This is a genomic window from Paenibacillus sp. 2RAB27, from assembly GCF_052115445.1.
In the GTDB taxonomy this organism is placed as follows: Bacteria; Bacillota; Bacilli; order Paenibacillales; family NBRC-103111; genus Paenibacillus_E.
The window spans coordinates 1-57671 of sequence record NZ_JBFRGR010000035.1 but is presented as its reverse complement, the minus strand read 5'-3'; the positions used below and the strand labels follow the sequence as shown (position 1 = coordinate 57671).

At 37.3% G+C, this 57671-nt stretch carries 66 protein-coding genes and 1 pseudogene; 51 read left to right on the top strand and 16 right to left on the bottom strand.

Annotated features, from left to right (window positions below):
* The first annotated feature begins 1 nt into the window (after position 1).
* From AB4114_RS29880 to AB4114_RS29760, 25 genes are all read left to right on the top strand, one after another.
* Entirely contained in the window at positions 2–748 is a 747-nt protein-coding gene (locus AB4114_RS29880; RefSeq protein ID WP_441991670.1) for a hypothetical protein, read from the top strand.
* Positions 749–837: 89 nt separating this feature from the next.
* The gene (locus tag AB4114_RS29875) at positions 838–1185 is read left to right on the top strand and encodes a hypothetical protein (RefSeq protein ID WP_441991669.1); all 348 of its coding nucleotides are present in this window, start codon (positions 838–840) and stop codon (positions 1183–1185) included.
* Between the two features lie 64 nt (positions 1186–1249).
* Positions 1250–1651, top strand: a complete 402-nt coding sequence (locus AB4114_RS29870; protein ID WP_441991668.1) for a hypothetical protein — start codon at positions 1250–1252, stop codon at positions 1649–1651.
* A gap of 63 nt (positions 1652–1714) precedes the next feature.
* Positions 1715–2935 (top strand): IS256 family transposase, encoded by a 1221-nt coding sequence (locus AB4114_RS29865; RefSeq protein WP_441991667.1) that lies wholly within the window; start codon positions 1715–1717, stop codon positions 2933–2935.
* A 357-nt stretch (positions 2936–3292) separates the two neighbouring features.
* The gene (locus AB4114_RS29860) at positions 3293–3658 is read left to right on the top strand and encodes a cyclic-phosphate processing receiver domain-containing protein (RefSeq protein ID WP_441991666.1); all 366 of its coding nucleotides are present in this window, start codon (positions 3293–3295) and stop codon (positions 3656–3658) included.
* Between the two features lie 83 nt (positions 3659–3741).
* The gene (locus AB4114_RS29855; RefSeq protein WP_216855209.1) at positions 3742–4107 is read left to right on the top strand and encodes a DUF6547 family protein; all 366 of its coding nucleotides are present in this window, start codon (positions 3742–3744) and stop codon (positions 4105–4107) included.
* Positions 4108–5397: 1290 nt separating this feature from the next.
* Positions 5398–5829 carry a hypothetical protein gene (locus AB4114_RS29850; RefSeq protein WP_441991665.1) on the top strand — a complete coding sequence of 144 codons (432 nt, stop codon included), beginning with the start codon at positions 5398–5400 and terminating at the stop codon, positions 5827–5829.
* 498 nt (positions 5830–6327) lie between these two features.
* The gene (locus AB4114_RS29845) at positions 6328–6813 is read left to right on the top strand and encodes a hypothetical protein (protein ID WP_441991664.1); all 486 of its coding nucleotides are present in this window, start codon (positions 6328–6330) and stop codon (positions 6811–6813) included.
* Between the two features lie 192 nt (positions 6814–7005).
* Complete coding sequence (locus tag AB4114_RS29840) at positions 7006–7230, top strand: hypothetical protein (protein WP_441991663.1); 225 nt, start codon at positions 7006–7008, stop codon at positions 7228–7230.
* A 477-nt stretch (positions 7231–7707) separates the two neighbouring features.
* Positions 7708–8097, top strand: a complete 390-nt coding sequence (locus tag AB4114_RS29835) for a hypothetical protein (RefSeq protein WP_441991662.1) — start codon at positions 7708–7710, stop codon at positions 8095–8097.
* 91 nt (positions 8098–8188) lie between these two features.
* The gene (locus tag AB4114_RS29830) at positions 8189–8650 is read left to right on the top strand and encodes a GNAT family N-acetyltransferase (protein WP_441991661.1); all 462 of its coding nucleotides are present in this window, start codon (positions 8189–8191) and stop codon (positions 8648–8650) included.
* Positions 8651–9253: 603 nt separating this feature from the next.
* Positions 9254–9502: a DUF1871 family protein gene (locus tag AB4114_RS29825; protein WP_441991660.1), complete on the top strand. Its 249-nt coding sequence runs from the start codon at positions 9254–9256 to the stop codon at positions 9500–9502.
* A 40-nt stretch (positions 9503–9542) separates the two neighbouring features.
* Complete coding sequence (locus AB4114_RS29820) at positions 9543–9953, top strand: SMI1/KNR4 family protein (protein ID WP_441991659.1); 411 nt, start codon at positions 9543–9545, stop codon at positions 9951–9953.
* 44 nt (positions 9954–9997) lie between these two features.
* A complete protein-coding gene (locus AB4114_RS29815; protein WP_441991658.1) occupies positions 9998–10531 on the top strand; it encodes a hypothetical protein in 534 nt (177 codons plus the stop codon).
* 71 nt (positions 10532–10602) lie between these two features.
* Complete coding sequence (locus AB4114_RS29810) at positions 10603–10923, top strand: hypothetical protein (protein ID WP_441991657.1); 321 nt, start codon at positions 10603–10605, stop codon at positions 10921–10923.
* Positions 10924–11314: 391 nt separating this feature from the next.
* Positions 11315–11920 carry a hypothetical protein gene (locus AB4114_RS29805; RefSeq protein ID WP_441991656.1) on the top strand — a complete coding sequence of 202 codons (606 nt, stop codon included), beginning with the start codon at positions 11315–11317 and terminating at the stop codon, positions 11918–11920.
* Positions 11921–11937: 17 nt separating this feature from the next.
* Entirely contained in the window at positions 11938–12267 is a 330-nt protein-coding gene (locus AB4114_RS29800) for a DoxX-like family protein (RefSeq protein ID WP_441991655.1), read from the top strand.
* Entirely contained in the window at positions 12264–12944 is a 681-nt protein-coding gene (locus AB4114_RS29795; RefSeq protein WP_441991654.1) for a DUF4166 domain-containing protein, read from the top strand. Before AB4114_RS29800 ends, AB4114_RS29795 begins: the two co-directional genes overlap by 4 nt.
* Positions 12945–12988: 44 nt before the next feature.
* The gene (locus tag AB4114_RS29790; protein ID WP_441991653.1) at positions 12989–13243 is read left to right on the top strand and encodes a hypothetical protein; all 255 of its coding nucleotides are present in this window, start codon (positions 12989–12991) and stop codon (positions 13241–13243) included.
* A gap of 123 nt (positions 13244–13366) precedes the next feature.
* On the top strand, positions 13367–13654 hold the full coding sequence (locus tag AB4114_RS29785) for a hypothetical protein (protein ID WP_441991652.1): 288 nt from the start codon (positions 13367–13369) through the stop codon (positions 13652–13654).
* A 379-nt stretch (positions 13655–14033) separates the two neighbouring features.
* Positions 14034–14495, top strand: a complete 462-nt coding sequence (locus AB4114_RS29780; RefSeq protein ID WP_441991651.1) for a hypothetical protein — start codon at positions 14034–14036, stop codon at positions 14493–14495.
* A gap of 136 nt (positions 14496–14631) precedes the next feature.
* Positions 14632–15198, top strand: coding sequence for a hypothetical protein (locus tag AB4114_RS29775; protein ID WP_441991650.1), 567 nt, complete (start codon positions 14632–14634; stop codon positions 15196–15198).
* Positions 15199–15412: 214 nt separating this feature from the next.
* Positions 15413–15781 (top strand): hypothetical protein, encoded by a 369-nt coding sequence (locus tag AB4114_RS29770; protein ID WP_441991649.1) that lies wholly within the window; start codon positions 15413–15415, stop codon positions 15779–15781.
* A gap of 38 nt (positions 15782–15819) precedes the next feature.
* Complete coding sequence (locus tag AB4114_RS29765; RefSeq protein WP_441991675.1) at positions 15820–17046, top strand: DNA polymerase IV; 1227 nt, start codon at positions 15820–15822, stop codon at positions 17044–17046.
* A complete protein-coding gene (locus AB4114_RS29760) occupies positions 17043–17546 on the top strand; it encodes a hypothetical protein (protein WP_441991648.1) in 504 nt (167 codons plus the stop codon). Before AB4114_RS29765 ends, AB4114_RS29760 begins: the two co-directional genes overlap by 4 nt.
* A 93-nt stretch (positions 17547–17639) precedes the next feature.
* Here AB4114_RS29760 and AB4114_RS29755 read toward each other — a convergent pair whose 3' ends face one another.
* Positions 17640–21455, bottom strand: a complete 3816-nt coding sequence (locus AB4114_RS29755) for a hypothetical protein (protein ID WP_441991647.1) — start codon at positions 21453–21455, stop codon at positions 17640–17642.
* The gene (locus AB4114_RS29750; RefSeq protein WP_441991646.1) at positions 21448–21687 is read right to left on the bottom strand and encodes a hypothetical protein; all 240 of its coding nucleotides are present in this window, start codon (positions 21685–21687) and stop codon (positions 21448–21450) included. The genes AB4114_RS29755 and AB4114_RS29750 overlap by 8 nt, the downstream gene beginning before the upstream one ends.
* Positions 21688–22109: 422 nt before the next feature.
* On the opposite strand from AB4114_RS29750, the gene AB4114_RS29745 reads away from it, so the two are divergent.
* From AB4114_RS29745 to AB4114_RS29650, 20 genes and pseudogenes are all read left to right on the top strand, one after another.
* Positions 22110–22382 carry a hypothetical protein gene (locus tag AB4114_RS29745; RefSeq protein WP_441991645.1) on the top strand — a complete coding sequence of 91 codons (273 nt, stop codon included), beginning with the start codon at positions 22110–22112 and terminating at the stop codon, positions 22380–22382.
* A gap of 407 nt (positions 22383–22789) precedes the next feature.
* Complete coding sequence (locus tag AB4114_RS29740) at positions 22790–23497, top strand: hypothetical protein (RefSeq protein ID WP_441991644.1); 708 nt, start codon at positions 22790–22792, stop codon at positions 23495–23497.
* A gap of 36 nt (positions 23498–23533) precedes the next feature.
* The gene (locus AB4114_RS29735) at positions 23534–24124 is read left to right on the top strand and encodes a DUF2441 domain-containing protein (protein WP_441991643.1); all 591 of its coding nucleotides are present in this window, start codon (positions 23534–23536) and stop codon (positions 24122–24124) included.
* A 45-nt stretch (positions 24125–24169) separates the two neighbouring features.
* On the top strand, positions 24170–24610 hold the full coding sequence (locus AB4114_RS29730; RefSeq protein WP_441991642.1) for a hypothetical protein: 441 nt from the start codon (positions 24170–24172) through the stop codon (positions 24608–24610).
* 21 nt (positions 24611–24631) lie between these two features.
* Positions 24632–24763 carry a hypothetical protein gene (locus tag AB4114_RS29725; RefSeq protein WP_441991641.1) on the top strand — a complete coding sequence of 44 codons (132 nt, stop codon included), beginning with the start codon at positions 24632–24634 and terminating at the stop codon, positions 24761–24763.
* A 266-nt stretch (positions 24764–25029) separates the two neighbouring features.
* A complete protein-coding gene (locus AB4114_RS29720; protein WP_441991640.1) occupies positions 25030–25419 on the top strand; it encodes a hypothetical protein in 390 nt (129 codons plus the stop codon).
* Positions 25420–25485: 66 nt separating this feature from the next.
* Positions 25486–25998: a hypothetical protein gene (locus AB4114_RS29715; protein ID WP_441991639.1), complete on the top strand. Its 513-nt coding sequence runs from the start codon at positions 25486–25488 to the stop codon at positions 25996–25998.
* Between the two features lie 22 nt (positions 25999–26020).
* On the top strand, positions 26021–26521 hold the full coding sequence (locus tag AB4114_RS29710) for a hypothetical protein (RefSeq protein WP_441991638.1): 501 nt from the start codon (positions 26021–26023) through the stop codon (positions 26519–26521).
* Between the two features lie 27 nt (positions 26522–26548).
* Positions 26549–26950 (top strand): hypothetical protein, encoded by a 402-nt coding sequence (locus AB4114_RS29705; protein ID WP_441991637.1) that lies wholly within the window; start codon positions 26549–26551, stop codon positions 26948–26950.
* Between the two features lie 82 nt (positions 26951–27032).
* Positions 27033–27551, top strand: coding sequence for a DUF3841 domain-containing protein (locus tag AB4114_RS29700; protein ID WP_441991636.1), 519 nt, complete (start codon positions 27033–27035; stop codon positions 27549–27551).
* Between the two features lie 101 nt (positions 27552–27652).
* The gene (locus AB4114_RS29695; protein ID WP_441991635.1) at positions 27653–29038 is read left to right on the top strand and encodes a DUF6602 domain-containing protein; all 1386 of its coding nucleotides are present in this window, start codon (positions 27653–27655) and stop codon (positions 29036–29038) included.
* A 203-nt stretch (positions 29039–29241) separates the two neighbouring features.
* A complete protein-coding gene (locus AB4114_RS29690; RefSeq protein ID WP_441991634.1) occupies positions 29242–30705 on the top strand; it encodes a hypothetical protein in 1464 nt (487 codons plus the stop codon).
* Between the two features lie 53 nt (positions 30706–30758).
* The gene (locus AB4114_RS29685; protein WP_441991633.1) at positions 30759–31583 is read left to right on the top strand and encodes a hypothetical protein; all 825 of its coding nucleotides are present in this window, start codon (positions 30759–30761) and stop codon (positions 31581–31583) included.
* A 434-nt stretch (positions 31584–32017) separates the two neighbouring features.
* Positions 32018–33253, top strand: a pseudogene (locus tag AB4114_RS29680) (DNA polymerase IV); the annotation flags it as partial.
* Positions 33250–33774 carry a hypothetical protein gene (locus AB4114_RS29675; protein WP_441991632.1) on the top strand — a complete coding sequence of 175 codons (525 nt, stop codon included), beginning with the start codon at positions 33250–33252 and terminating at the stop codon, positions 33772–33774. The pseudogene AB4114_RS29680 and the gene AB4114_RS29675, both read left to right, overlap by 4 nt.
* 147 nt (positions 33775–33921) lie before the next feature.
* Positions 33922–34602 carry an SOS response-associated peptidase gene (locus tag AB4114_RS29670; RefSeq protein WP_441991631.1) on the top strand — a complete coding sequence of 227 codons (681 nt, stop codon included), beginning with the start codon at positions 33922–33924 and terminating at the stop codon, positions 34600–34602.
* Between the two features lie 39 nt (positions 34603–34641).
* Positions 34642–35805 (top strand): metallophosphoesterase, encoded by a 1164-nt coding sequence (locus AB4114_RS29665; RefSeq protein WP_441991630.1) that lies wholly within the window; start codon positions 34642–34644, stop codon positions 35803–35805.
* 5 nt (positions 35806–35810) lie between these two features.
* Positions 35811–36353: a hypothetical protein gene (locus AB4114_RS29660; RefSeq protein ID WP_441991629.1), complete on the top strand. Its 543-nt coding sequence runs from the start codon at positions 35811–35813 to the stop codon at positions 36351–36353.
* 42 nt (positions 36354–36395) lie between these two features.
* Positions 36396–37394, top strand: coding sequence for a CobW family GTP-binding protein (locus tag AB4114_RS29655; protein ID WP_441991628.1), 999 nt, complete (start codon positions 36396–36398; stop codon positions 37392–37394).
* A 130-nt stretch (positions 37395–37524) separates the two neighbouring features.
* The gene (locus AB4114_RS29650; RefSeq protein WP_171635580.1) at positions 37525–37983 is read left to right on the top strand and encodes a Fur family transcriptional regulator; all 459 of its coding nucleotides are present in this window, start codon (positions 37525–37527) and stop codon (positions 37981–37983) included.
* Positions 37984–38062: 79 nt separating this feature from the next.
* Here the strand turns inward: AB4114_RS29650 and AB4114_RS29645 are convergent, their stop codons facing one another.
* Both AB4114_RS29645 and AB4114_RS29640 read right to left on the bottom strand, forming a co-directional pair.
* The gene (locus tag AB4114_RS29645; protein ID WP_441991627.1) at positions 38063–39130 is read right to left on the bottom strand and encodes a polysaccharide deacetylase family protein; all 1068 of its coding nucleotides are present in this window, start codon (positions 39128–39130) and stop codon (positions 38063–38065) included.
* 122 nt (positions 39131–39252) lie between these two features.
* Entirely contained in the window at positions 39253–39750 is a 498-nt protein-coding gene (locus tag AB4114_RS29640; RefSeq protein ID WP_441991626.1) for a GNAT family N-acetyltransferase, read from the bottom strand.
* Positions 39751–39903: 153 nt separating this feature from the next.
* On the opposite strand from AB4114_RS29640, the gene AB4114_RS29635 reads away from it, so the two are divergent.
* Positions 39904–40188, top strand: coding sequence for a hypothetical protein (locus AB4114_RS29635; protein ID WP_056624777.1), 285 nt, complete (start codon positions 39904–39906; stop codon positions 40186–40188).
* A gap of 82 nt (positions 40189–40270) precedes the next feature.
* On the opposite strand, the gene AB4114_RS29630 is transcribed toward AB4114_RS29635, so the two are convergent.
* Positions 40271–40441, bottom strand: coding sequence for a hypothetical protein (locus AB4114_RS29630; RefSeq protein WP_441991625.1), 171 nt, complete (start codon positions 40439–40441; stop codon positions 40271–40273).
* 167 nt (positions 40442–40608) lie between these two features.
* Here AB4114_RS29630 and AB4114_RS29625 point away from each other — a divergent pair, with 167 nt between their 5' ends.
* Both AB4114_RS29625 and AB4114_RS29620 read left to right on the top strand, forming a co-directional pair.
* Positions 40609–41358 (top strand): hypothetical protein, encoded by a 750-nt coding sequence (locus AB4114_RS29625; RefSeq protein ID WP_441991624.1) that lies wholly within the window; start codon positions 40609–40611, stop codon positions 41356–41358.
* An 18-nt stretch (positions 41359–41376) separates the two neighbouring features.
* Entirely contained in the window at positions 41377–42858 is a 1482-nt protein-coding gene (locus AB4114_RS29620) for a copper amine oxidase N-terminal domain-containing protein (RefSeq protein WP_441991623.1), read from the top strand.
* A 153-nt stretch (positions 42859–43011) separates the two neighbouring features.
* On the opposite strand, the gene AB4114_RS29615 is transcribed toward AB4114_RS29620, so the two are convergent.
* The 8 genes from AB4114_RS29615 to AB4114_RS29580 form a co-directional block, all read right to left on the bottom strand.
* The gene (locus AB4114_RS29615; protein WP_441991622.1) at positions 43012–43443 is read right to left on the bottom strand and encodes a hypothetical protein; all 432 of its coding nucleotides are present in this window, start codon (positions 43441–43443) and stop codon (positions 43012–43014) included.
* Between the two features lie 452 nt (positions 43444–43895).
* Positions 43896–44273, bottom strand: coding sequence for a hypothetical protein (locus tag AB4114_RS29610; RefSeq protein WP_441991621.1), 378 nt, complete (start codon positions 44271–44273; stop codon positions 43896–43898).
* Between the two features lie 577 nt (positions 44274–44850).
* Positions 44851–45000, bottom strand: coding sequence for a sporulation histidine kinase inhibitor Sda (gene sda / locus AB4114_RS29605; protein WP_441991674.1), 150 nt, complete (start codon positions 44998–45000; stop codon positions 44851–44853).
* Between the two features lie 703 nt (positions 45001–45703).
* Positions 45704–46303, bottom strand: a complete 600-nt coding sequence (locus AB4114_RS29600; protein WP_441991620.1) for a hypothetical protein — start codon at positions 46301–46303, stop codon at positions 45704–45706.
* A 147-nt stretch (positions 46304–46450) separates the two neighbouring features.
* Positions 46451–46867, bottom strand: coding sequence for a hypothetical protein (locus AB4114_RS29595; protein ID WP_441991619.1), 417 nt, complete (start codon positions 46865–46867; stop codon positions 46451–46453).
* A 76-nt stretch (positions 46868–46943) separates the two neighbouring features.
* Positions 46944–48119: a tyrosine-type recombinase/integrase gene (locus AB4114_RS29590; RefSeq protein WP_441991618.1), complete on the bottom strand. Its 1176-nt coding sequence runs from the start codon at positions 48117–48119 to the stop codon at positions 46944–46946.
* Between the two features lie 3 nt (positions 48120–48122).
* Positions 48123–48515 (bottom strand): hypothetical protein, encoded by a 393-nt coding sequence (locus AB4114_RS29585; RefSeq protein WP_441991617.1) that lies wholly within the window; start codon positions 48513–48515, stop codon positions 48123–48125.
* 2 nt (positions 48516–48517) lie between these two features.
* Positions 48518–49108, bottom strand: coding sequence for an ImmA/IrrE family metallo-endopeptidase (locus AB4114_RS29580; protein ID WP_441991616.1), 591 nt, complete (start codon positions 49106–49108; stop codon positions 48518–48520).
* A gap of 303 nt (positions 49109–49411) precedes the next feature.
* On the opposite strand from AB4114_RS29580, the gene AB4114_RS29575 reads away from it, so the two are divergent.
* The 3 genes from AB4114_RS29575 to AB4114_RS29565 are packed head-to-tail and all read left to right on the top strand — an operon-like array spanning position 49412 to position 55384.
* The gene (locus AB4114_RS29575; RefSeq protein WP_441991615.1) at positions 49412–51004 is read left to right on the top strand and encodes a type I restriction-modification system subunit M; all 1593 of its coding nucleotides are present in this window, start codon (positions 49412–49414) and stop codon (positions 51002–51004) included.
* The gene (locus AB4114_RS29570) at positions 50994–52232 is read left to right on the top strand and encodes a restriction endonuclease subunit S (protein WP_441991614.1); all 1239 of its coding nucleotides are present in this window, start codon (positions 50994–50996) and stop codon (positions 52230–52232) included. The genes AB4114_RS29575 and AB4114_RS29570 overlap by 11 nt, the downstream gene beginning before the upstream one ends.
* The gene (locus AB4114_RS29565) at positions 52229–55384 is read left to right on the top strand and encodes a type I restriction endonuclease subunit R (protein ID WP_441991613.1); all 3156 of its coding nucleotides are present in this window, start codon (positions 52229–52231) and stop codon (positions 55382–55384) included. The genes AB4114_RS29570 and AB4114_RS29565 overlap by 4 nt, the downstream gene beginning before the upstream one ends.
* A 123-nt stretch (positions 55385–55507) precedes the next feature.
* Here the strand turns inward: AB4114_RS29565 and AB4114_RS29560 are convergent, their stop codons facing one another.
* The 3 genes from AB4114_RS29560 to AB4114_RS29550 all read right to left on the bottom strand — a co-directional run.
* Positions 55508–56170 (bottom strand): RipA family octameric membrane protein, encoded by a 663-nt coding sequence (locus AB4114_RS29560; protein ID WP_441991612.1) that lies wholly within the window; start codon positions 56168–56170, stop codon positions 55508–55510.
* An 11-nt stretch (positions 56171–56181) separates the two neighbouring features.
* Positions 56182–56943 carry an HNH endonuclease gene (locus tag AB4114_RS29555; RefSeq protein WP_441991611.1) on the bottom strand — a complete coding sequence of 254 codons (762 nt, stop codon included), beginning with the start codon at positions 56941–56943 and terminating at the stop codon, positions 56182–56184.
* A gap of 79 nt (positions 56944–57022) precedes the next feature.
* Positions 57023–57671 (bottom strand): hypothetical protein (locus AB4114_RS29550; protein WP_441991610.1); only part of this gene is annotated, 649 nt, incomplete at its 5' end.

Sequence of the window (57671 nt, the reverse complement as noted above, 5' to 3'; positions counted from 1 at the left end):
TTTGGAAGAAAAGAATTGGTTTATAAACGAGTTTAGAGAACTTGCAAAAATCCATTTTTCAACTAACGATTTTATTGATGTAGATTCAACTTTACTTTCAATAACATGGAAAGTGAATATGTGTAAATTTCATATTGAAGAATATCAAAAAATTATGAATAGAACCGCAAACAACAATGTACCTCCCATTGTTGATGCCGTTGGTAAAATACTTAAACGTTCAACGGATTTAGAAACGATGAAGGAATTTTGGGGAAGTATTTTTATTTCCGAATCTCACATCATTGCCTATGCTCAATCCCTGCATTCGCTTGCAGATATTTATGCCCATCTAATAGTTTGCGTTATGGATTTGAGATCAAAGTTTAAAAATCCCAAACATATTTCTTTACTATCAGTATACAAGGTAATTAGCAACCAAAATAATGCAAAAGTCATTGTTGAAAAAATTGAGCATCTTCAGCAATCTATGGAGTTTAAATATCTAAACGCTTTTGTAAATACTACCAAACATCGAAGTTTAGTACCGGTTAATTATTCAGTAAATTTTAATGAGGAAAATTTTGGGCTTAAATTTAAAGGATTCAAATATGATCAAAGTGAATTTCTATCTAAATGGGCTAATGAATTTACTGGGATCGAGTTTAAGAAGACATTGGGTATGTTTATTGAAATTGGTAATGAAATGAACGAATATCTAAAACGCTGTAGCGAATGGACAAATTTCAAAAGATTGGAACAACATTAAACTAACACAAAACTAACACAAAACTAAAGCTCAACATACATCAATAAATATGAAGTTTTCTGAAATACGGTGAGAGAGTTGATAAAATCATGAAGACAGTAGGAACGGTAAAGATATATTTCCTGACTGCCGAAGAAGGCGGGCAAAGTATAATTCCAGTTGGAAACTTCTCAATACYCATCATTTTTGAAGAAGATAGGGAGTTAATATATGGCTTATGGAGTGCAGTAATTGAATTTCACAAATCTCCAAATACTCAAAGAGATACAACTGCAGACTTGTATTTAGCTTTCCATGAGAAAGAAGAGTCACCGAATCATTTAATCAAACCTGGAATGAAATTTGAATTAACGACAAATAGAGTGATAGCCAGAGGGGTAATTGAATCATTAAAAATTAAGTCAGGTATTAGAAGATGTGGCGAGAAAATATTCTGAAACTCTGACATAACCAGTCTAATAAGATGGTACTATTTGTAATAGAAGTGTGAGGTGAATAAATATGAGGAATATCGCTAAAGACTCTCAATTTCTCAAAGAGAGAACTGAGATGATGCATTATTTTCAAGAAATGTTCCACAAACCAGAGGAAACTGAAATTATTAATTCACCATCGAAGAAATTCAAGCTGGTAGTCCATCACTATAATCATGAGGAAGGCATTACCAGGTACAATTACACTAAAGGGATAGTCACGGACAGTGACAACAATATTATTGACACTATCTATAGAAACCTTGACCCATTTTTATATAGTTGGGTGGAGGTAAATGGAACAGAATACCTATTGTGTGGACTTGATTATCAGGGGTATTCAGTTGTTGATTTATTGAATAGACAAACTAAACATTATATCCCCGAAGAAGCTTATAAAGGTCGTGGGTTCTGCTGGGCGAGTCTGTAAAATAGATTGTGTAAACTCCTAAACCTATTAAAATGGAAGTATAGGAAAGGTTGGGGAGAACACGTGGGATTATGGACAAAGCAGCAGCTCCGCGAATTTATCAAGGAGAATAAATTGGTAACGGCTCAAGATGCCCAAAACGCATTGAAGAATTTGTTTGCAGAGACGATTCAAGAAATGCTAGAAGCGGAAATGGACACACACTTGGGCTATCAAAAGCATGAAGTGGAGAACAAAACAACCACGAACAGCCGTAACGGAAAGAGCAAGAAGCGCGTAACCAGTGAGTATGGTGAGCAAGAAATTATTGTTCCTCGCGACCGACAAGGTGAGTTCGAGCCCTTAGTGGTCAAGAAACACCAGTCGAATGTAACGGGCATTGAGGACCAAATCATAGCCTTATATGCCAAGGGAGTCAGCACCAGAGACATTCAGGATCATCTCGAAAACATGTATGGGATTGAGGTCTCACCGACGCTTATTTCCAATGTAACGAACAAGATCATTCCGCTCATCAAGGAGTGGCAGAACCGCCCTTTACAAGGTGTTTACGCCGTTGTTTTCCTTGATGCGATTCACTTCAAAGTCAAGCAGGACGGGGCTATTGTGAACAAAGCAGCCTACATGGTGATCGGGATTGATCTCGACGGAAACAAGGATGTACTAGGCATGTGGATCGGTGAAAATGAGTCTGCAAAGTTCTGGTTAAGTGTCCTAAACGACCTGAAAAACCGTGGTGTGCAGGACATCTTAATTACCTGTGTAGACAATTTAACCGGCTTCACACAAGCCATCTCGGCCTGCTATCCAAAGACAGAGATCCAGAAATGCATCATCCACCAAATACGCAACTCAACCCGCTATGTTTCCTATAAGGATTTGAAGAAGGTAACGGCCGATCTTAAGCCCATTTACAAAGCTGCATCTGAAGAAATGGCTCTGGTTGAACTCGACCGATTCGAGGAAGCTTGGGGAACCAAGTACCCTCTCATCCTTCGTTCCTGGCGTAATAACTGGGATGAGTTGGCGACTTTCTTTAAATACCCGCCCGAAATCCGCAAACTCATTTACACGACTAATATTATTGAAAGCTACCATCGTCAGCTTCGGAAAGTAACCAAAGGAAAGAGCATCTTCCCCACGGACGAAGCTCTCTTAAAAATGCTCTATTTAGCCACGATGGACGTCACACGAAAGTGGACAGGCCGCGTCCAAAATTGGGGACAGATGCTGCTCCAGCTATCTGTTTTTTACCCAGACCGCATCGGTCAGCATCTGCGTTGAAAATTTTCTCCCCTCGGGGAGAAGGGTTTCTTTTTAATGAGTTTACACAAAAGATTTGACAGACCMTGCTGGGCTGAAATAATATACTTCCAGCAAAAAAATCTAATAGTGGTTGATGGGTGTTACTGGGCATGTCCTTATGAGCTTGTCTTCTACGATTTCTCTAGTCCGATGAGTGTTCCATACAAAGAATTATTTCGTGTTGAGGTAGATAGTATTAAAAATTGGGGTAACTGGAAAACGATCCATAAGATTAGTTATGTTGATGAGGAAAATAACGATAAGGAATTTGTTTTTTAGAACTATGCTAACGCATTGCGTTGCTCAAACGCGGTTAGATACAGAACTAGTCCAGAGGTGATTACAGTGAAGGTCAATCTTTATCTAGATGATTTAAGKGATTGCCCAGAGGGTTTTATTATCGCAAGAACAATTGAAGAAGCAATACAATGTTTTCAAGAGCATTCAATAGAACTATTATCACTTGATCATGACTTAGGCGAAGATGAGAATGGAAATGAATTACGTAATGGTTACGATTTCGTTAAATACTTTTGTGAGAATGGTTTAAGGGCTAGCAAAATTTACTTACATACAGATAATCCTGTAGGTCGAAAGAATATGTATGAAACATTGTTAGCAGCACAACGTAGAGGATTTATTGATGAGGATATTGAGATATACCATTATTCAATTACTGCAAACAAGTATTCAGGAGAATAATCATTGATTCCGCTAACGCAGAACGAACTTGTTCGATCGATCGACTCCAATAAAAAGCTCAGAATAGAGGGAATGAAATAACATTGGATAATAAGGAATTAGAATTCTACAAAACATTTATTGATGATTTAGTGGAGCTTCGTCCTGCTGTGTATTCACGTAGGATAATGGGAAACGGTTGGCCACGGACTGTTGAAAACGAAAGGATAAACAAGGTACTAGCTGAGTTATCGCTAGAACAAAAGGAGGTTTTTGCATTAATTGCACAATCTGCTCGCGATGGTGGAATTCATGATGTACTCGTTTATTTAACAAAGCAGATTAATCTAGCGGGTCTTGAAATCGCAAAGAATGGGATTAAGATGACAAAGGAACCCTTTGGTTCTGAAATGTATTTTGATTGGGTTTGCAGAAAAGAAGGCGATGCATGGCCGGATTCAAGTAAGTAAACCTCCCGGTTAAGCCGTTAAACGGTGAACTAGAAGTTAACAAAGAAAAGGATTGTATTAAATATGACAAGTCCAATTACTTTAATCATTGGGATTTTATTTGGATTGATCTTAATAATTTTCCCTAGCCAAATGTGGGAAATAAACAAATTTATGCTTAGGAAAAATAATCAAGGTGTCTCGCAATTCAAAAGTGAAAAACCAGATAAAATTGCAATACTAATAAATAGGACGGGTGGAGTTTTTATTATTGCTTTAATGAGTGTAATAAGATTGCTACAAATATGACTTTGCTTTTAACATGCGCACAGTTTCTTGAAGTAACGGATAACGAATGTAAAATAACATTCTGAGAAGGCAGCTGATCCAATTTGATCGGCTGCCTTCTCAAGTAACAGAGGATAGTTTAATTAACTGCACGAATTCATAAGATATAGGATACGAAATCAAAAAGAGAAGTAGGTGAGCATTATTTTAGAGAGAATGTATGCAAGAAACTTTATGGATTCATTATTTTACCTTTTTATATTTATTAGATCTGATCCAATGAATCCTGTACTTTATAATCTTTTACATAAGTATCAATACTGGTTACATAAAGACTTGGTAATTAATAATCGTTCCATAAATAAGTTAATAAATGAATTAAATTTAGTTGAAGACCACCAATATAAAGCAGCAATTATCTCTAAGCTTAAGAAAGTCAGAATATTTAACAGGACTAAAAATATTGAAAGGATTTATCAAAGTATTAGACCGATCAAGTACATAATAGAAAGTTTAATAAATGTAATTGATCGGAAAGAGACAGAAAAGATAAGGATTATGGCAAGTTCAGTACATAACTACCCATCGTTTATTTTGGGTAATTATTACTGTAATTCAATTGATTTCTGGAATGAGCACATTAGCTATTACAATAGAACTTTTCAAAGTGACTTTATGAACGAATGGAAGCATTTATTTCAAGAATATTATCCGAAGCACGAGAAATGAGTATTAATCTATCGGAACATGGAAGCTCAATAAAGCACAGTGTAGGCAGCTGACATCAAGCAGCTGCCTCTTCCCCGCTAAACCGAGGGACGGGGGAGAGTGTGGTAACAACCACCAACATCTTTGGAAAACTAGGCTAACATTTATGAATTTAAATTTGGTCGAAAGAAAACACAATGTGGACTGCCGCGCGAAGGCCAATGCCTATAAGCGGTTATATAACAGGTTTATTCACTCTATTCCATATTGTGGTAAAATACTATTAAAAGTGATGTGAAAATTGAGGTTAGATTAATGAAGATACAAAAACGAACAGCGAGATCAGCGTTGGCGTGGGTAGTTTTACTAAGTGCACTGTACTCAATAATTGGTGAAATACTCTTTCAAACATTTTACTACCACGATAAACTGTTAAATTACTTTGAATGGTGGGTTATATTACTCAGCGTTGCTTATACCACACCAGCAGTAATGTTATTTAGAAATCGATTTTGGTACTTTAGTGTTTTTATTCTCTTTTTTTACGTTGTGTTCTCTATTATTTTTTTGTTTGTTTTTGGTGCAATGTTTCCAATAACTGATGACAATCCAGCTGGTGGAATTCTGGGAATCATGATTCATGGTATAAACATTATTAGCTTTAGTTCTGGAACAATTCTTGGATTATTAATTAACATATCGATTCATTACTACATGAGGTTAAATTATGAAAACAATATCGGATAAATATAGAAAGCATATCATTATATAATTTGCTGCTAAGCAAACGACGGGTAATGGTACCATGACAACAGGACACCAGAATTGGGAGTGATACAAGTTGCACAACCTCGACGGTTTATTGGACTTGCTAATTGAACTAAGGAATTTGATAGACTCTCCAAATACTGATGTCACTTGGTCGCGTTTCGAAAACGTTGAGGATGTCCTAACGACCATAGATATGCTCGAACAGCGAATCAAACTTGGAGAAGATACAGCAATAAATGAACTAATAATCTTATTGGGTCCAACTGGATCATTCCAAGAAATATCAATCGATAGTGGTTGGGGTGAAAAATTTATTAAGTTAGCTACTCGGTTCGACGATCTTGTTGACTCCAAAAGTTTGAGCAAACGCAGTACGATAGTAGAATAGCAATCGCCACAGGGCTGCCGAAAAAATGCTGGTAGCCTCATTTCGTTAACAGGTAGATTAAAAAGTGTGTGTTTGGAGGAAGAAAGATGGGTAAAGACTTAGATTTGTTTGAGGAGGCATTAAAACTGATTATCGCTGGTGGGGAACTGCAAAAGGTAAAAGCGTCAGAACAGACGATTTCCTTTCTAGTTGAGTATCAGATTCCTAATGAAATAATTGATTTCTTCTATCGTTTTTCATTTGACCAGCATATTAGATTCAACCATGTGTCCTTTTATCAAGTCAATGAGATGCCTAGTGAAAATTTATATGAGGAAAATCAGCGGTGTATTGCTGAAAAGCTACTAATAATAGGCTGGGGTTTAAACGGAGATTTCATTGTATTGGATTTAGAAAAACTAAAAGTAGGGTATGTATTCCATGATGATTTATGGGAAGATAAGTCCGTTAATCCAAGAGACATTTTTATTAATCTTAATTGTTCAATTGGTGAGTTCTATTATAATGCGGTTACAGTTGAAGATTTCCCTGTCGATGGATACGAAGCAGAACAATATATAGAAAAAAACTGATCAATCCATTCTTTATTAATGGATAACGTTAGTGAAATAGCGGTTGCTTCGGGCAACAGTTTTTTGTTTTTCTCCGTTAAAGGAAGATTACGTTAAGGAAATACATGTCCAAAAGCATGGAACCTGCACTATTAAGGGTTTCGTATTAATTAATAATTTGGGGCTACGTTTAAGGCAGGAGATATAAAAATTATGGAAAAAGTTATTTTTTTAATTATATTTTTTTCTGCCTCAATTTTTTACGGTATTGTTGCAATAATTAACCCGTACTGGGCCTGGAAAAAGGGAATTGCAGCATCTAATAAGATTCGAGAACCTAATCAAGTAGACCTAATGATTACACGAATCATGGGTTTGGTATTAATATTAATATTGTTAGTAATTATTGTTTTTGTTGTAAGAGGTCAGTTGAATTAGTAGATATATATGGTATATCTGACAGCGAAGAAACGGGAGATAGTTAAATCGATTTCGGGAATAAATCTTAATCCAATGTTTTCTAAAGCTATTGGAACCTTAGGAGAACACCACATGAAGAAGTCAGTAACTATTTTCTTTATAGCCATGATTCCGTAGCGGATAATACAAAATCATTCMCTAATTTCTTTCCAGTTGGCATATTCACAACACGCGAATCAGCCTTAAAGCAAATTGAATCCATGCCCAGAGATAATAACTATCAACTGCTTCGGATGCCAATTAACAATGATTTTTCTTACTAGCATAAAAAGAACGGAAAGTTAATTGGGATGGATGCTATTCATCACGAACATTTTCATTTTAAAGATGAGTCTATTGAAGAGATTTAACTAGCGATTCTTATTACTCTAAACATAAGAACGAGAGCTTAAGAGACAAGAAATCTATAAATAATATTCAGGGGGTAACATACATTTGATATTTAAAGATGCACAACATGCATGGAATCCAAGTCAACAGGAAATCAGGGCGTGGGCTTATAGTAGTGAGAAAATTCCTGAACAGGACTGGGAGTTAGCGGTTAATAGCAATGATAACATTCCGATGATCTGTGAGCTGATTGAGGATGAAAAATGCAAACATCTCTCTTTTTTTCTGAGCAGCTTGTATGTTTTCACTGGAGATATTGTTAAAACAGGGAAAAAAGAAGCTGTAATGAATCTTGTTGTTCTCCTTGAAAGAGTGAAGAAAACAGCAAAATCACTTCGTTTAATTGACTGGATAGAACGTTCTGAACATTTAATAAACAATCCCACGGAATACGAATATAAATATTGGGGACTTGGCTCTAAATACGTTTATTGAGATGTCAATATACTTTGTTATTGTACTACTAACGGGCGAATGTTAGTTCAATTAAATAAATTGGTAATATATAAAATTAGGAGGCAATTGAATGGCAAATGTACGATTGGCTACCTTAGATGATGTCGATGAACTTGTTCAAATGCGTTGGGACTTCTCTGCAGAGGATTATGGGGTTAGTACGGTTAGTTTTGAGGAGTTTCACCAGATTTGTAGTGAGTTTTTGATCAAGGCGATTGAAAGCCGAGATTGGTACATTTGGGTTGCAGAATTTGAAAATAACATAGTTTCACATATGTATCTGCAATTGATAGATAAAGTACCAAGACCTGGTAAATCGCGAGACCCTTACTATGGTTATGTTACAAATGTCTATACTCGTCCCGCATTTAGAAGCCAAGGTATTGGAACAGAGATTCATATCGCTATGGAAAAATGGTCCAAAGACAATAAAGTTGAATTTCTTATTCTTTGGCCCAGCAGCAACAGTGTCCAGTTTTATTCAAGAAATGGCTTTGCTCACTGCGAAGAAGCGATGGAAAAACATTGGTGAGATGTCATGGCATTGAATCGAGGGACGGATAACTAGAGTACAACAAACAACAGGCTGCCGGCAATCGGCAGCCTGTTGAGGTAACTGGCAGAAGAACGTGGTGGAACATGTATTTTTTATCTCAATCTATTTATGGTACGGTTCACCGTAATGCATCCGATTGTTTCGTGTATCAGCTGTCTGATTACATATTTCAAATGATGGTAAATCAATTTTAAAATTTCAGAAATGCTAGGCGAAATTTATGACACATGGAGTTACAGTTAATTCGTTCTCCCTCTAAATAGTATACTATTTGACAATGGAAATAATAGTAGGAAAAGGGCTGTGTGGGCTTATGAACGGCTCTGAAAGGAGTGTGTAAGAAGCTTTGCGTGGGATTCAAACATGCCTTAGAAGGCTTTCTAGGAGTTCTGATGTTGTTGTGTAGGAGGGGGGCATCAAAATGAAGTTGTTTTAGTGGTGAAAGGGGTATAGCGCTTCCACCGCTCGACTATAAGTGGTATTTGAAGCGATGGGATAAAGACGTTCGTTCCAGTATATGGTATTATTGCTTAATGAAAGAATGAAAATATATGCTAATTAATTAAATAGGTGATAAATATGAGGGATATTGTAAGGAAGGTCATTCATGAATGGAATCCGTTTKGTCTTTTACCACATGCACCTGATKATGAATTTGATTCTGAAATCAAGAGGGTCACAGAATCTTTAGCAGATGCTAATACAGTCGAAGAATTAGCAAGCCGAATACAAGAGATATTTTCAATTAGTTTTGGTGAGCCATTTGGGTATGAAGAATGTTTTAAGAAAGCTAAGCAAATATGGAAATTGGTTCATAAACAAAACTAATATGAATCAATGCCACGATTTATGGTAGGAGGTAATCAGGATGGCTAAGGACATTGACTACTTGATTAAAGAGTTAAAATTTAATACTCCTACAAGCAAGGAGGTAATCGTTGAAACAGGTATTCAATTAGGTGTGAATTTTCCAAAGGATTACATTGATTTCATGATTCGTTTCAATGGTGGAGAAGGAATCATAGGAAACTCATATTTAGTTCTTTGGTCTAGTGAGGAATTAGTTGAAGATAATGAAGGCTACGCTGTTAAGGAATTTGCGGATGGTCTTGTACTGTTTGGTTCTGATGGTGGAGGGACTGCTTATGCTTTTGATTCGAGGTATGAAAATATGCCTATTGTAGAAGTACCTTTTATAGGTATGGACTTAGAAGAAATCAACAGATGCTCTGATACATTCATTGGTTTTCTTGAATATTTGTATGAACATAACTCATAACTAAATCAAAGAGTAAATTTGTTGAAAGTAGGGTCGGCATCATAATGATTTGGCGTGGCGTATTCAATTTAGCTTTGTTTTTACTTTTGCTTGGTTTATTTTGCTATCAGTATTTATTCGGAATGAAAGGCTTCCTATTTATCGCTCTATTGATATGCGTTACTTATATTTACCAAAAAATAAGAAGTAATAGTAAAGAGGAAAAGAATTTACCTTTAAATAAAAAGGTTCTATTTACTTATTCTTTCAAGAATAAATACCTTGGAAGTGCAATGTTTTTAGGATTCGGAGTTATTGTTATTTTAATCCCAACCACCTTTTTCTTGTCATCAGATGCTTATGATATTTCAAGAACAGCAATAATGCAAAATCAGATGGTTTTATCAAAGGTGGGGGAAATAAAAAAACTCAGTTCTTTACCTCGAGGTTATATAAATACAAAGGGAACGCCTGACAAAGCAGAATTTGTAATTAAGGTGACAGGCACTAATCAAGAAGTAAATGTAGATGTTTCACTATCTAGAAAAGATTCAAGTGGGAAATGGTCTGTTAATTCATTACAAGTAATAGAAAAGTAAAGCTATCGACTCATACAATTCTAATAAAACATGGATTTTATACATTGGAAGGAAGAAGTAATATCAAGCACATGACATTTGTGAACAAAACCTATGAGCAATTACAAAAACTTGTATCTCCACGATATAAACAAGTTATTCCTAAAGGGACAGATGTTGTATGTGGAGTTATCTTCGATGAAGAAGAAGTGGTACTTTCATCTGCTGTAAGAAAAGCCTTGAAAAAGGTAAACCTAAATCTAAATGATGAAGCAAAGAAACTTGCTATAGGTTATAATTTCACTTTTGAGTCTATCCAGCTATTACACGAGTATAACTTTGATGTTGTATCGTTAAGAGACTTCCCTTGGACGGACGAAAGATATAAAGCAATTAAAGGTAGCAACAGATGAAATAAAAAGAGAAGTTCTATCCAAAGAAACCACTCCATTGGAAGGAGTGGCTTTGTCTTTATATGCTGATATATATTGTGGTCAAAATGAACTTTGTGTTTAGATACTTTACGGTGAACCGTACCATAGATGACAGGTGAGGTCATTTCTTTAACGGGAGAACGATTGTTCATTTGCTTTGACAGATTTTTTGAGGTCGACTTTTTTAAAGGCAGGATGACCATTTTACAGGATTAAAATCTAATTTAAATCTAGGGAGCAGATCACACGTCTGGCAGCTGTTCCCTTTTTCATTGACGAATAAGCAGAATAGCGTAGAGTTCCTTCTACTTTCAGATTAAGAAGGAATTAGTTGGAATTTATCGAAATAATGTGGAAACAGGAGGTAGCCATGATCAATAGAAAACCCATTTATGTAGAAATTCTTATGAAGGTACCAATGGAAACATTGTGGACATATACGCAAACACCTAATTTGCATCAACAATGGGACTTAAGGTTCTCAGAGATTACATATATTCCTAAATCCAATGAAGAACATCCCCAGCGCTTTTTATATAAAACCAAAATCGGTTTTGGGCTTTGTATTGCGGGAGAAGGCGAATCGGTAGGTAACAAAGAGAAAGACGGCATTATGACCTCTACCCTGAAGTTCAGTTCATCTAATCCCATCTCGTTAATATCTGATGGAGCCGGCTTTTGGCGTTATGTGCCTACAGTTGATGGAATCCGTTTCTTAACAAGATATGATTATAGAACTCGTTTTGGCGCATTTGGCACATGGATCGATGGATTCATATTCCGACCGATAATGGGGTGGGCGACAGCATGGAGTTTTGACTGTTTGCGTCTTTGGCTAGAGCAGGGGATTTCTCCATCTGTATTGATCAGGCGTTCAATTTCGGAGATTGTGATAACAATAAGCTTATTTAGCATTTGGGTGTACCAAGGACTTGTACCAAAGACTTGTACCAAAGACTTGTACCAAAGCTGTTAGTTCCAGATTCGGGGGAAATGGACATTTTAACGAGTATCCCAGGTATTGCTGACTACGGAAGGCTACTCCTGATTTTGATGGGATTAGGAGAAATCGTAATCGGATTCTTGTTTCTTATTTTGAGCGGCAAAAACCGAAGAAGACTGCATAAATTCAATATCATGGTTTTAATTCTTCTTGGATTAAGTGCGGCATCACATCCAGCGACCTACGTAGCGCCTTTCAACCCAATTACTCTGAATATGGCGATGATGGCCTTATCGATAACCAGTCTGCTAAACGTAACAGAGCTTTCAAGTGCTAAAAGATGTCTCCGAAATTCACCTGAAAGGGGTAACCAAACATGACCTCAATCTACGAAAAGGCCMTCGGTGAAGATTTTGCCAAGCTCCATCCTCAGATCCAAAAACGATTTAGCTTCGAAAGCGAAWATCAAATAGCGTCTATTGGAAAAGGAGTTATGGAACATGTTTGGTATGGTAAATGGTTTACACTTCCGTTCCTAGCACTAGGTACTTGGCGAAACATCCTTTTTCCGCAGGGTGGTAAGCATATTCCTTTCACGATCGAGAATTACGCATACAGGGATAGCTTTGGGCGAGAGACTGTTACTTGGATTCGGACATATCAATTTCCAAACCGAGTCAGACGTTTTGATGCTACGATGATTTACAGTGAAAAACGACGCAAAATTATCGATTATTTAGGTACTCACCAGCATTTGGCAGTGGAAATCGATATGTTTGTTGCGGAGAATGGCGGAATGGGGCTACTTTCTGGGAAACAATTTTTTTATGAGGGGATTCTGGGCTTTCGGTTTCCAATGATATTCTCCGGATATGCTGATGTCTGCGAGTGGTACGATGATGAAAAAGGAAAGTTCCAAATAAATGTGCAAGTGAAAAACAGATTTTTTGGACCGCTATTTGGCTATCGTGGATCCTTTGATGTTGAATATGTCACGACAAATAACCGCGACATTCCACAGCACGTGAAGCCAGTGCGGGAAGAGAGACGTGAGTAACCTGTTAGCAAAGTCATTTAATAAACTAGGTAAAGGAAATTATTATGAGAGCAGTAGTGAAGAAATCAGTGATTGTTTATGGGATTTTGGGATTAGTAATAGGATTATGTATGTTTATTTATTCAATAAGTTCTAATGATTTTGTTTTCAATGTAGGCGATAAAGAAGTTCACGGATATCAGGGAGGATTACTATCGATATTTTTTATGCCAATAATAATGGCTGTAGTCGGAGCTGGACACGGAGTAATGTTTTGGTTCCCGATCGTTTATATATCTCGAAAAATAACAAACAAATAAAGATTTCAAAGCACAGCGGCTGCTCTTTTTCTTTAAGTAACGGGCAAAATTCCAACAATATATACATGTTATGTGAAACAATACGGTTTCAATAAAACGAATTGAACATCTTTGGAGGGTGAAATGGGCTACATTTGTCCAGTTTGTGGTTATGATGAATTAGAAAAACAAACATATGATGAGAAGGGTAATGAATCTTTCGAAATATGTGTATGCTGCGCTTTTGAGTTTGGCGTGGATTGCATGCTTTATACCTTTGAAACATATCGTACGGAATGGTTATCAAATGGTGCGAAATGGTTGTTACATGCTACTAGACGTAGTGGTAACTGGAGCGCAGATGAACAATTAAAGAATATTGAAAAAATCAAAACAATGTACATCCCGTACAATCGGCCACCAAAGCCTTAAGCTAACGCTACCAGCTTATTTTATTGTAGATAAAGGACAATAAAGATGCAAAAAAGTATAAACTTACTGAAACTATTAGTCGCTCTTATACCAAGCTTAATCTTAATTTTCTTATTACTTAACTTTTTCCCAAACACAGGATTAGGTAGAATCATCGCGCTTCCGTTTATTTTAGTCATAAACACGGTCTTGATAACTATAGGAATAACTTTTATTCATCGATTGAATCAATCTCTAATAATTGCTACCTGGATTTTGATTTTACTATTTACTTTGGTGATTACCATTTTGATCTATCCTCAAGAATATGGTCCAAGTGTAATTCATCAATTGTGGAATAAGATGACCATCGGGCGATGATCCAATCAAAGGGGATACTATGGGAAAAACTTTGTTGTCCGAAGAAATGGCGGAGCAAATAGAAAGAAGAGTAAGAAATGTATGGGATATTAATAAAGCTTATTGGTATCCCTTATTTAATTGTAAGAGAAACGATGTAATAGCCTTTGATTCAGAATACATTCACATATCAGCGAGATTAAAGTTATTAAAGGAAATATTTAAAGAACATCGTATAGAGACAGCGTATGAATTAAAGGAAGATGGTTCATTCTTTTTGATTTCTGATTTTTTTGAGTACGAAATGTGGGATAAAGAACCGTATTTTGAGGTTAGTGAATGTTATTGGTTTGATAATAACATGGATTGGATTATTTACGTCTCCCATGAGGGTACAACTACTTTTGGTGGTGAGTGGCTTCGGTCAAAAATCAAGGAAAAGTGGAATGATTGGAGAAATCATATTTCATGGGATATAAAAAATCAAGATAGCTTACGCTAAGCGTAAAGATAGAAGGCTGCTGGTAGATCAGGTCAGTTCCTCGCCGCGTGAACTGTCAGTTATTTTCACTAAAAAAGGAAGTTGGATATAAACTTTGAATAACTTTAAAGTATGAACTTCAGGGATGGTGAGGGGTATGGACTTTGAAAAAATAGAGCAATCCTTATATAAAATTATTGATCAGAAGCCAGTGCTACACAGCGGAATTGAGTTAATATTGAGCGAGCTTACGAACTTTGAACTTGAGAAAGATGAGTTGAAACGGATAATTGCTGGATCATTCAGCGAATTTCAGAGTTTTCTTAGCTCTATCTTCAAGAAAGATCCTCTCCCAAGTACAATAATAGCTCTTAATCTGGGTATTTTTGAAAGTAATGAAGGAACAAGATATTACATATCCGGTTCATCTGAATGGAATAAGGAAGGTTCAGATTGGGCTTGTAACAACGACTATTTTCCAGAGCAAAGGTACATTGATTTGTTAATACACAATAAGATGGATGAGTTATCAGAGGAGAACTATGATGCTTATATTTTTCTTGCACTAAGTATTGCAGCATTGTACCTGATTGAATTTTTTAAGAATAATAAAGACCAATTCATTAATTTTTATAGACCCAAATTATTCATAGCGACGGGCTTTGACGATGGCGATATTTATAACATCGGTAAGGTTGCTTCCGAAGGAGTAATTGCTACATAATGCAAGGCAGACTAAGCTAACGCTGTATGATATTTCAATAAACTAGTTTGAATAACTTGAAGAGATTTGCTTTTACCCAGATAGTTCATCTGGGTTTTTGGTGTTTTTATCCATTGCTAAAAATATTTAAAAATTCCCTTGCATAACGAATACGTGTTCGGTATATAATATGTAATACGAATACATGTTCGTATTTTGGTGGTGTGATAAAAAAGTGATTAGTCAAAGAATTGAAACTGAAGAGGATATTCAAATCATTAAAGAGTGCACTTTGTTACCTATTTTGCTGGATATGTTAGTAAGAGATATGGATGAACTAAAGATTTACAGGGAAAAAATTGTATACAATCATGTTCTTTTTTATCTTAAAGAAGTGGAGCATTCGATTTATCCTGAATTACAAAGCATTAAAAGAAAGATGAGAACACAGGATATTATGGTTTTGAACACAGAAATGAATTCATTGGGCATTAATGTTGAATATAAAGTGCGCGGTTATATCCACCATTTCACAATGTTGAGGAGTTTGGTTAAAGCAGAGCTAATGACCATGCTAATGAATATGCGGAGGCGGTTAGGGTGAAGGAAGAACGTGAGAAAATTGTTCTATTAGCGGATTGCATGAGCTTCTACGCCAGCGTTGAAAAAGCGGATCACCCAGGATGTAAAAATAAACCTGTTGCTGTGGCTGGGTCTGTTGAACGCAGATCAGGAATAATTTTAGCCGCTTGCCCGATTGCAAAAAGTTATGGAGTAACTACGGCAGAGCGTCTCGGAGAAGCTTTAAATAAATGCCCAGATCTCGTTGTCATGCGTCCACGCATGCAGCATTACATTGATGTTTCGCTGATGATCACGAAGATTTATGAAGAGTTCACTGATCTCGTTGAAGTCTTCAGCATTGATGAGCAATTTTTAGATGTTACTGGAAGTGTACCTTTTTTTGGAGATCCTGTAACGATTGCCAAGTCGATTCAGCAAAAAGTTCTAAGTCAAACAGGGGTGTGGGTAAGAGTAGGTATAAGTTCTAATAAGATACTTGCTAAAATTGCAACTGATATATGGGCAAAGAAGAATGAAAGTGGCATTTTTACTTTGCCCAAAACAGAAGTTGAAGCCTTTTTGTGGCCGCAACCAGTAAATAAGATGTTCGGTGTCGGCTCGCGAATGACAGCACATTTTGCTCGCCTTGGAATGACTACGATTGGTGATATTGCCAGAACACCGCTACCGCGTCTTAAGGATAAATTTCGTGCTCGCTTTGGGAAGCAATCAGATATTCATGCTGAAGTCATGTGGAGAACCGCGAATGGCTTAGATGACTCTCCCGTCACACCTGGCACTTTTAATGCTGCTCCCAAATCAGTCGGCCACATGATGACTTTGCCGAGAGACTACACTGAAAGTATTGAAGTTGACACGATTCTTCTCGAACTCACAGAGGAGGTTTGCCGAGATTGCCGTCGTAAAGGGTATATGGGCAGGGTTGTCTCAGTTAGCTGCATGTGCAGTCCTTACGAAACACCTACTGGCTTCTCACGGCAAATGAAGATGCCTGATCCAACTAATAACACGAATGCAGTATACGAAGCCGTCAAGATACTATTCTATCGTTACTGGGACAAAATGCCGGTACGCCGCGTAGGAGTGACTCTTAGTAACCTTGTAGATGATGAGGGATATCAATTGACCCTCTTTGAAGATCAGGTGAAGTCAAGAGCTTTAGATAAGGTCACTGACAAAATAAAGGATCGTTACGGCAGTGCTGCTATTGTAAGGGCATCATCGCTTACTACTGCAGGGCAAGCAGCAGATAGGTCGATGAAAATCGGAGGGCATTACAGATGAGTAAAAAGCTGGAAAAGAACGGACTGTGGGAATCTAGCCGAATGATGCTTCCACAACATAAGGAGGCATTTCAGAACAGACTTAGCGATAAAGTAGTTCAACATGGCCGTCCAACAACGGAAGAAATCAATATGATGAGAGATTATGCTTTATTGCCCATCATACATTCGATTATTTTGAAAAAGGCCCGAGAGGTAGAGGGGTCTTCCGAAACGTTACGAGTGCTCTATTCTAAAGTTGCAAAGGTGCTTGCCAAAAACATTCATGCCGATTTATTAAAAGTAAAAAGAAGCTTAATGGAAAGAAATATCCGCATTTTTGAAGAGGAAAAAGATGATCGGATGATCCGCTATAGATATAACTACGGAGGGTATGAAGATAGTTTTACAATCACTAGAGATTATATGCGTGCAGAAATAGGTGTGAGGATCGGACGTTATGCCGATGGTCTTGTAACTAATATGTACGGCGCGGCAAGATTCAATGAGAAACAAATATAAGCCATGAAGAAGCCCGATGGAGAATGTCTTCATCGGGCTTGATTTATTAAAAGAAATAAGTAGGCTCTTAGTTAGTGCTATGTATACAACGACTTATTCAAATCTTTCGTTATACTGCCGCTCGTATTTCAACTCTGATTCACGTTCTAAACGGATTTCTTCAACAAATGCTCTTCCCTGATGTATAGCCCAATCCTGAATAATAGGATTTTCATGGTTTTGAAGTTCTAACAAAAGGGGTAATCGAGATTGAAGTATTGCTGCCCGTGATCCACTCCATGAAGTTGGCTTCAACCTTGATTTTAACTCGTTTAGAACGATGATCGGATCGGTAAATTTATTAATTAAAGTCATCGCAAGTGGAGTCCATTGCAGTCCGTTTTCAGTGTTTGTGTAGGGGATAACAACTGATGCTGCTACGGGACACCTTACAGTGGGATTGGCATTACACCATTTCAGTATCACATCATCATTGATAGCTAAAATAGGATTACGGTGTGTAGCAGTATCTTCGGAGAACAATCGGGCTAACCGGTAATTATGGTGATCGCTTTTTTCGAGAAAAACATTAATAAAGACTATTGGRTGTAAAGAGGCCAGTGAGAACAAACTTCGATCATAGTCTCCGGCGGAAATATCATAATTTTCCATGGCTTTAGAAATCTTTGTGAGAACTAATAGAGTACTTTCGGTCGCGGCTTCGTTAGCAAAACAATATTCCACAATGTTTGCTAATGCATAGTCCATATGAGAAGAGTTCTTGCGGGAAAAAGTATATTGAACGAGTAATTCTTGTCCTAATTTAGAGATTAATTCGCTAACATCATTTTTTGTCGTTCCGTGAATTCTCATATGAAGAATATCAATAGCAACATCTATACCATCGTTTTTGGAAGATACTTTTCTCAACAACTCACAGATATCAGAATCATTGATTGTTTCATGAGTTTTCCCATAGGCCAAATTACCATATTGCCATATTGGTGCATTCCCAAGTTCAAGCGATTTCATAAGTCTCGACACACCTTTTTGAGTAATGTCCACACTGGTTTGAATAAATGGAAACGCCATCGATAGAATCCTACAAGTAACCGCCTCGTATAACAAGTCTTCAGATAGATTATTATTTGATTTAGAAAGGGCGTTTAAAAAACCTCTAAGTAACTGATAATTACGTTTCGGCTCATCTATCAAGAATAATTGTTCCAAAATAGTATTCCAGATAGTTCGTGGATCACCATGCCCTTTTGCTAATCCTTGTCCAAAATGAAAAATCCTCATACCCTCATTCCCTAAAAGCACGGGTAAAAGCTCGTGTAAAACATCCATTTGTGATCCAACTTCACGACCAAATGTACGAGTTTTTTCTTCTATCCTTGCAAAACCATCGCTTGCACTGCCTCTTTCATCTTCATCTTCAACTGCATCGATCAAATTAATAGTAGTTCCAAACCCGGACAGTGTATATAACTTAATTTGATCTATCAAATCAGTTGGCTCCAAAAGTTTGACTAAGGCATCCAATCTAGAAAGTACATCCGGTAACATATCTTTTTCATCAAATCTTTTTGTGCTCTTAACGGCTACCCAACCTTCATTCCAACTAGCTTTTTCTGAAATAGCTTTTACAGCAGTCTCTAATTCATCATACATTGCAGCTGTTGTCCATAGACCACGGAACTTCTCAGCCAAAAGAGCTTTAAGCTTAAGTGATACCGGATTTTCAGAAACGGTAACTGCCACTGTATAATCAAGAAATAATTTATACCATTGTTTTACATCCTCTTTATTTTCTGGTGAATAGCCAAAATCTCTAGCACGAGCACCAAATTCAAAATCGTAAGAAGAACTAAAGTGCCAAGACTCCAACGACGCACTTAATAAAGAAACGGCCAAGGTTACTCGATCTTCGGATTCGGATTCTAACAACTTGGTAATAACATTTAATCTTTGTAAAGGAGAGGCATGGGTACCAGATAGATAGATTTGAAACATTGATGTTAATAAACTTCTTATTGAATCGCTGTTTTCATTTGAGTTTTCCGACAATGCAAATTGGCACAGAAGATGCGTAGATCTTTCGAATAATTCCTGTTCATATGCTATTGATCTAAGAAGTCGTGTGAAATACCTAAAATGGTTATTTTTTCGAGTGAAAAATTCTCCAGCGTCTTTTTGATTAGCAACATTCTCAATCGTTGAGAGGATTAACGCAGGATCCACCGGAGCGATATTTCTATACAGAGTAATACCAAGTTCATTTAAATCTCTAATATCTCCTAAAATGCCTGTATCAGATAACCATTCACGTACAATCTCTTTTGCAGCAGTAGAATTATGAAGATAACCTAGTCGTCTTGAGAAGGAGGTTAATAACCTCACAGAACCACCACTTAGAAAAATTTTAGTGATGTCGTTATTCGGGATATTTTCCAATGCTCTGGTGGCCAGACGGTTTGCAACTGCGTGAGGTAAAACAGCTCTCCAATTACTTCTTTGTTGTACAAGATCACGACGTTTTAATTCACTAATATTTTCGTAAAGTTCTCGAACGCTCATTTCTAATAAAGAACCTAAAAGAGTAAGTTCAGTATTTTCGTCTTCTCCGGTTTTGCAATTGAATGAATACACAAGGGAACACACTTCTGCTACTTTTTGTAATTTACTGTCTGGTATATTTCGTTGAAAAAATAACCTTTCAAATAATTCTTGGTCTCTTAGTCTGGAAATATCCTCTCCTCTTTCAATTGTTCTTGCTAGGGCGATAGCAATACGTGCGTTTCCACCGGAGAATTGAGCTATTGTTCGTGCGCTTACTTGGCTAATTTGACTAAATCGTGCAAGCATAACCTTTTCAATTAATTMAACTGAAGCTGGTTCCAAGCGATATACGTCCGTCTCTTCAGGTTGATCTTCTCTGACATCATACTCTATTGTGATTAAACTAATAAGACTTCCGGCTGCCGAACATATCGAAGTCAATCGTCTATGTAAATCCGGTGGGCAATTATCAATAACAAGCACAATTGGCTTCTGGAGTGCGATCAACCTTTCTGTGAAATTTCTTGGATCTGGGAAAGGACTATCACTAACATCAGAGTAAATTACTTGAGATCGATTTAATGGCATAACACCGATTCGTTCATCAAATAAAGCCTGTATTAATCGAGTCTTACCCACTCCAGACAATCCCACTAAACGAACCGAGGACCTTGGATGACTAAGTGTATTCCTAAGTTCATTTATACCATCTACTATAGAAATACCTTCTGGACTTGTATTGTTAGCATTATATAATCGAACATGAGCATCAGTAATATATTCTTCTTTAATACCTTCGGGACAGTTAGCCCAATTATCGTATGCTTTCCATCCATGAATTGGCCTTCCGATTTTTTCTCGTACCCATAGAACAAGTGCAGGATGTGTACGAACCCATCCAGCTAGTCGTTCACGATCATAGAAGTCAATCTTGATCTTTGAAGAGTTTGCGTAATCAGATACTGCATGCTGCATCGCTGCTTTTCTGTTTCTTAATGATGAGTCTGATGTGGATCCTTGACTACTAACAATAATATAGGCACCATCGATATCCGCTAAATCTTTAATTACTTGTCTAAGTTCTCCGTCTGGACGCATTTCTGAGATAATTTCAGAACGAGGCATGTCAGGTTTTTTCACTTGAAATCCTGTGCCTGATCTTGGTATAAAGCTGTCACTATGTAAAGTAGCGGTTATCTCAACACGAACATCAAGCCCACCATCACTTGCGTTTTGGTGCCCGCCCCATGTAACCCCTGCGATAGGTAAACCAGCAGAACGTAACTCTGCTTCACAAAGAAGGCCAACAAGTGATCTGAGATCTGAATCGTTCAATTCTTTTATATCATTACCTGTAATTTCAAGCATAAAAATCCTCCTGTGAAGCTAAGTAATTTGGTATATCGTGCTGATTTGTTCTCAACGAATATCTAAAAATAAAAGCATTTGCAATCGCGTTTGAGTTTCTTGCATGTTGGACGATAAACGGAAACTGAGGGTTGCGTGTCCTTGGTTTATTGATCATGTACAAATGGGCACTTCTATTTGTAGCATTTTCAATTCTAGCTTTCAATTGGACAAGTTCCGCCATTGTAGTCATTATCGGTTCACTCCTCAAGAATGACAAAAAGGGGGAGAGAGTGAAAAAAAGCGTTGCTTTAACCCAAGCTTCCATAATTCGCTGCTTTCCGCGATTAAATGCCAATTTTATTATAAAGCATCTACCAATACCTGGAAACATGTATGTCTTTAGCACTACTTAAGTTCATTTTTTAGCGAAGTATATTTTATACTAAGTACAACAAACGAATTCCAAAATTCATGAGTCAATTAGAACGGGACAGATTCTATGTTTTTACAGAAGATGGTTACATGTCTGGTAAGTCTGGTCGTGCTGATGATTACATAATCACCATAGTTAATGATGAAATCTTAGTTGAAATAAACGCTGATAAGATATTATAAAAATAAATACTTGGCGATTACAGGAGTTGCATAGAACCCCAAAAGTATTTAGTTTCCATGAGTCTTGACCTTGAAAGATTGAAAAATTATTCACAGGAACAAATCTGGAGAGAAGAAATTGAACGCAGATATGAATTTTGGAGAGAAGTTAATTTAAATACACCTGTTGATATTAAGGATTTGGCAAAGAGTGCAGCAAGTAACTTTATTTACTTAGTTGGCGGCATATTGGTTCTCGTAGTATTAATATATTTGCTAACGCTCTTGCCTTCAAGTGACTGCGTTGAAGCGGATAGATTTGGTGTACACCAAGTTTGTGGAGATGATTGAATACTTTAAAAGGATTTGTTCAGAATGTTAGGTTACATATGCATGATTAAATAGTCGTATACACAATACACTACAACGACAAATGGTGGAAGCTGAGGTAGAGGTTTCAATGGGGCTTAGTATTGATGACGCAGAGGTTTTACATGCAGCTCTAGGTAGAATTTTGAGAAGATTTAAAAATGAAGAAGTAATAGACTAAAGATTAATTTAAGTCAGCCAAGAGCTGGCTTTTTTGTTGTATAATTACTAGAATGCAATGGGAAATTCAGGGTTTTTAATCTAATGATAGAATGGTTTTATCTTCATTGACATTGACAAAAATATATTGCCGAAATGGAGAGTCATGTCATAAGTTTAAATAAATTAGTGATTTCATTTATTCAAAATATTTTATTGGAGGACTCAAAATGTCAATTCAAGATGAGTTGAAAAATACCAAAGGCGATTACGTTCATGCGACTGTCAAGGCCGCCGCGAGCAGTGTTCCTGTTGTTGGAGGGTTACTGTCTGAAGTTTTTGGGCTTGTTGTTGCTGCTCCTGCAGATAAGAGAAAAGAAAATATTATTATATTACTTGATGAACGCTTAAGAGAGATTGAAGCTAAGGTGGATAGTATTAATTTAGATGATCTAGCAACCAATGATCGGTTTCTAAGTACTGTTCTTCAGGTGATTCAAATTTCGATGAGGACACATCAAACTGTAAAGCGTGTTGCGCTAATTAACGCAGCAACAAATGCTGCTGTTTCGATTAGCATTGAAGAGAATCTGCAGCAAATGTTTCTGAATTTTATTGATTCTTTTAATGAATGGCATCTCAAGTTGTTACACTTTTTGAATGATCCTTTTCAGCAACTTAAAGAGGGTGGTCAATTTGTTGAGTTGGGCACGGGGGGAGTCAGACATATTATCAACATGCGATTTCCAGAATTAGTCGGCCAGAAAGAATTTACAAATCAGATTGTGAATGATTTATACAGCAGAGGTCTAATAAGCTCAAATTCAGATATTCTTAATGCAACTATGTCATGGACGGGAATGGTAGCTCCACGTACATCAGATATGGGGAGACAGTTTTTATTGTATATAACTACCCCTTCATTTCTAGAGGAGTAGTATTAATAAAAGGATAGGTTCATCGGGGGTTATAACTTGGAAATAGTAAAAAATGCGGAATTTTTTCACATACAACGAAATAAGCGTTGGGCGGAGAAGGATAACTGGGAAATTGGTAATAAAATTGAAATTGGAACTATTCAAAATAAGTTAATGGAAAGTCGATTTAGCATTAACTATAATATGAATCCAGAACTAGATTTTAAAGCGGAATTCATGAGGTTGAGAAGTAAACAGTTAGATCAACATGATTTAGACTATCTTGACGATATGAGTTTGGTTTGGAAAGAATATATTTTAAAAACAAGAGAGTATCTATTTGAAATTGAGCGAATGCAAATTGACCCGGAGTTACCCTCAAGATTCAATTGCTTATTTGTTACAGACTGGGACGGATTAACTTATTGGAAACCAATATTAGAAAACAATGAGAGTCCAACAATTTATAAGCTGTCGCTAACAGGCCGCATCCATAAGGCACATGACAAATATGTTAGGCTTAACACCCTTAGCCAAGCATACAATCACTTGCAAGCATGGAAGTATTGGACTGGAGTAGATGTAGATCAGCAAGGATATGAGTATTTATTTGAGGGAAAGGCAGAGGTATTGGAGATTATCAAGTAACTTAAAAGGTTGATTTCATAAGTGTTTTCAGGAGGGAAAGTTCCAATGAATGAATTAATCATTAAAGAGAAGTTAAATAAAGCAGGAATGAAAATTCAAGCAATATTCAACCTTACTAAACTAAAGAAAAACGCAAATGGATTACAGCAAATATTTGTCGTCGATTCTTCTAATGACGAAAAGCTTGGATATCTTGACTTTGAATATTGTGGAGATGGTACTCTACTCATTATAGGCTTCCATTCTGATGAAATTTATAGGGGGAATGGTCACGGTCGTATGATGCATGAGTTACTATTAGAGATAGCACCCACTGTTGAAAATGAAGCTTTAAAACAGGGCTTTAAGAGAAAATTAACCTATATTGATGGAAAGATAAGAGAACATGGGATTAGCAAAAGCGAATTGATAGAAATTTATAAAAAACTTGGATATGAAATTATTGATAACGAACGTATTAAATATGATATTCAAATAAATAAATAATTTCATAAGGTGGAAAATACATTGGAAGACCGTGAAATAGAGCTTGAGTCTCAAATAGCAGAATTATTAAAAGCACTAAATAAAGTGCGTGAGTACGAAGACATTTATGGCAACAAGGAAAGTCTTAAAGTTAAAAAACAACGATTTGATTAGAAAAGAGTGTGATACTCCAATGTTGAAAGTGTTATTTATGAATCCCAATGGAGACAACTTAGACAGCCGCGACATGTCATTGGAGCAATTACAGGCACTCAAATTCGCAGATAAGGTTGATTTATGAGCTGTTTCATTTGCCATTGCCGATACAGCATACAACGTGAATATAGAAGGAGTTATATGTGTGGTTGAAGTGACAAAAAAGCAATATTAAGTTGAAATTGGGAATAGGATATTAAAAAAGAGAATAGGAAGTGAATCTCTTGGAAATTAATGAAGAACTCCCATTGATTAAAGTCACGAGCCACATGTTAAAACAATCATATGATTCACGTTGGTACTCTTATATTACCTATTTTCCAATTGCTTATATAATTTATGTATTTTCAGGATTTTTGTGGGCTGTATTGCTAGGGGCGATAATTACTGCAATTTTTAACCTGATATTGTTTAAGATATTATTCGGTAAGGCAGCCTTTAACTCTCACTATTTTTATAATTGTCCGAATTGTAATTATGAGATGATCTTTTGGATATTTGGCAAAGAAACGAAGTTAGCAGATTCTAAAACTCAAATAAGATGTCCTAAATGTGCAGGATATCATATTGTTGATTATCGATACGATGGAAATATGAAAATATTGAAAGATTAGGTTACTATCTTTAAAACAAATATTTAATAGGGGGTGAATTTTATTAAACCTATTTATGACTCTATTATGGAGATTATTAAATCAATTGAACTGATTCTTGAGAATAAATTAATTCAACCAACATTAATTTTGATATATAGCGGAATTGATATCGTTGCATCGTTAACAGTTCCAATTAAAAGAGATGTACAGAGAAAAGATTTTGAGGAATGGGTCAATAAATACATGGTACCTCATTTTGATAAACCTTTAACCGCAAAAGACATATATGCTGCTAGATGTGCAGTACTTCATACAATGAAAGCTGAATCTAAGTTGTCTAAAGAAGGTCAAGCTTCACAGATATATTATGTTCATGGCGATAAAAAAGAAGAAGAACTTCAATTTTACGTTGATTTACTAGGAGATTCTCATAAGGTTATTCATATTGAGAAGCTTTTGAAGTATTTTAGAATGGGGATTGCTGATATGTTTGAAAATCTAGATAAGGATGAAAATTTATTAATTAATATGAAAAATAGATCTAGAGTAATTCTATCAAATACCAGCCTTACAGAATTTGAAAAGTACTTAAAATAATACTTTTTATGGGGGCTAGATTGTGAGAGAAAACAAAAGTGGAATTCCAATTCACAAGTGTCCAGATCCTTTTATGATGAATGAAAACGATGTTAACAATGCAGTTGCAATTTTCTTTAAACAGAGTGGCGTAAAAGTTCAAAAGCTTGCAATTAATACACAGACAGGCATAGATGTGTTAGGTACAAAAGATGGTTATACATTAATTGTTGAATCTAAAGGCTMAATGGCTAACAAGCAGAATGAATATGTGTTTGGCAACGGTCAGATTAAGAAACATGTTGGTGTTCAATTGTATTATTTAATTAAGCAATTTCAATCTTCAACAAATAAAACTTTATTAATTTTAGCAAACCCTGACATTCCAAGAATTAGAAATTGTATAGATGATATTTCACGTACCATAGAAATTTTAGGTTTCATTAAGATGTGGGTCAAAGAGGACAAATCTGCATATATTGAATCTCCTGAAATTCACATGGCTACAATTGAAAAATTAGGATTATTACCTAATTTACACTAAAACATTTCTTTTAACGGAGGGATATGGATGGATGATATTAAAACTATTGAAGTAAGGTACATTTCATTCCCCGATATTGAAGATGGAATTCTTGGTTTTTACAGAGATGTAGTGGATCATGAGTGCATGTCACCTAGATACTTTTATAAACAAAGCGAGAAGTCCAGCGGTTTCTGTCATATACGTACACCAGATGAAATGGATAATTTGGCGAAGCAAATCAACGCGATGTCAAGGCTGGAATTCCAAGAAGATAAGAGACAGAAAGGCTTTAAGACTTGGTTAAATGCATATGCTTTGTATTTATCAGAAGAATTAGGTAAAGCTCTCCAGAACGGTGGGGTTCGTATTGTGATTGGAGATGTTGAATTGCTATTTAAATGTCCTAATGGAAAGTTCGTGCCATGGAAGGGGCATTCAGGRGTGTAATATAAAACACTTTTTTACCTATAACCCTTCTAGGGTTCTGTTCATATGATCAATAAAGAATGTATTGAAGGTGTGATTGGGAATGACACTCTATTGGAGTCTTATTGATGAAGATCGTTGGAATTACATGCAAAATCTAGGCTACCTTATAGGAGAAGAGCAAAATGCAATGTATCCCAAAGAGTATCTTTGGATGATGGAGCAAATGAAGCAGCGACTACCTAATTACACTGGGGAATATCCAGTGTGGCTGTGGATCAAGAAACCAGATCTGCGTTCCCTTTATACTTATTATTTTGAAAGTAAGATGCGCTATGTTAGGCTTACAATCGAATTACACGAGGAAGATGTATTAGTATCTTGTTTTGATAACTGGCATTCGGTTCTTAATGATTCATTCTGTGCAGATGATCAAAAAGAATCTAATGATTTTAAGGAAGGAAAGTTAAGTATTACAAAGGAAGAAAGTTGGCTAAGAATTTTTGATTTTACACGTGATAGAGACCCGAGGTGGTTAGGGGCAGGAGACTATAGGCAAGGAGTAACAGGTAAGATTACCATAAATAAAGTGAAAAAAGTTGAACATTTTGTAAGAAGATAACAACTTAATGATAATACCGCGGTATTGCAATGAAAGAATGATTTTATGGTAAGAAGTGGAGTAACGCTCAGACTTATTTATAACGGGAAGGAACTATTATTATGTCAAATTATTACTTGAACGAAATTATTAATCAACAGATTTATAAGTTTTCCTTGGATTTTTGTCACTGGGCCCCCAAATTATTCGCTCATGAAAAAAAACCTTTAATTCATACTGGCGAATTTGGCATGTACAGGGAAGAGGTAGCAAGAACTTTTCTGAGAAATGTTGTATCTAAAAAATTTGAAGTTAATCATGGTTTTATTTTAAATCCTCATGAAGGTAACGAAGGGATAAGCACACAATGTGATATTGTCATTTATGATAAAATTTCAACACCATTTTTTGAGGATGGATCAGCAAAATTTTTCCCAATGGAAACAGTTGTAGCTATAGGTGAGGTCAAGTCAGATCTTAATAAAACTGAATTAGCAACTGCCCTGAACAAATTAGCTGCAGTAAAGAAAAAAAAAGAAACTTTAACTGATGTAACAACACTATCAAGATTTCAGCTAGATGCACATTTTGAAGATGAAATAAAAAAGTATGAAAKGGTTTTTTTTGATAAAGTCCCATGTCAATTTTGGAACCAGGCTACGCCTACTTTCAAGGATCGTATTGAGCGAATAAATCAATTGACTATTAATAATGAAGAAAAAAAACAATTAAAGTACTATTCGTTAGAAATAGAAAGGCTAAAGAAACTTAGAGATAGATTGGATTTTAATATTAGATATTTTCATACAGATCATGTTTTTACATTTCTAATTTGTAACAAAATTACAGACGTTCCGTTAAATGAACTTCCAAATGTGATTGCAGATATATATAAATCTTCAAAGGTAAAAAGAATACATAGACACAATATGATTCTTAGTTTACAAGACGGTCTTTTAATATATATTGATCCCTTTAACCCTAAAGATGGAAATCATAAGTATTTTCCATTTCCTAATAAATGGAACAGGAAATTAAAAAATATTTTTGTGCCTGTAGTTAATGGGAGTACAAAGTTTGAATTAACTAATTTTATCGTTAAAGAACTAGAAGAAATGAAAATTAAAAGCTCAAAAACAAAATTCGATCTAAAAAAGGCTGATTTTTTAGAGAAAGTCAGTAAATATATCGTAAAAGAATTTAGAGATATTGAAGGGAAACCTCTAACTGAAACCGATGTAAAAGAGATTTTTGATGATTTATTCAATATGAGGAAAAATAAGATTACTACTGGTAGACATAATAATGTTAAAGAAATTTCGAAATCATTAGCAAATCAATTAATGTATTATTTAAACCTCTCACAATCTGAAATTGACGAATTCGAACACATAAAGATTTTTTCTCACTATCTCTTTTTGTCTACTACCGATGCTACTATAATTTATCCTGAATTAGCTAAATATTTAAATCCAATACTACATAATAGATATACAATTACTGAATAAAGACCGAAACTGCACATCAGACAAAAGAATTACCTCTAACCAACTTAATTATTTAAAACTAAATTTGAAAGAGTTCCTTGGAAATGAAAGCACGATTTTATATCAAGAAAAAAGGTAGCATATAAAAAAGGAAAAATGGAACGCGATATATTTACTTCAGGATTGGGATTTATAAAACACTATGTTAATTGGAGTAGGTAGTCATGGACGAAAAAGTAACGGTATTTGGATTAGATTTTGGAGGGCTAACTACAAATAAATGTGCATTAGTCCGAGCAGATCGACCTGATCCCAAACTGAAAAAGATTTATATTACTATTATTAATAAACATCCGCTATCAAAAGAGAGTGAAGAGAGAAATCTTATAAAAAGATTAGACAAAGCTAGATATTCTTTTTTAAAAGGAAATGAAAAAACACCTATTTACGTGGATGTACCTATCGATCTTCAAATGTTAAATCAAATGTATAGTTATAGGCATTACTGGCAATTGACTCACAGACCAGTTGATTATGTTTTCAGAGCCCTTGCTCCATTAGGAAACCTTATTGGGGTGATGGTTAGTGCATTTCGATACTTATTAACAAATCAATCTGAAAAGTTAGAAGAAAAAATGAAAATTATAGATAAAGAGATGTTAATAAATAAAGGGCTTGATAAACTTTTCTATGAAACTTATCCTTCCATTTCCTGCTACAATTTAAAGCTTTACCATAAAAAATACAAAGACACAGTCGCAATATATACCAACAATACTTGGAGACCTGCAAAGAAAGAAAATGATAAGTTTATTGAAGATACGACTTTTGTTTCAACTGAAAAATTACAAGATTTAAAACGAATGAGTTCGGGACAAATTACAAGTCATATAGGTGAAATTATTGATTCATTAGATGATTCGTTTCAATTATTAAAAAACATGTTTAGGCTAGAAGAAACTAGAGACATCTTAATAGATGATAATTTAGAAGGCAATGCGCTATTTGGGGGAATTCGTGACGAGTATACTGAATTTATAAAAAATATTGGGAAATCATCGACAAGGCAAGGGAGTTTACAGACTATTTCGAATAAACTAAAAAAAGATTCGAACAGTCATAATAAATTGTTGAAAATTATTTTTGTGAAAGAAACAAGAGAGAAGTTTCAAGAAGCTTTATTAAAATTTTTGCTAAGCGAAGGTCAAGAAATAGATCAGCAATTGGAAAATAATGTTATCGACTACTTCCCTCAAAAAATCACTAATCAATACGATTTTATTAATAATCTTAATACTTGCCGGAAAGAAATTCAAAAATCCGATAGAATGCGTTTCATTAATAATCTAAATAAATTAAATATTAAAACCCATGAACAAGCGTTTTCAATAACTGATGACGAATTTGACGCTATTATATGTTCATTGACAGAATGGTTTAAAGCCACAAATTTAAATGATGTCATTAGAGATTCGCTTAATATTCGATATGATGATCTTGAAATCGAGAACGATGATTTAGTTCCCCATGGCTATCGAATAATCGGTAATTACTTTAATCCAACAAACCTATTGGAAGACTATGTAATTATTTTGCAGAAATTAGATTGGCATGAAGGGATTATGGAGGCTAAATTTATATTAAATGAACCAAAATGGGGATTAGGATTTCAACACATTATTCAATAAAACATGGATTTCATTGAATTAGTATATTGTAAAATATTAAGAAGGTGATATTTTTGACCGCAGGAATGGATTTACCATCGAACGATATTATTAACGAAATTGAATTTATATTTAAAGTATTAAAACAGTATAATGTTTCATTTCATGAAACAAATAGATTCAGTCAATTCTATAAAAGTTACAAAAAATTAATTGAATCAAATAATATCTCTAATAATTTCTCAGAGCTGCTCGAAGGGATGAGAGATTTTTTTGAATTAAAATCAATTGTGTCTTCTCCAGAAATCTTGGGAACCTCGGTTGAGGAATTAAAACTAATGTTAAGCGGATGTAGATTACCCTCAGAAGACTCTAATTCAACTGCAAGGGACAATCAATATCAACTTTTTCTAGCATCTAGATTTAGTGATTCAGGAATGAATGTTAATTGTGTTGAACCAGATTTTTCATTTGAGTTTGAAGGCGTAACATATTCGGTTGCTGCTAAAAGAATTAAGAGTAGAAAAAAGATTTATGAACGAATTAAAGAAGCTGAGAAGCAAATTATGCAATTCGAGCACGATGGTTTTATTGCCTTATCATTAGACAGATTGTTAGAAAGCGATAATCCGTATGTTTTAACTAACAATCCTGATGATTTAGTAAATATAACAAATGAGTTGCTTTTAGGATTAGTCAAGGAGCTATTCCCTGCTAAATACTTTGAAGAAAGAAGCAAAAGAATTAAAGGAATAATAGTCACTTTAGGGATACCTAGTTTTACACCGTTCGATTCATCACTAGGGTATGGATTTTCTCTTCAACTCTTCCCACTAACTGAGTTAGGGGATGAAATGGAATACTTAAAAATAGGGAGAATTTGCGAACAATTAGCTTAACCTAACTTTCTAACTGATCCAAATAGAGTCAATAAAAGTACAGTTTTATTGGAGCAGCCTCTTCTAAAGAAAGGGGCTGTTTTTCATTTTTTATTTGGGTTTTTAAGTTATGTATTCCTAAATAATGCGCTTCATTAATTGCTATTACTTTTTACTTGTTTTTTCTAATAAAATTTAACTTTTATAACAATACTAAAATGAAGTAATCTGGAAAAAGAATTAAAAGTAAAAATTTTTCAGGGCAATAATTTTATGTTTTCCAATAAAAGCGCTTTGAATATTAAAAATAATACAAAAGAAACCAGAACTAATATCCAAGTGGATAGTGTATTGGTACCAAAAGCTGATCCGAGTGCAAGGTGTATTGTCAAATACATATAAATAAAGATAAAGTTCAACAAAATTCAATATTAATTTAAATTAGGTCTTGATAAGCTGATTGTCAGAGCTTCTACGCAAGTGTAGAGAAGGCTGATCATCCAGGTCTAGATAATAAGCCGGTTGCCGTAGCAGGAGACCCTGCGTTAAGATCAGGTATTATTTTAGCTGCCTGCCCTGTTGCCAAAGGATATGGTGTATCGACTGCCGAACGGTTGGGTGAAGCATTGAAGAAGTGTCCCGAGCTGATCGTCATGCGGCCACGGATGCAGCATTACATTAATGTTTCGTTGCAAATAACTGAAATTTACCAGGAAGTTACGGATCTAGTTGAAATCTTCAGTATTGATGAACAGTTTTTAGATGTAACTGGAAGTATTCCGCATTTCGGAGATGCGATGACAATTGCTGAGACCTTGCAGTATAAGGTGCTCAAACAAACGGGCGTTAAGCTGCGGGTCGGAATTAGCTCGAATAAAATCTTAGCGAAAATCGCGACAGATATATGGGCCAAAAAGAATGCAACCGGCATATTCACACTGCTGCCATCCGCTGTCGAGGAACATCTATGGAAGGAACCTGTCAGCAAAATGTTCGGTGTGGGTTCGCGCATGACGGCGCATTTTGCTAAATTGGGCATGTATACCATCGGCGATGTGGCGCGGACGCCGCTGCCGCAGCTGAAGCAGAAATTTCGTGCGCGTTTTGGCAAGCAGTCGGACATTCACGCGGAGGTCATGTGGCGAACGGCAAACGGGTTGGATGACAGTCCAGTCACGCCGGGCACGTTCGATACACCTCCGAAGTCGATCGGTCATATGATGACGCTGCCGAGGGACTATGCAGAATCGTCGGAAGTGAATACGATACTTATGGAGCTGACGGAGGAGGTGTGCCGGGATTGCCGGCGCAAAGGCTATATGGCCTCTATCGTGACGGTCAGCTGTATGTGCAGTCCCTTTGATGCGCCGACAGGTTTCTCGCGCCAGATGAAGATGCCAGACCCGACGAATCATACCGGCACTGTTTTTCAAGCTGTGAAGCAGCTTTTCTATAAATTCTGGGATACGATGCCAGTTCGTCGTGCTGGCGTGATGCTGAGTCAGTTCGTGAACGATGAAACGTACCAGCTCACCCTTTTTGAAGATCAAGTGAAGGCACGTGAATTGGAGAAGGTAACGGATAGCATTAAGGATCGGTTCGGCAATGCGGCGATTGTTCGCGCGTCCTCCTTGACGACAGCTGGCCAAGCGAAGGTTCGCTCGCTCAAAATCGGAGGTCATTATAAATGAGCAAAAAATTGCAGAATAACGGTTTATGGGAGTCAAGCCGCATGATGCTGCCCCAGCACCGGGAAGCAGCTCAAAGCCAACGTCATGACAAACCGGTTCCTACGAAACGCCCGACAGTGGATGACATTAATATTATACGAGAATCTGTGCTGCTGCCGCTCATGCATACGATTATTGTACGAAGGGCGCGTGAAGTGGAGCGTTCCTCCGAGATGCTAAGAACACTTTATTCGAAGGTGGCTCAGGTGCTGGCCAAGAATATGCACGCGGACTTAGCCAAAGTAAAGCGTCATATGCTCGAAAATGACATGCATGTCGCGGAAGAAGAGAAGGATGATCAGATGATTCGTTACCGGTATCGGTGCCGTGAGCATGAAGATCGTTTTACGATGACGAGGGACTATATGCGTGCTGAAATTGGTGCGCGAATCGGCCGATATGCCGACAGTCTGGTCACAACCATTTATGGGACAGATCCGCGTGTGAGTGTGTTAGAGAAGGAAACGAAGAAGAAATCGTGAATCTGCCTGAAGATATCGCTAGCGCCCCTTCGCACAGCCTGAAGAAGAAAAGTTCTTCGGGCTGTGCGAATTGACGTAAGCCTATCTTTTTTCCATAATGGAGATAGGGGAATGAGATAACGGTGTGAAGGAGAAGGATGTTAACCTATGTGCGGACGCTACACGATCACTGTAACGTTAGAGGAATTGATGCTGCGTTACGATATGTACGATACTTTTATGCCGAGATATAGCCCTAAATATAATGTTGCGCCCGGACAGCAGGTGATGGCGATCGTCCATGACGGGCAGCGAAATAAGCTAGGCGAACTGCGCTGGGGACTGATTCCAGAATGGGCCAAAGATGAGAAAGTTGGCTATCAAATGCTCAATGCACGCTCCGAAACCTTGGCGGACAAGCCTGCCTTCCGCAAGCCATTTGAACGTAAACGCTGCCTGATCCCAGCAGATTCTTTCTATGACTGGAAAGGAAGCGGCAAGCATAAACAGCCCATGCGCATCATGTTGCGCAGCAAGGAACTGTTCAGTATGGCAGGGCTTTACGATACATGGACATCTCCCGAAGGTGTGCGGATCTCAACTTGTACGGTCATTACCACGGAATCGAACGAGATGATGAAGGATATTCATGAGCGTATGCCGGTCATTTTGCCACGAGAGAAGGAAGCTGTTTGGTTAGATCGGAGTAGGAAGAATGTGGATGAACTTCGTCCGCTTCTGCAGCCATACCCCTCGGAGCTCATGATGGCGTATCCGGTATCTAGCCGCGTGGGGAGTGTACGGAATGATGATGAGCAATGTATAGAGCCGATCAGTCTTTTGCTTTAAAAAGGTAGAGGGTAGCAGAGAATAGGAGCGTCAAGAAATATGAGAAATGGTATGTTGCTTAGGATCACACTGATACTTGCTATTGTAGCGGCGATCAACGGTTATATAGGCTGGCATTTGAAGGTTTATTTATCGCATTTATTGGGTGCTTCATTTTATCCCTGGTTGTATTGGCCTGTGTTTTGGATCGTTGGGTTCTCCTATGTCATAGGGCGGTTTGGAACGAAGGTGCTGCCTCCAACGCTAACACGACTGCTTAACATCATGGGTTCCTACTGGTTGGCTCTCATTCAATTCGGTATCCTTCTTTTGCCGGTCACGGATGTGGCGATTGGTGTGCTTTATGGTGCGTCTGTTTCGTCAGCTAATTATGTGCCTATACTGGGGTCGATCGTTATAGCCATTGTACTTATTCTCCTCTTAGTAGGCTCATATATGGCGCGAACCCCGGTTATCCGCAAATATGAGATTACGATTCCMAAGCAAGCGGGGGACTGGAAACAGCTTCGGGTCGCTGTCGCTTCGGATATTCATTTAGGTGCTGTCGTCGGCAATCGCCACTTGCGCAAGCTTGTCAAGCATGTGAATGCGATGAAACCTGATCTGATTCTGCTGCCGGGAGATGTCATTGATGATGATATTAAACCTTTTATTCGTTATCAAATGGGACAGACCATGCGAGAGTTGCAGGCACCGTTAGGCGTGTATGCTGTGCTTGGCAACCATGAATACTATGGCGGACATATTCCAGCTTTCGTGGAACAAATGGAACAAATCGGCATTCGTGTGCTGATGGATGAAGTTGTTCATGTCCAAGAACGCTTCTATCTCGTAGGGCGTAAAGATAAGTCTGCGGAACATTCCGCTGGAGGACGTAAACCGTTAGTCTCCTTGATGGAGGGAGTAGACCTTGCCCAGCCGATTATCGTTATGGACCATCAACCGTACCAGTTAGACGTAGCGGCTGCCGCAGGCGTTGATGTGAATTTGTCAGGTCATACGCACCGTGGTCAAATAGCGCCGAACCATCTGTTCACTAGACGGATCTTTGAACTAGATTKGGGCTATTTACGCAAAGGGAATTTACATGCGCTGGTGTCCTCGGGCTTCGGTACATGGGGACCACCGATACGATTGGGAAGCCAAGCGGAAATTATTGAGTTGACTATCCATTTTACAAGTCATGATAGAGAAGAGGGGTAACACCTATGCAAGAGTTAGAGAAGAAACAAATTACACCTGTGGAGCTGGCGGCAGCGATGATGCAGTTTACGATGAAAAGCATAGAAAATAGTTGGGACACGTTGAAGCCTGCCATCATGGCCTATCTACCACAACCTGTCTTGACGATGGCCAAAGAAGATGAACTGTTAAGAGAGATTTACATAGCGGCTTTGGCGTTGGAGATTTACTGTATTCCGCACGCATTCGATGAAGAAACAGCACGCCTAGTCAGCCGAGCTATGGGCGAGGTGATGGCTTCAGACAACTTAGCGGAGCATCGCCTATCGGAGTCGATTGGACACAATTATCTGCCTAGATTAGAAGCAGTTGCCGAAATGGCACCTGAGGACTTGGCACTTGAACTTGTTCAAGAAGCAGCGAAAATTCTGTACGAACGCATAGAGCTTCCTTTAAAGCCGGCAGATCCAAGTACAAGTCTATTGTGGGCAAAATTATTTCCTTTTTTAGCGGGCATTGTTGGGAAATGGCCGATCTTGGCCACCAAATTTGAAGTGAAGACCGAGTAATCGTGGGCGTAATTAGCCCGAGGATGGAGGTAAGCAACATAAATGGCAAACAAACGAGTTCATGTCTATGTGTTATCTGGATTTCTGGGGAGTGGTAAAACGACTTTGCTCACCAAAGCCATTGATTATTTCACCGAAGCGGGCCGCAAGCCGGCTGTGATTATGAATGAAATAGGCGAGGTGAATTTGGATGGACAATTAATTGCTAATGAAGTCCCTATGTCGGAACTGCTTGGCGGATGCATTTGCTGTTCGAGTCGTGGTGATCTTGGCACAGCCTTGAACGAATTAGTGACAGGGGAACAGCCAGATTTAATTTTCGTTGAATCGACGGGGATTGCGAATCCTATGGAAATTATTGATGAGATTACGGACGCTTCGCTCATACTTCCGATAGAGCTTTCAGCCATCATTACGGTTGTGGATGCTCCACAGCTGCTTGAATTAAATCGAACAAGTCGCGGAAAAACCTACCGGCTCATGCGGGATCAAATTCGATGTGCGAACTTGCTCCTGCTCAATAAGACGGACTTGCTGCAGGAATCGGCGCTTCAAGAAGTGCATGATCTCGTAAAGGAATGGAATCCTTATGCGGATTTGCATTATACCGTGTTCAGTCAGATCGATATCAAGCTAATTGAAGATATTCATACAGAGGGTTCTGACAGGTCGCCTGTGCAGGTAGAATCKAACGAAGAGGCAGTTTCGCATAGCCACGAGCATCATCATGAGCATGATCATCATCATTCGCATAACCATGTAATGGCGTATACCCATTTTTTTAAACGGGCCGTAGATAGTAACGCATTTGAACAATTCGTGAGCCAACTTCCTCAGGAAGTGTATCGTGCCAAAGGGATTCTCAGCTTCTCGGATACATCGAGTCGGTTCTTATTCCAATACGCCTATAGAGAAATGGATTTTGTGAAAATAACGCCTAAGGGCGACGTGCCTGACGTAGCAGTCTTCATTGGGGAGAACTTTGCCAAGGATGTCATTCGCACCGAGTTGCTGAAATTAGAAGCGGAGTCGGATACATAGAAGATAAACAGCCTAATGGCAAGTCCTTGGCTAAAATCCGGTGCATACAATTTCCGTMATCGTTCTACACTTGACGCAAGTAGCCTATTTGCTGCACTATAATAGGAGAACATTTCAACACAGAGGGGTAATGCAAGTGAGTACGCATACGGATACGATTGATGAGATGCTAAGAGCGATGTCGCAGAAGGGCTGGCGCATTACAGAGCAGCGCAGAAGCTTAGCGACCTTATTCGCAGAATCGGGCAGTTACTTAGCGCCGAAGGATGTTTATGATCATATGAAAATAAAATATCCAGGCGTAAGCTTCGATACGGTGTATCGTAATCTCCGATTGTTGAGCGAGATGGGTGTTCTGGAGCAATTTCATTTGGCGGATGGCTTGAAGTTCAAAGCGAGTTGTTTGTCCCATCATCATCATCACATGATTTGCGTCAGCTGCGAGAAGACTGTGACGTTTGAGTTCTGTCCGATGAAGCTTGTAAAGGATTTGCCGGAGAGCTTTGAAATTCAAAGCCATCGGTTTGAAATATTTGGCTATTGTGCCGATTGTAAATCAGCCATGCCTGCCGCTCAGATGAGCGAGTAAATTTGACGGTACTATGCGCATAAAGAGCAAAAAGCAGTCTGCTGGGGATGAAGCCGGTAAGACTGCTTTTTGCTTTGCATTATTTGCTTTTGGTTACGTGTAGCAGCTCAGGAACTGTGACGAACGTGTAGCCAGCTGCCTTGAGCTTAGCAATTAACGGTCCAATGGCTTGCACGKTGCCTGACAGATCTTGGCTGTCTGCACCTCCAGAATGCTGGAGAATAATAGACCCGGGTTTCGTTTGCTGCATGATATTGTGAAGGACCTGATCGGAATTCAGTGATTTCCAGTCGAGGGAATCGACATTCCAGTTCACAATTAAGTAGTGATGATCTGCAATCCATTTGACCTGTTCTTCATTAATTGCGCCATAGGGGGGACGGATTAACCTAGGTGCGTAGCCGATAAGGTTGTGTAAAATGTTTTCTGTACTCTCAATTTGGTTTTGAAATTTATCCACAGAGAGCTTCGGTAAATTCTCATGGCTGTAGGAGTGGTTGCCGATGACATGCCCCTCATTGACGATTCGCTTGATGACATCGGGATGCGAGTTAGCCATAGCACCAAGTACGAAAAAGGTTGCTTTCACTTGATTTGCTTTTAAGGCATCAAGTACTTTCGGCGTAAACCGAGTATCGGGTCCATCGTCAAAGGTTAACGCGACTTTCTTCTCCTGACTGGAGCCGCGGAGCTTGAACGTGTCGGGATATTTAACAACCAGCTGAGAGAGTGTAAGCTTTTTCTGAGAATTTCTGACTTGGCCTTGATTTTTTTGAACGGGCAAAGAAGGACGCTTAGAGACTTCGGGTTGTGCTACAGGCCTTTTCGGATTGATCTTAGGCTTCAAGCTGGGAGTCAACGTAGGACGTGGAGCAAGTGTATGGTTTGGAGCTCGTGTAGGTGCTGTGGGCAACGCAGAAGCAGAGGGCGTGCTCGCGGGTGGCAACATGCTCAATCGCTTGGAACCGGAAGCATCTGTAATCAACGGGGACTCCGTAAAGTCMCTAATAGCCTCCATGGATGTCTGAGTGACATCTGGAGTCGAATGTTGGGTTGAGCTCTGATTTGGAAAAGACTTCGTTAAAGGCGTACCGCAGCTGGTTACAAGCAGACAAACGATGCTAAAGGACCAAAGCCGCTTGGTCATGACAATCCCCTCCGAGCATTTTATGACTATGCTCTAGGTTTTGTAAGGGGAGGCGAAATTATCCCGTGCAAATAACGGAAACAAATTGTTCTAGAGATGGGGCGCTTCACAAGGGGGACAGACTATGAAATAATTTTTTGAAACGTAACAATATCTAAAAATTGACCCCATTTGAAGCCAACCTCTCGATAGTGTGCACATTGTTGGTAGCCATTTCGGGTGAACATATGGATGCTAGCAGAATTATCCGCACAAACAGTTGCAATTATGGAATGGAAGCCGCGCGCCTTCGCGAACGCTTCTACATATTGAATAGAGGCAGATCCGATCCCTTTGCCAACGCATGCTGGATGAAGATAGATGGTCACTTCACCTGTTGTATCATAGGCTTGTTTTTTCTTATGGGGCATAATTTGAACATAACCTTGCAACTTCTCATCTAGCAGAATGACATACGTTTGATAACGAGGATTAGCGTGGACGACACTTTCTGTGAACTCGGGTAATGCAACAGGTTCTGTATGGAACGAATAGGTTGAATGAATAACGAAATGATTGTAAATATCCATCAGTAAAGGAATATCGGACGTTTCCAATGGCTTGAATGTTGGGGTAGACATGATGTGGGCACCTCACTCAGTTAAGAAGTCAATTTACAATATAAGTTCAACGGGGGAAGCTACTCCCCTGCTTCGAAATGACATTTTCAAATAGACATTCCGTCCTAATCCATGTATCTTGGATATATATCTACTAGAAATAGGGGGAGTCACATGTCGGGCAATTCAAGTTATATTCTCGTGATCGTCATTGGTGTTATCGTACTCGCTGGCCTGACTTACATGAATCTTCGCAAAATAAGCAAATCCACAGCCGATTTGACACAGCTTAAGAAAAGAACCCTTCTCTGGAGCGAAATTTCCCTTGCATTGTTCGTTGTGCAATTGTTTTTCCGTGATCGTAACGGCGGATTCTTATTGTTCTTCGGTATACTCACCCTGTTCACAGGGGCGCACTACTTAGGGGTCTTATATTATTCACGCAAAAGAAACCGATAAAAGTGAAGAGGCTCTCCACGTAGCGTGCTACGGAGGGGAGCCTCTATTTGATTATCTCAATCTATACGCCTGCACGGACGTTCTAGTCGTTCCAAGTCGTAGGCTTCGTCTTTGTCGGCGTTTTCCATTTCTGATACCATTTCTTCTTCTGCTTCTGTCCCATTAATGTTCGTAACTGCAACATCACAAGCTTAGCGCGGTCTTCATCGGCATACTTGTCACGTAGATTCTCAAATACAGGCTGATCTTTCATGGCTGACCTTCTTTTCTGACTGTAGGATGAATGCGAAAAGAGAATGTATGTTCTTGTTTTTTGATTATAGCATAAAATGGAATAGAGGATCAAGCCTACCAGAAGGAGAGCGTGTTGTAAATGTGGAATGTAAGTAGCAGTCAAACAAATTCCTAAGGAGGTGAACAATGAAAAGGTTTATTCTATTATTACTAGTACTCTCTGTCCCAGTTGGCGTAGCCGGAGCTGCTACTTTAAATGGAGATTTCGAAGGAAATCCTATTGTACAAGTAACATCCGAAGGACAACATTTAAAAGTCGATGAATTACCCGCAATGATTTATAAAGATCACACTGTTGTGCCCTTGTCTATGTTACGACAACTTGGGGTTCTCGTGACATGGAATCCCGCTACATATAGTGTAAATGTGACAATGCCTCAATCCGTCTCAGCCAACCCCTTAAATCCTGCCAAACAAGAATTAGAAAACTTGATGAATGTCTATCAATGGCTAAAGGATACGGATACAGCCTTGCTAACTTTCTCGCAACAACTTCAGCAGTATGCCAATTTAGCGAATGGAAATGAATTTACGAATCAATTAAATATGGATTTTGAAGAATTAATGAAACAATACAATGAATCCAGCCAAATAGCGCTAAATCTCATACAAACAGTAAGTAATTCAGATGATCTTAAATCCATTATTAAGAATGAGAGTGTTGCATTTAACAATGTTTTACAAACAAAGAATTTGCTATTGTTTAAACTTACAGGAAATAGTATGCCCGAATTCGAGAAACAATTTGGCATCAGCCTGCTTAACGCTACGCGTACGGCACAAAAAAACTTGAACAACACGAATGCAATCCTTCATGAACTGCAACGTAAGAATAACGAACTCTTGCAAGTCAAATCTTCTAATACAAGCACCTAGACTATAGGGGGATGAGATGTGTTGCATCGGGTATGTGTGATATTCGTGGCTTTTACAGCTATGCTGCTAAATAGTTATACCCTAACGAGTTATGCTAATGATTGGAAAAGCTCGGTCGGTGTAAAGATTCAATTGACCATAAACGATGTAACGGCAGTCGTAAATGGGCAGAAAACGACGCTTTCAACACCGCCTGTGTTGTTAAATAATACGACAATGGTTCCTCTTCGTTTTATTGCAGATGCCTTGAAGGCAGATTTGACATGGAATACAGAGGACCAGTCCATCACTCTCAAGTATGCGGGTCATTCGATACAACTTTCCATTGATAACAGAATTGTTCGTATTGATAATCAGAGTAAGACGCTAGAGCAGCCAGCAGTCATAATGAATAATACTACGCTAATGCCATTGCGATTTATTGCAGAAAACTTGAATCAGACGGTTGCTTTCAATGATGAAACGAAAACCATTATGATCACAACGCCTCATCCGAAAGCTGCGGAGATTCGTATAGACAACTTAATGACGGCTTCGAATATGGGTTTTACCTATAATTTCTTTGTCGAACGACCCAATGTGAATGTGATCAGTATGGCCTCCGATCAGCACAATCTGATTTATATTTTAGAGCGAAATGCAGCTACCGAGATGAGTTTTATCCTTCGTGTCTATAATGAAGTAACAGGTGAAATGAAAGTGATGTACAGCGGTTTTGATCAGAGCTTTAATTTTGACTATAGGGATCCGAAGTTTGGAGAGCAGCATATTAACGCCAGCATTCTCTCGCCGCGCAAACTTGTATATGATTCTAAATTGGAAAAGCTTTATTTAATGGCTACCAGTAGCTTTTCTTCTGATACCAGTGTATCTACCGTCATATATGAGATTGCACCCAATGTTCGAATGATGACATATACAATCGGGAAAACGACTTATCATCCAGGTAACTTTATGGTGACGCCCGATGGTCAGCATTTTTACTTCAGCGATATTCTTCACGATCACATATATGCAGGCGAATCTGGTCAGCAAGCAAACGTATTCATGTCCTTTACTCCTGAGAAGGATAATGTGAAACTGGCAGCCGTTGTGAATGGTGGTAAAGTGTTTGTTCTAGATGTATCTAAGCAATCGATTTTTGAACTGGAGGAATCCGGAAATCTGAGGTTCGTAGCCCCCATAGACATAAAGGAAGAGATTCTGAGGGTATACGAGGATAACGGAACTTTCTACGTCGAAGGGCAACGACAGATTTGGGAAGTAAAGACAACTGGTGAAACTCAGCCTTATGTTGGTTTGAAAGATATTGCTGCTTATAACACAGGTCTCTACCTCCCCAAAACCAATACGTACGATGCCAGTGCTTTCACGAATATGGGCTTTTCATTTGGATCGATGCTATCGTTTAACGTTTTTGCAATTAATCAACACGGTAATGTAGTGATGTATGACGGGTCATACCACCTGCTGAGAAGGATCAATGTTTATAAGCAATAAGGGTGGATCGTGTAGGGTGGTATATGAGAAGATTGTGGTGGCGTAATTGGGACAATGCTGTTCAGTTGAGTCGCAAAGAGGAGTGTTCGAGGAGTTTTTAGATGTTAAATGAAAAGAAGTCCCCCTCGTATAAAAAAGGRGACTTCTACTATTTTATGAAAGATCTTGAATTGTTGTAGAAACAGACTGGTTTTGATGTAAAGTTTTTTGTGCTTGTTGAAGCTCTTGTTCTGCTTGTTGTAGTTGTTGGGAACTTGAAGCAGCGAGCTGATGAGCTTGTTGTGCTAATTGGTCCGCTTGAACCGCAGTTTCAAGCGCTTGCGTAGCCTGTTGTGTCACTTGCTGATTTAATTGTTGCGATTCCTGAATTGTTTGTTGAGCTTGTTGCTCAACCTGTTGAGCTGTTTGATGAGGATTAATTGGATTTTGAGATTGAGTTTGAGTTGTTACAGTAGAAGTTAATGCTTGTGCTGCTTGAGCAGAAGGTGATTGGTTTGTAGCTTGTGTTACAGCATTAGCTGCTGCTTGAGCTGCTGCGTCAATGACCTGTTTAGTTTTGGCTTGATTACTGTTTTGGTTATACAATTTATTTTCCTCCTTTGATTGGGTGGTGTACCCTTCAATATAATGCGATAAAAGAGGCTTAAGTTATACTAAAAAATTCAAAATAGTTATTTGAAGAGTTGGTCTAGTATTTTGGTACAAAGTGGCTGCGTACAACGCCCATTAGATGAGTACAATATCTATGTTTTCAATTACTCAGATGGGTGGGCTAATGTCATGACAACACACGATAAACAACGAGAAAATCACGCTAAAGATCAAGAAGATAATAAACCGAATCATGGTAAAAGTAGAAAAAAGGGTAAGTAAATACTAAAGTAAAAAAAGCTCTTGGGGGAGTCCCTCAGGGGCTTTTTCTTTGTCCGATGCTTCTGGTACAAATCATTTTCAATGACTTGTCTATTGTTTTTAATATTCATAAATTAAATGATTAAGCTATCGTACCTCGTTTAGCTGAATATACAACGAGTTAACTATCCATTTATTGCTGTAATTAGGAAACAAATTGCAGTGAGAAAAGATAATGGTGTCATAATAAACTTTTCCTTTTTACTTTTGGACAAAGCATTCATTATGGTATTTACTATTAAATAAAATGAAAAAAAATAACATACTCCTTTTGCAATGGTTGTTAAAGCATCTATGGAGATTACATTCCCTGCTTGAAGTATAAAGATGATTGCAATCAACTGAATTAATACCGAAATTGCACATGCAACTCTCATTTGTTTTGGCATTACTTTATACTTACCGCCCATTGCAAACTCTCCGTAAGGTAAACCCATAGCTAACAATATGTACAAAATGGCAACCGCCAAAAATGTAATACTTCCAATTAATGCCAATACCACTTAGACACCCCGATTACATTTACTTTTTTCTTCCAATTCTTTATGTAGATAGTATAGCATTTACTCAAGAATCCTACCCGTTTAATAACCTTTATTGGCCTTAGGGAAAGTTAGCCTTATGTTTTTTTTGTTATTAAACCTCTGTTCAAAAAACGCTTGAATTGCTAATACGTCGTCAGTATACAATAAGAAGAAAAGTTCTTTTTATATATTGATGAGCAAAATTAATAATAATGGGATATGGGAATCTTCACGCTTCATCGGTCCCGAGTTTAAAGATGCTATTCGTCTGCAGCAGAAAGAGCTTAAGCGTATAAGCAGGCAGAATTCCGCTTAGATACGATCAATCCTTTTAATGGAGTAGAGGATTGGCAAGGGATTTGTTATAAGGATGTTTTGAAAGCAGAGTTGAGCAAAGAGTGGACTGAAGATGAGATGGCAGATCCATAAATTCTATTGTTAATGATCCCTTAGACTTTTTTAGCCTATAATTAACCATACCCTGCTAGTAAAGAACTAGCAGGGCTTTTTCTGGTGAAGGGTAGATCCCATTCGCCCATCATTTTTTAACTAGCAATTAGTATTCTTGCTCTTCCTTTGATGGTCGTGTAAAAGCAATGCCTCTGTTAATCAACTCTTTTTCAAGTAATTCAATAAACTCTTCACTTAGATTCATTATAAGAGCATCTTTGTACGCCGAAAGTAAAGCGTCGTCACTCAGCTTCAAATTGTATCTCAATATTACATCTCCCTGTAGCGAATGGGATTCAAACCCTCACCTTAGGTATTATGGACTATATGGAATATATTGGGTTGCATTTTTCGACAAAAAGCATTGAATCATTTGGAATGTCTAGATGAGAAAAGTTGCCGCGGCTTTATTAATGAAAGAAAAGAAAAGAAAAGATTGCGCAATGTAAGTCTACAGATAAGCTTGCTAGTAAGTGGATTTCCTGGTGGGAAGAAAATCCTCAGACTTTTCTGTTTCACAAATAGAAGCGAAAAAAGCCCGAAAGAGAAATCCACTTTTGGGCTTTTTTCGTTAATTTAATGTAGATAATGTAGATTTAGAACGATTATATTTCATTTGGTACCCTATATAAAATAATAACGGCGACTGCTTGCGCAGCCGCCTCATGGGAGAAGAGAGCAAGAGCTTTTGTTGGGCTCTGTTATAGTCCGGAAAAGCCTTGATATATAAGGCTTTTCAACTTCTCGATCGTATTCAGTTTGATGCAGTTGGGGACGGTTTGAAGAATTTCGTCCCCAATCCGTCCCCAACTTTTTTGTTTCAAAAACTGTACTAGTTGTATGCATGACAGGCTTCGAGTCCTAGCCTGACTTTTCATTGTACTGCCCATTGCAATGAAATAGGAGCAGTCTCCGCGGTGATCTGATCCTTGATTTGTTTGAACTTACATTTTAGTTGCTTAACTCGAGTTCGCCTCGTAATATGTCGATAACTTTATAAATAATCGGTCAAAGGTTTCAATATCTCCGCTTATAAAACTTGTTAAAATAACTCTACTTCCATCGCTCATTTCCTGTGGCATTTTTGTTTTATAATTTTTGGGGATAGGATATTTCCCTGCCCATATTGTAAACTCACTAAGTCTAATCAGTAAATACTGTTCATCTTTAGATAATGTAATAGTAGCACCTCCATCACTCTTGTTCACAAATTCAACTAACTGTAATAGTGAATGTCCGTTGCCTGGCCACCTATTCAATGTTCCATTTGTTACAATTGTTTTATTGTTGATTAAATAAATTCCTTTAATTAGTACTTCTAATGAATAACCTAATAACATCATTAGTGTAGATGTTAACCAGGAGTTATAAAAATCTTCTTCAAGGAGTTCTTCCTCCATATTCATTATTTTTTTAGTTCCTTCTTCTAACTTGGGTAGTAATATTTTTGCTGCAAAATTTAATTCTTTCGCTTTGACTAACCAAACTATTGGTTCATCAGCTGTCCTTGTAAACATTTCCTTCCAAACATCCTCTTCATGAACATGATTAGATTCCATATTTACCCCCTTAATCCCCATTAATTTATTGCATTAGTTTTTATTTATCAAATCACAAGAAATACTTCTTATGAAACCGCTAAAAACCCATGATAGAGTTTTATAACTCCGGATATCTACCTGTCAGTTGAGCGCTGCCGTGTGGTTTTATGAACTGAATATTACTTTCTTTAATGCGATCTTAGCACCTAAAACAGCAGCTGGAATATTCAAAATGAGTAAGATGATAATATACCAGTAAGGATAAGAAGTTGGTCCAACAAGTGGATTGAAAATAAATAGCTCGAAGAAAACGGCGAGAATAACGGCATTTTTAATTTTTGATGTTTTCGCAATTCTGGCCGTAACGTAACCGCCGAGCGAACTTAATAGCAAAGTAACTAGAAGCACAATTAAAAGGTAAAGGGTATTTGAATATATCAACCCAGGTGCATCGTGAACATTACTAGGAACTGCTTTAATAAGAATAAAAACAAAAATGAACCGACAGATCATCGAACTGATCTGTTCTACGAGAAAGCCTAAGAATAAAGAAAATATACTAATTCCTTTAAAGATCTTCATTTATTTCCCCCTCAACGATAACCAACACTAAACTTTTCTGTTGTGTATATTCTACATCTCACATTTATCTCCTTTATCAGTTGAGGGGATCACTAGGATCAGTAAAGAATGAATCAAACTTACTCGCCGCGGCTTGATCTGCAGATTGAATGGCATGTCCATACACGTTCATGGTTGTGGAAATATTAGAGTGACCTAGACGATTAGAAATGATCTTAGCATGGACGCCTTGGTTGATGAGAAGGGTTGCAGAAGTATGACGGAGGTCATGGAATCGAATATATTTCATCTGGGGATATTTTCTAATAAAGCGGCGCCACATATCTCCAGGAGTTTTCGTGTAAAAGGGCTTGCCATTCCAACTACTGAAAACAAAGAAATGTAAACCAGCTGCCCATTTTTCTTCGAGGGCATCTCGATCCGTTTTACTTTGATTATAAAAACTTTTCAGTTCTTGAATCACAAAGCTCGGAACCGATACTTTGCGTATTGAGTTTTTGGTTTTCGGCTCCTTGATGATGGGTTGTCCATCTTTAAACATAGGTATGGATTGTTTGACATCGATTATGCCGGTTTCTAAATCAACATGCTTCCATTCAAGCCCCAGGAGTTCTCCGCAACGAAGGCCTGTTGTAAGAGCTAAAAGAATTAAAACTCGGAATAGAGGCTTTTCATTTGCAAGTGCCTTGATTAACCATCGAACTTCCTCGTCGTTATAGACATCCATCTCTTTGGATTTCTCTTTAGGTTTGGTTACCCCTTTAACTGGATTGTCTTTAATGACCTTCCAATCCACTGCTTTTGAAAAAATGCTGCGTATTACACGGTAATTATAAACGATCGTTGAAGAGGAGAGAGTACCTTCACCGATAATGCGATTCTCAGTATGCAGCTTTTCTAAATAATCAATGATATGCATTGTCTTGATCTTATTCATATGCAGTTTTCCGAAATAGGGGAGAATGCGTTTATTTACGTGATAAAGATAATTTACAATTGTTTTTGCTTCTAGATTCTTTTCGACGAACTTGGTTTTCCATTCTTCGACGAATGCAGCGAAAGTTTGTTTCTCAGGAGAAATATACTCGCCAACTTCAAATTCAATTTGAAACTTAGCTAGTTCTGCTTTAGCTTCTTTCAGCGTAGAGACTTTAACAGTTCTAGACCTTTTAATACGATTCCCTAATGAATCGTAGCCTGCTTCGATAACCAAACGAAATGCATTTTTTCCTCGCTTCTCTATACTCGGCATGTCCTACCTCCATTCATAAAAAGGTTTTACATCCATCTGCATGATTTCCTCAATATCAGCCATTTGAATAATGAATTGCTCTATGTCGCTATATTCAAAATGTAGCCCCTCTTGGTATTTCAACTTTTCCAATCGACGGACAACACTATGTATATCGATTCCAAACTGATTAGGACGCTCTGGATGCTTTGTCAGGTCTTCGAAATGAATAGAAACGCCTATAGAATCATCTGCGTAGTCCTCGGCAGCCTTGGGCCGAAATGGAGCTTCTAAAGGTATGTACAGAAAATTTTTATGCCAGGCAATGTTTCCTGGGCCAAATGAGATGTTTAATTTGTCCGGTACCGGATGGAAATCCTCGGGGTGCTCCGAGTAGAAAACGGATAACTTCGCCATGCTTATGCTCCTTCTAGTTGTTTTCTCCCAAGCTCTGCCATTACACGTCTTACGTGGTCATCATCAATGACAATCTTCGTATTTCGACGACGAATCAGTTCTTCTTCGTATTGAGCGCTTTGGACACGATTTTGAATTTGTTCTAGTCGATGCTGTACAAATCGCTCTGTTAAGCAGAATTCTTCAGCAATAACCTTCACAAGTAAGGAAGGAGAGACTGATTTAAATTCCTCAAGTAGGTATGAAGGCATGGCTGCGTAATGTTGAAAGTTTTTTGCTTGAATTTCCTGCAATTCAATAAACGATTTGGGCATGATTTCTTGTTGGCCAACATGCTGCAGAGGATGGCAAAGCTCATGAAAGAAGACTTCACGTCTTTGTTTTTCATTAAGATAGGCATTAAGGAAAATGAAAGAGTATTCGTCTTCTTTCCATTCAGCGAAAGAGGGGCCGTTGTAAGTACGTATTTCGACATCAAAGATGGATGAGATTAGGTCTAAGTCCATGTCTGAGGCGTACTCAATTCCTATGCTGCGGTATTCTTTTTCAAGCCATTTTTCGAGTTCAGTAGGTCTGTAAAGTGATAGGTTCATATACTACCTCCTATAGGTAAATAGTAGCATAAATTAATCAAAATAGGAATATACGTTCGTGTGAATGTGGGAAATATCAGATTATAGAGGGATATGTCGGGGAGTAAAATATCGTATTTTATCAAATGGACATAATAGGATACATATATTGTATATCCAGGTCTAAATTACTATGATAAAATTGATTAGCTATAAAATTGTTTATCGCTTTATTGACTTAAGTACATAATTCTCATTATGTCATCATGGAGTTATTTGAAATGAAGCATTTGAACCAATAATAGATAAAGTGAGGAATACAACATGGCTGAATTAAACTCAAGATTATTTAGTGCTGCAGACAACCTGCGAAGCAAAATGGATGCATCAGAATATAAAAACTACTTACTAGGATTGATCTTTTACAAGTTTTTATCGGATAAGTTATTAGAAAAAGTTGTTGAAATAGCAGATGAATCGCTAGAAGAATACAACACACAAGAGAAACAAATTCAATTATATAGGGATTTATTGGCGGATAAAGATGTAAAAGATGACTTAATTGAAACATTAGTAGATACATTGGGCTATGATATTCAACCAGAATATTTATTTAATGAATTAACCAATCAAGCAAAACAAAATACGTTTCAGTTGAATGACTTGAATAAATCTTTTATTGAGTTGGCTACGAAATATGACCAATTCAATGGATTATTTGATGATGTGGATTTAAAATCAAAAAAACTGGGATCAGATGATCAACAACGAAACATTACAATTACAGAAGTACTGAAGAAACTAAATGATATCGATGTGTTAGGACATAATGGCGATGTAATTGGGGATGCCTATGAGTTCTTGATTGGTCAATTTGCCTCAGAAGCTGGTAAAAAAGCTGGAGAATTCTATACACCTCATGAAGTATCTGACATGATGGCTCGCATTGCCGCAATTGGTCAAGAAGACAAAAAATTATTTAGCGTATTTGATGCAACCATGGGATCAGGTTCCTTGATGTTGAACATACGCAACTATATTAACCATCCAGATAGTGTAAAGTATCATGGACAAGAACTAAATACAACGACCTTTAATCTAGCGAAGATGAACTTGATATTACATGGTGTTGAAAAAGAAGATATGCGTTTACGCAATGGGGATACATTGAACAAAGATTGGCCGACAGATGAGCCTTATACCTTTGATTCTGTCCTTATGAATCCACCCTACTCTGCAACATGGTCTTCTGATGATACATTTTTAGATGATTCTCGTTTCAATCGTTACGGAAAGTTAGCACCAAAATCAAAAGCAGACTTTGCTTTTCTTTTACATGGGTTCTATCATTTGAAAGATTCAGGAACAATGGCAATTGTTTTGCCGCATGGGGTATTGTTCCGTGGAGCTGCAGAAGGTGTGATTCGTAAGAAATTGTTAGAAGATGGCAGTATTGATGCCGTAATAGGAATGCCAGCAAACTTATTCTTTGGGACATCGATTCCAACAACGGTCATAATATTGAAGAAAAATCGTACCACTCGTGATGTTTTATTTATTGATGCTAGTAATGAGTTTACGAAAGGAAAGAACCAAAATAAACTTTCCAAAGAAAATATTGATAAAATTGTCGAAACATACAAGAAGCGAGAAGATGTTGAAAAATATGCACATGTCGCTACATTTGCCGTAATCAAAGAAAATGATTTCAATTTGAACATCACTCGATACGTAGATACCTTTGAGGAAGAAGCAACTATTGATATGGCTACAATTGGCTCAACAATTCAAGACATTCGAAGAGAAAAAGCTGAACTAGAGTCCAGTTTATTTGACATGATTTCTTCGCTACAATTTGATGAAGAAAACGCAGAATGGATCAAGGGTGCATTAGAGGTGTTTAATCGTGGGAAATAAATATACACCCGAAATTCGATTTTCAGGATTTATTGGAGATTGGGAAGAACGTAAGTTAGGGGATGTTTTAAAAGAACATAACGAATTAACCAAAGGTGATAAATTCCCAATAGCTACGTCATCTAGAAAAGGATTGTTTTTACAAACGGAATATTTTGATGGAGCACGAAGTGGAATAGATGAAACGTTAACTTTTCATCTCGTACCAGTAAACTATATTACTTACCGACATATGTCAGATGATTCAACTTTCCATTTCAATAAAAATGTTATGGGGACACCTATTCTTGTAAGTAAAGAGTACCCTGTATTTACAACTAATGAAGAAGCAAATGATGAGTTTATATTAAGTCATCTAAACTATTCAGATGACTTTTCTAGCTTTTCTCATATGCAAAAAAAAGGTGGTACCAGAGTCCGTTTATATTATAACGTTCTACAAACTTATAAGTTATTGCTTCCAACAGTTGAAGAACAAAACCTAGTAGGTAACTTTTTAGAAAAATTAGACGACATGATCGCTCTTCATATGCAAGAACTAGACGCCCTCTTGCAAACAAAACAGGGATTTTTACAGAAAATGTTTCCCGAAAAAGGGGAGTCTATKCCGGAAGTTCGTTTCCCAGGATTTACTGGAGAATGGGAGCAGCGTAAGTTGAAAGAAGTAGCTGAAATTATTGGTGGAGGAACGCCAAGTACGGAAGTCAAAGAATATTGGGACGGTGATATTGATTGGTATTCACCTGTAGAGATTGGAAAAACAATATATGCTGTTGGTAGCCAAAGAAAAATAACTGCACTTGGATTAAAAAAGAGTTCTGCCAAAGTACTGCCAGCGAACAAAACTATTTTGTTTACATCTCGTGCTGGGATAGGAGATATGGCTATATTAAAGAAAGATGGAGCTACAAACCAAGGTTTTCAATCTCTTGTAATTAATAATAATTACAATGTTTATTTTGTTTATTCTATAGGCTATAAAATAAAAGAGTATGGATTAAAAAATGCATCAGGATCAACTTTTTTGGAAATATCCGGAAAAATGCTGGGCGAAATGGATCTATTTGTACCATCACTAAAAGAACAAGTAAAAATAGGCAACTTTTTCAAATACTTAGACGACACTATCGATCTTCATCAACACGAATTAGGTACTTTAAAAGTAACGAAACAAGCATTTCTACAAAAAATGTTTGTTTCGGGAAGCAGAAGAGAGGAAGAAAGATGACAAAGATACCGCATAATGATGAAGCTGAAGTGGAACGTCGCCTGATTGAGGTATTAGGAGAAGGACGTAATCAATGGAATAATCGTCCGGATTTAAAGTCTGAAGAGGATTTATGGAAGAATTTACGTCAAAAAATAATGCAAAATAACTTATCAGAAATTGGAGAACATCCAATTTCTGATAAAGAATTTGACACTATTAAAATAGAATTACTTTTGAAAACACAGACACCCTTTGATGCTGCTAGATGGCTTAAAGGGGAGAATGGAATTGCTCGAATTATGGTTGAACGTGAAGATGTATCTTTAGGTTCGATGTCTTTAGTGCTATATTCCAATCAAGACATTGGCGGCGGAATCTCTACATATGAGGTCGTTCATCAGATTGCGAAAAAAAAGGCAAATGTTGATGAGCGTGATCGCCGATTTGACGTGACACTTTTAATCAATGGGTTGCCCATTGTTCAAATTGAATTGAAACAAGTAAGTGCTAAAGATGGTGTATTTCAAGCATATAATCAAATTAAGAAATACGCGGAAGAAGGAACGTTCAGAAATAATATCTTTTCAACTCTTCAGTTATTTGTCATTTCCAACGAACAAACGACTCGTTATTTTGCCAATGCAATGCCAAAAGACATGCATAAGAAACTTGTCTTTAGTTGGCGAACGAAGGACAATCGAAAAGTAGAAAATCTTTATGAATTTGTGAAACAGGTCTTAAATATTCCCGATGCACACCGCTTGATTGCTAATTATTCGATAGTTAGTGAGGATCAAGACAACAAAACCTTAATGGTATTACACCCATATCAAATTCATGCTATAGAAGCCTTGTTTACAGCTGCAATGAAACATGAATCTGGATATGTTTGGCATGCGACTGGTTCAGGAAAAACGTTGACAAGTTTTGTTTCTACGAAGTTATTAGCTCGTAAACCAGGTGTAGATCGTACCATTATGTTGATTGATCGAAAAGACTTGGATAATCAAACCACGACAGAATTCACCAAATTTGCTTCCGAGTTTAATACCGGTATTTCTTCTGGTAATGCCAAATCTAATAGCTTGATTATCGGAACCGGAAGTGCGAAAGAGCTAAGTAATACCCTACTATCTGATACCAATTCCAATACAGTGATCATTACCACCCGCCAAAAATTAGAAGCTGCCTTGCGTTACGCTCAAAGACAGGAAGAACAAAAAGGCACACAGCGTTTTAAGAAACTACTGGGACAACATATTGTCTTTATCGTAGATGAATGCCACAGAGCGTTAAGTGCTGAAGCAATGGAGGAAATTAAGGAGTTTTTTCCGAATTCTACTTGGTTTGGTTTTACGGGTACGCCAATATTTAATGAAAATAAAAAACAAGCTAAAGGCCAATTAGCTCGCACCACTCGTGATCAGTATGGAGAAGTTTTGCACACTTATACCATTAAGAACGCATTGGATGATGGAGCTGTTTTAGGGTTCCAAGTAGAGCATGAAGATACGATTGAACCCACATCATTAAATAATTATATTTTTAATCAACTTCGTATAAATGAAAAATACGCCAATTCTAGTAATGATGAAATTAATGATTTGATCGATAAGATGGATGGAATAGAGAAGGAAGCATATATTGAACCATCTTCATTCGAAAGTGATGATCATATTCAAAAAGTCATTCATAAGATTTTTCGACCAGATAATGCTTATATTAAATTTGATTTCCAAAACGGTCGCCCGCAAAAGTCTGCCATCTTAACAACAAGTTCTATTGATATGGCGAAACGCTACTATCAGGCAATCAAGGAAATAACCAAAGATCCAGAATGGTTGACGAAAGAATTTGCTGGACATCCGATCCGAACAGGGCGTACGATTGAAGATCCGAACTTCCCGCGGATTGCCATCACCTATTCGGTACAAGAAAACGAAGATAATTCCAAACAAATTCAAGATGAAATGAAAGAAATTATTAAGAACTATAACGATTATTATAATACAGCTTGGTCGATAGAAGATATTGACCGATATAATGGTGATATCAACAATCGTTTAGCTCGTAAGAAAGCAGAGTTCAAAGAATTTGGGAAACAAATTGACCTTGTTATTGTTGTAGATCGCTTATTGACTGGATTCGATGCACCCACGATTCAAACGTTATTTGTGGATCGAAATTTAAGTTATGCCAATTTGATCCAAGCCTTTTCTCGGACCAATCGGACCTATCCTGGAAAGACAAAAGGATTAATTGTAACATTCCGAAAACCTTCGACAATGGAACAGAATGTAGAAGATGCGACGAAGTTATATTCTCAAGCACAAGAGGAATCTAATCTTGTTTATCCAACTTATGATGAATCGAAGAAACGCTTCAAAAAGGCTCACAAAGTGCTAACAACGTTAGTCCCAAATCCGATCGATATTAACGAGAACTCACCTCTTGAAACTCGGATTGAATTTGTGAAAGCTTTTCAAGAGCTTAACAATGCCTACGAAGCTTTAGTTACGTATGATGATTATAACGATGAAATGGAGAAATCAAAAGCACTCCAAGAACAGGTGAAAACCTTAGAAGAATATATTGGCGTGTACAACACGGTCAAGGGATCACTAGTCGTTGAAGAGGGAGACGGACCTGGTCCGAATTTCTCGGAAATTGAATTCTATGGAGAAAATGCAATTAAGATCTATGATATTGACTCAACATATATTGACCGATTATTAGAAACTTACTCAGCCAATAATCAGGATATCCGTGAAGAGATCGAAAAAGCACTTCAAAAACTGAAAAAATCAGAAATTGTTAAAGAAGTATATCGTGCGATTTTAAACGCCATTGATGCCAAAGAGATAAATTCAGATGAAGATACATTTGTAGTGAAACGCCGCTTCTTCACCGAATCCTATAATAAAGCGATTGTGGATTTTGTGAACGCTTGGTTTGTGGATGAAGGAGAACTGCATTCTTCTGCTGTTCAATATGTAATAGGTTCAGAGCCAATACCAAATATTGGGGGAATTATTGACAGCAAGCAATTTGATAAGTATAAAGCCGTACATCCAGATGCAAAACCGCTAAAATATGGTCCGGAAATGAAACGTCAGTGGAGAAAGTTGTTAGATGAAGTCATTGTACCTTTGAAGGATGAGTTGAGATAAAATYGTTTTATGGCATGACGGATCCCAAAATAATCAATTTTAAGTGATAAGTATTGATAAGTAACGAAAAGAAAACGGCAACCGCTAAGGTGCCGTTTTCTTTTTAGAGATATAAATGATTTCTTATTTTAGTCCTCTATTAACAAAAATTGCAGAATCTTCGCTTCTAATTGGTAAATCACTACGTCCAAAATAATAAACCATTAGTGTCAAAAATGCTATTGAAATCAATTCAATTAATATAATAAATAAGACACAAATACCTGGAAATGATCTATGCAGGGCTCCGAATACTAATATAGTCCAGATAATACTAACTAAAAAACTTAGAGATTGATTGATTCTAGATACAGATATAGGAAAGGATGAAGTTGGATTGAAGAAATTAATGGATTTCGATTTATAAACAGTTTTATACAAAGGACCAATCAATTCATCTTCTAAATAATCTACATGTCGTTCCCAGTTATTTTGCCAGAATTTACTTCCCCGATTCACGAAATACCAACAATAAGAAAAAAGAAATCCAAGGACACTTACAACTAAAATATGTTTCCAATGCTGTGAGTTTGCGTTAATTAAAGCAAAATAACCTGCAAAACTTGCAGCAATAAATGCCCAGAAGTACGTTGCCCTTTTCCAATATAGTTCAATTTCGAATTTTCTAATATCTAATGCAAATTTTAATGCTTCTAATTGCTTATCATCTTTGTTCTCTTTTTCACCGACTTTGTACCTAAATTCTTTTAAATAATCTTCTCTATTATTTATAGGTGGGTAATCCATAATTCCTCCGGTTAATTCGTCATAATTAAATTTCTTTTTTTAAATTTTTCTACATCAGGGTAATGTTCTTTTAATTTAGGTAATCTTAATTTTTTGCCAACAATTTTCGAATTAAGTGAGACTGTGGCCTCGATTTTGTAATCTTTAGTTATCTTTAGCATCCCACTATCAAATAACTTATGATGGTTGCTACACAATAAAATTCCGTTGTTCACACTGATTCTTTCCTCGTCAGTACTATGAGACCAAGGCACAATATGCGAAGCTTCTAATGCTACTACATGAGGGAATCCGCAAAATGCGCATTTATTGTTATATGCCCGCAATAAAGCACTTCGGAATAATGATTGGACAATGCCTCGAACTTTAACCTTTGCATAAATTTCTTTTTTATCAGCTGAATTATTAATTAACTGTTCTACTATTTCTTCCGAGGTAATTCCATCTTTAGCAAAAGAAAATGGGTTAGGGTGATTATCCCAATTGTACTCAAATACTTTATTCAAACCTTCATCTAAGTTATCTGTATCCCATGCAGTAAAACCATTACCAACATTACCTTCTTGATTTACAACTATGATAGTTAATGGAGGTAGTTTATTATCCATACAATAGTTTTGTATAAAATCTAAGAAATAACGACAGGTTCTATGATGTACAGTTAATTTTTCACCTAATTCTTTATATGTAATTGTTTTCTTATCCCTCGAATAAATAGTGAGAACATCCCATGCTCTAAATGCTCGTTCTTCTTGATTAATTTTATTGTCCATGTTTTTCTCCTTTTCGATTCTACCTTCAATGATTGGTTCCAAATTACCTTTAGAGGTTCTTAGATAAACATTTCCAGAGTTATTCAACAGTTACATTACCTGTTTCATCGACCCAATATATAGTGAATGGTAAAGAATCTTTAAGCCATAGAATACGAGGAACTAAATTAGAATATGTTTGAAATCCTTGAGGAAAAGCAATAGCAAGTGTGACTTCAGGATTCTCTCCATGATAAAGTATTAAATCAAAAATTGCAGAAGAGAACCAATGTCTTGCTTGAGTATTTGGACTCTTCTCAGGGTATCCTTTGACACTTACCCATAATTCTTTGCCATTAGGGTCTAGAGCGACTATGTCTTTGCCTGGAGTACGTGCTGCAGTATTTGCTACACTTCGAATAAGATATCCTTTTGAAGCTAAATATCCTACTACTCTCGACTGAATATTACCTTCCCAAAACCAAGTGGAAACATCGGGTGTGATAGGAATTGTTGAAGAAATTGAAGGGGCGATGGTTACCTCAGTAGGAAATGAATCGTGACTACTTGTATTGATTCTATTTACATTTTTTTGCTTTTGACAATGATTGCAAATAGCAATATTCCTAATAATTAATTGTTGATTACTTAATTTACGACAGAGTTGGTTAACAGCATTACGAGGCGAAACTTTTGCACGAGATGAGAGGCAATCATCGCACAGCACAAGCATGTTGATGCATGTTGAT

Excerpts from the sequence above, each read along its gene's own strand:
- AB4114_RS29870 (WP_441991668.1), top strand. The coding sequence starts at position 1,250 with ATGAGGAATATCGCTAAAGACTCTCAATTTCTCAAAGAGAGAACTGAG.
- AB4114_RS29850 (WP_441991665.1), top strand. The coding sequence starts at position 5,398 with ATGAAGATACAAAAACGAACAGCGAGATCAGCGTTGGCGTGGGTAGTT.
- AB4114_RS29845 (WP_441991664.1), top strand. The coding sequence starts at position 6,328 with ATGGGTAAAGACTTAGATTTGTTTGAGGAGGCATTAAAACTGATTATC.
- AB4114_RS29840 (WP_441991663.1), top strand. The coding sequence starts at position 7,006 with ATGGAAAAAGTTATTTTTTTAATTATATTTTTTTCTGCCTCAATTTTT.
- AB4114_RS29830 (WP_441991661.1), top strand. The coding sequence starts at position 8,189 with ATGGCAAATGTACGATTGGCTACCTTAGATGATGTCGATGAACTTGTT.
- AB4114_RS29820 (WP_441991659.1), top strand. The coding sequence starts at position 9,543 with ATGGCTAAGGACATTGACTACTTGATTAAAGAGTTAAAATTTAATACT.
- AB4114_RS29815 (WP_441991658.1), top strand. The coding sequence starts at position 9,998 with ATGATTTGGCGTGGCGTATTCAATTTAGCTTTGTTTTTACTTTTGCTT.
- AB4114_RS29810 (WP_441991657.1), top strand. The coding sequence starts at position 10,603 with ATGACATTTGTGAACAAAACCTATGAGCAATTACAAAAACTTGTATCT.
- AB4114_RS29805 (WP_441991656.1), top strand. The coding sequence starts at position 11,315 with ATGATCAATAGAAAACCCATTTATGTAGAAATTCTTATGAAGGTACCA.
- AB4114_RS29800 (WP_441991655.1), top strand. The coding sequence starts at position 11,938 with ATGGACATTTTAACGAGTATCCCAGGTATTGCTGACTACGGAAGGCTA.
- AB4114_RS29790 (WP_441991653.1), top strand. The coding sequence starts at position 12,989 with ATGAGAGCAGTAGTGAAGAAATCAGTGATTGTTTATGGGATTTTGGGA.
- AB4114_RS29785 (WP_441991652.1), top strand. The coding sequence starts at position 13,367 with ATGGGCTACATTTGTCCAGTTTGTGGTTATGATGAATTAGAAAAACAA.
- AB4114_RS29780 (WP_441991651.1), top strand. The coding sequence starts at position 14,034 with ATGGGAAAAACTTTGTTGTCCGAAGAAATGGCGGAGCAAATAGAAAGA.
- AB4114_RS29775 (WP_441991650.1), top strand. The coding sequence starts at position 14,632 with ATGGACTTTGAAAAAATAGAGCAATCCTTATATAAAATTATTGATCAG.
- AB4114_RS29765 (WP_441991675.1), top strand. The coding sequence starts at position 15,820 with ATGAGCTTCTACGCCAGCGTTGAAAAAGCGGATCACCCAGGATGTAAA.
- AB4114_RS29760 (WP_441991648.1), top strand. The coding sequence starts at position 17,043 with ATGAGTAAAAAGCTGGAAAAGAACGGACTGTGGGAATCTAGCCGAATG.
- AB4114_RS29750 (WP_441991646.1), bottom strand. The coding sequence starts at position 21,687 with ATGACTACAATGGCGGAACTTGTCCAATTGAAAGCTAGAATTGAAAAT.
- AB4114_RS29745 (WP_441991645.1), top strand. The coding sequence starts at position 22,110 with ATGAGTCTTGACCTTGAAAGATTGAAAAATTATTCACAGGAACAAATC.
- AB4114_RS29740 (WP_441991644.1), top strand. The coding sequence starts at position 22,790 with ATGTCAATTCAAGATGAGTTGAAAAATACCAAAGGCGATTACGTTCAT.
- AB4114_RS29730 (WP_441991642.1), top strand. The coding sequence starts at position 24,170 with ATGAATGAATTAATCATTAAAGAGAAGTTAAATAAAGCAGGAATGAAA.
- AB4114_RS29715 (WP_441991639.1), top strand. The coding sequence starts at position 25,486 with ATGGAGATTATTAAATCAATTGAACTGATTCTTGAGAATAAATTAATT.
- AB4114_RS29700 (WP_441991636.1), top strand. The coding sequence starts at position 27,033 with ATGACACTCTATTGGAGTCTTATTGATGAAGATCGTTGGAATTACATG.
- AB4114_RS29690 (WP_441991634.1), top strand. The coding sequence starts at position 29,242 with ATGGACGAAAAAGTAACGGTATTTGGATTAGATTTTGGAGGGCTAACT.
- AB4114_RS29675 (WP_441991632.1), top strand. The coding sequence starts at position 33,250 with ATGAGCAAAAAATTGCAGAATAACGGTTTATGGGAGTCAAGCCGCATG.
- AB4114_RS29670 (WP_441991631.1), top strand. The coding sequence starts at position 33,922 with ATGTGCGGACGCTACACGATCACTGTAACGTTAGAGGAATTGATGCTG.
- AB4114_RS29660 (WP_441991629.1), top strand. The coding sequence starts at position 35,811 with ATGCAAGAGTTAGAGAAGAAACAAATTACACCTGTGGAGCTGGCGGCA.
- AB4114_RS29650 (WP_171635580.1), top strand. The coding sequence starts at position 37,525 with ATGCAAGTGAGTACGCATACGGATACGATTGATGAGATGCTAAGAGCG.
- AB4114_RS29640 (WP_441991626.1), bottom strand. The coding sequence starts at position 39,750 with ATGTCTACCCCAACATTCAAGCCATTGGAAACGTCCGATATTCCTTTA.
- AB4114_RS29635 (WP_056624777.1), top strand. The coding sequence starts at position 39,904 with ATGTCGGGCAATTCAAGTTATATTCTCGTGATCGTCATTGGTGTTATC.
- AB4114_RS29630 (WP_441991625.1), bottom strand. The coding sequence starts at position 40,441 with ATGAAAGATCAGCCTGTATTTGAGAATCTACGTGACAAGTATGCCGAT.
- AB4114_RS29625 (WP_441991624.1), top strand. The coding sequence starts at position 40,609 with ATGAAAAGGTTTATTCTATTATTACTAGTACTCTCTGTCCCAGTTGGC.
- AB4114_RS29600 (WP_441991620.1), bottom strand. The coding sequence starts at position 46,303 with ATGGAATCTAATCATGTTCATGAAGAGGATGTTTGGAAGGAAATGTTT.
- AB4114_RS29595 (WP_441991619.1), bottom strand. The coding sequence starts at position 46,867 with ATGAAGATCTTTAAAGGAATTAGTATATTTTCTTTATTCTTAGGCTTT.
- AB4114_RS29590 (WP_441991618.1), bottom strand. The coding sequence starts at position 48,119 with ATGCCGAGTATAGAGAAGCGAGGAAAAAATGCATTTCGTTTGGTTATC.
- AB4114_RS29585 (WP_441991617.1), bottom strand. The coding sequence starts at position 48,515 with ATGGCGAAGTTATCCGTTTTCTACTCGGAGCACCCCGAGGATTTCCAT.
- AB4114_RS29580 (WP_441991616.1), bottom strand. The coding sequence starts at position 49,108 with ATGAACCTATCACTTTACAGACCTACTGAACTCGAAAAATGGCTTGAA.
- AB4114_RS29575 (WP_441991615.1), top strand. The coding sequence starts at position 49,412 with ATGGCTGAATTAAACTCAAGATTATTTAGTGCTGCAGACAACCTGCGA.
- AB4114_RS29565 (WP_441991613.1), top strand. The coding sequence starts at position 52,229 with ATGACAAAGATACCGCATAATGATGAAGCTGAAGTGGAACGTCGCCTG.
- AB4114_RS29560 (WP_441991612.1), bottom strand. The coding sequence starts at position 56,170 with ATGGATTACCCACCTATAAATAATAGAGAAGATTATTTAAAAGAATTT.
- AB4114_RS29555 (WP_441991611.1), bottom strand. The coding sequence starts at position 56,943 with ATGGACAATAAAATTAATCAAGAAGAACGAGCATTTAGAGCATGGGAT.